Origin of the sequence: Pseudomonas brassicacearum subsp. neoaurantiaca (assembly GCF_013608025.1) — a bacterium.
Classification (GTDB): Bacteria; Pseudomonadota; Gammaproteobacteria; order Pseudomonadales; family Pseudomonadaceae; genus Aquipseudomonas.
This window is the reverse complement of the sequence record NZ_VDLV01000016.1, coordinates 41306-95983: the sequence shown is the minus strand read 5'-3', so window position 1 is coordinate 95983 and position 54678 is coordinate 41306. Positions and strand designations below refer to the sequence as shown.

Below are 54678 nucleotides of genomic sequence, written 5' to 3'. Positions count from 1 at the left end.
TCGTACTGAGAAGTTCATGAAGATCGTCTCGCTCGCCCCAGAAGTGCTGTAAGGAGATCCGACATGCAAAAGATTCGTCGTGACGACGAGATCATCGTGATCGCCGGCAAAGACAAGGGTAAGCGCGGTAAGGTGCTGAAGGTTCTTGCTGACAACCGTCTGGTTGTTGGTGGTCTGAACCTGGTCAAGCGTCATACCAAGCCTAACCCGATGTCGGGCGTACAGGGCGGTATCGTCGAGAAAGAAGCGCCACTGCACGCTTCCAACGTCGCCATTTTCAACGGCGAAACCAACAAGGCTGACCGCGTTGGTTTCAAAGTAGAAGACGGTAAGAAAATTCGTGTCTTCAAGTCGACCCAAAAAGCGGTTGATGCTTGAACACTGCTAGGTAGAAGACCATGGCACGACTAAAAGAGATTTACCGGAAGGAAATCGCACCGAAACTTAAGGAAGAACTTAAGCTTTCGAACGTGATGGAAGTTCCGCGCGTTACCAAAATCACCCTGAACATGGGTCTGGGCGAAGCGATCGGCGACAAAAAAGTCATCGAGCACGCTGTTGCCGACCTGGAAAAGATCACCGGCCAGAAAGTCGTCGTGACCTACGCTCGGAAATCCATCGCTGGCTTTAAAGTCCGTGAAGGTTGGCCGATCGGCGTCAAAGTGACCCTGCGCCGTGAGCGTATGTACGAGTTCCTGGATCGTCTGCTGTCGATCTCCCTGCCTCGGGTTCGCGACTTCCGCGGCCTGAATGCCAAGTCCTTCGATGGTCGTGGCAACTACAGCATGGGCGTAAAAGAGCAGATCATTTTCCCGGAAATCGATTACGACAAGATCGATGCTCTCCGCGGTCTGGACATTACCCTGACCACCACTGCTCGGACGGATGAAGAAGGTCGCGCATTGCTGCGTGCTTTCAAATTCCCGTTCCGCAACTGATTGGAGTAGGACAATGGCCAAGAAGAGCATGAAGAACCGTGAGCTGAAGCGTCAGCTCACCGTTGCCAAGTACGCCACCAAGCGTGCAGCGCTGAAAGCTATCATCGTTGATCTGAACGCAAGTCCAGAAGCGCGTTGGGAAGCTACCGTAGCACTGCAGAAGCAGCCACGTGACGCGAGCGCTTCGCGCATGCGTAACCGCTGCCGCCTGACTGGTCGTCCGCACGGCGTGTACCGCAAGTTCGGCCTCGGCCGTAACATGTTGCGTCAAGCTGCTATGCGTGGTGACGTTCCAGGTCTGGTTAAAGCCAGCTGGTAAGCACCGTCAAAGTCACGATGTTCGGGGTCGCAAGATCCTGACCATCGGTGGCCTTGAACTTGAATCAAGCCCCTTTTGGGGCTTGATTCATTTCTGGGGTGTGTCTAGAATACCCGGCTCGCCTGAGCCCGTGTTTTTATTGCGCGGATGCGCTCGGCGACACGTACTAGCCGAAAGGCTAATTTTTTGTGTATTAGGAGCGTCTAGCCCATGAGTATGCAGGACCCGTTAGCGGACATGCTAACTCGTATCCGTAATGCCCAGATGGCTGAAAAGTCCGTCGTAAGCATGCCATCTTCTACTTTGAAGGTAGCTGTTGCCAAAGTCCTGAAGGACGAAGGTTACATTGCGGGTTATCAGATCAGCAGCGAAATCAAGCCTCTGCTGTCCATCGAGCTGAAGTACTTCGAAGGCCGTCCGGTCATCGAGGAAGTGAAGCGCGTTAGCCGTCCTGGCCTGCGTCAGTACAAGTCCGTTGAGGATCTGCCGAAAGTTCGTGGCGGCCTGGGCGTGTCTATCGTCTCCACCAACAAAGGTGTGATGACGGATCGTGCTGCGCGCGCTGCCGGTGTCGGCGGCGAAGTTCTTTGCACTGTGTTCTAAGGGGGGATAAGCATGTCACGCGTCGCTAAGAACCCCGTTAAGCTGCCAGCCGGTGTCGAAGTCAAATTCGCAGGCCAACAGCTTTCGGTGAAGGGTGCCAAGGGCACTCTGCAACTGAACATCCATTCGTCCGTTGAGATCGTTGAAGAAGCTGGTGAGCTGCGTTTCGCTGCTCGCAATGGCGATCAACAGACTCGCGCAATGGCTGGTACCACTCGTGCGTTGGTAAACAACATGGTCCAAGGCGTAAGCCAAGGCTTCGAGCGCAAGCTCCAGCTGGTCGGTGTTGGTTACAAAGCGCAAGCAAAAGGCACAGTGCTGAACCTGGCTCTTGGCTTCTCGCACCCAGTGGATTATGAACTGCCGGAAGGCATCACCGCTGAGACTCCTAGCCAGACCGATATCCTGATCAAGGGCATCGACAAGCAGCTGGTAGGTCAAGTGGCCGCCGAGATCCGCGACTTCCGTCCACCAGAGCCGTACAAAGGCAAAGGTGTGCGCTACGCGGACGAAGTCGTCCGTCGTAAAGAAGCCAAGAAGAAGTAGGGCATAGCAAATGACCGACAAAAAAGTTACTCGACTGCGTCGCGCTCGCAAAGCACGCCTGAAAATGCACGAACTCGAAGTCGTGCGTCTCTGCGTGTTCCGCTCGTCGCAGCACATCTACGCCCAGGTCATTTCGGCCGACGGCAACAAAGTCCTGGCAAGTGCCTCGACTTTGGATAAAGAACTGCGTGATGGTGCCACTGGCAACATCGACGCGGCCACTAAGGTTGGCCAGCTGGTCGCTACGCGTGCTAAAGCCGCTGGCGTCTCGCAGGTGGCTTTCGACCGCTCTGGCTTCAAGTACCACGGCCGCGTCAAGGCGCTGGCTGATGCTGCTCGTGAAGCTGGGCTGGAGTTCTAAGTTATGTCAAATAACGACCAAAAGCGCGACGAAGGCTACATCGAGAAGCTGGTTCAAGTTAACCGCGTAGCCAAAACCGTAAAAGGCGGCCGTATCTTCACTTTCACCGCGTTGACCGTGGTTGGTGATGGTAAGGGCCGTGTTGGCTTCGGCCGTGGCAAGTCGCGTGAAGTGCCTGCTGCGATCCAGAAGGCAATGGAAGCTGCTCGCCGCAACATGATCCAGGTTGATCTGAACGGCACCACCCTGCAGTACGCAATGAAGTCCGCCCATGGCGCTTCGAAGGTGTACATGCAGCCTGCTTCTGAAGGTACCGGTATCATCGCTGGCGGCGCTATGCGTGCTGTCCTCGAAGTTGCTGGCGTTCAGAACGTTCTGGCCAAGTGCTACGGCTCGACTAACCCGGTAAACGTGGTTCACGCCACTTTCAAGGGTTTGAAAGCAATGCAGTCTCCTGAATCCATTGCCGCCAAGCGTGGCAAAAGCGTCAAGGAGATCTTCTGATCATGGCTACCGTAAAAGTTACGCTGATCAAAAGCATGACCGGCCGCATCCCTAACCACAAACTGTGCGTTAAGGGTCTGGGTCTGCGTCGCATCGGTCACACTGTAGAAGTCCTGGATACTCCCGAGAATCGCGGGATGATCAACAAGGCTTACTACATGCTGCGTGTCGAGGGTTAATCGATGAAACTCAATGATCTGAGTCCAGCGCCGGGTTCCCGTCGCGAAAAGCATCGTCCGGGCCGTGGTATCGGTAGTGGTTTGGGCAAGACCGGTGGCCGTGGCCACAAAGGTCAGACCTCCCGCTCCGGTGGCACCATTGCTCCAGGCTTTGAAGGCGGTCAACAGCCGCTGCATCGTCGCCTGCCGAAGTTCGGTTTCGTTTCCCTGAAAGCCATGGACCGCGCAGAAGTGCGTCTGTCCGAGCTGGCCAAAGTGGACGGCGACGTCGTCACCGTGCAGTCCCTGAAGGATGCCAACGTGATCAACCAGAACGTTCAGCGTGTGAAAATCATGCTGTCGGGCGAAGTTGCTCGTGCTGTCACCATCGGAAAGGGAATCGGCGCCACCAAAGGTGCGCGTGCGGCTATCGAAGCAGCTGGCGGCAAGTTCGAGGAATAAATGGCTAAGCAAGGTGCTCTCTCTGCGCTCGGCAAAGGCGGTATGTCTGAACTCTGGGCTCGTCTGCGTTTTCTGTTCCTGGCGATTATCGTCTACCGAATAGGCGCACACATCCCGGTTCCAGGTATCAACCCGGACCGACTCGCGGACCTGTTTCGACAGAATGAGGGGACCATTCTTAGCTTGTTCAACATGTTTTCCGGCGGCGCGCTGGAACGGATGAGCATCTTTGCACTGGGGATCATGCCGTACATCTCGGCATCGATCATCATGCAGTTGATGACCGCCGTCAGCCCGCAGCTGGAGCAGTTGAAGAAGGAAGGTGAAGCTGGCCGTCGCAAGATCAGCCAGTACACCCGCTACGGCACTGTCGTCCTCGCTCTCGTTCAAGCCATTGGCATGTCCATTGGCCTGGCGGGGCAGGGCGTATCGTTCACTGGTGACTTTAGCTTCCATTTCGTTGCGGTAACCACTTTTGTGGCGGGCGCAATGTTCATGATGTGGCTGGGTGAGCAGATTACTGAGCGTGGTGTTGGCAACGGTATCTCGATGTTGATCTTCGCAGGTATCGTCGCCGGTCTTCCGAGAGCAATCGGGCAGTCTTTCGAGTCTGCGCGTCAGGGTGATATCAACATTTTTGCCCTGGTTGCCATCGGTTTGCTGGCAGTAGCGATTATCGGTTTCGTGGTGTTCATTGAGCGTGGCCAGCGTCGTATTGCTGTTCACTACGCCAAGCGTCAGCAGGGCCGCAAGGTATTTGCTGCGCAGACCAGCCACTTACCGTTGAAGGTGAACATGGCCGGCGTTATCCCGGCCATTTTCGCGAGCAGCATCCTGCTGTTCCCGGCTTCGTTGGGTGCCTGGTTCGGCCAGTCTGAAGGTATGGGCTGGTTGCAGGACATCTCGCAGTCGATCGCTCCTGGTCAGCCGTTGAATATTCTGCTGTTTAGTGCAGGGATTATTTTCTTCTGCTTCTTCTATACGGCGTTGATGTTCAATCCGAAAGACGTAGCGGAAAACCTGAAGAAGTCCGGTGCCTTTATTCCGGGCATTCGTCCTGGTGAGCAGTCTGCGCGCTACATTGATGGCGTTCTGACCCGCTTGACCATGTTCGGTGCTCTTTACATGACGGCCGTCTGTTTGCTTCCCCAGTTCCTGGTGGTTGCGGCAAACGTTCCGTTCTACCTTGGCGGGACCTCGTTGCTGATCGTGGTCGTGGTTGTGATGGACTTCATGTCCCAAGTACAATCGCACCTCGTTTCGCACCAGTACGAATCCCTGATGAAGAAAGCCAACCTGAAGGGCTACGGCAGCGGCATGTTGCGCTGAGTAGCGTCCATAAGGTTCGAGGAGTTGGTGATGAAAGTTCGTGCATCGGTGAAAAAGCTGTGCCGTAACTGCAAGATTATTCGCCGCGAAGGTGTTGTTCGGGTAATTTGCAGCGCGGAACCGCGTCACAAACAGCGCCAAGGCTGAGTGTGATTGTGCTTTAAGCCCGGCAGCTAGTGCGCTGCCGGGTTGATTATTTGTTATTACAGCGATATTATCTCGCGCCCTATTTCTTGGCTTCCGGGGCGTAGGTAGCTGTCAATTGGAGTCCCACTGAATGGCCCGTATTGCAGGCGTTAACATTCCAGATAACAAGCATACTGTTATCTCGCTGACCTACATCTATGGTGTTGGTCGCACTACTGCACAGAAAATTTGTGCAGAGACTGGGGTCAACCCAGCGGCAAAGATCAAGGATCTGAGCGACGAGCAAATTGAACAGCTGCGTGGCGAAGTGGCGAAGTTCACCACTGAAGGTGACCTGCGTCGCGAAATCAACATGAAAATCAAGCGCTTGATGGACCTCGGTTGCTATCGCGGTCTGCGTCATCGTCGTGGTCTGCCAGTACGCGGTCAGCGTACCAAGACCAACGCGCGTACCCGTAAAGGTCCGCGTAAGCCGATCCGCAAGTAATCGCCCCAGCGAATCGACAGGAATTTAATCATGGCAAAACCTGCTGCTCGTCCTCGTAAAAAAGTTAAAAAGACAGTGGTTGATGGCATCGCCCACATCCATGCATCTTTTAACAACACCATCGTGACCATTACCGACCGTCAAGGTAACGCTCTTTCCTGGGCTACCTCCGGTGGTTCGGGTTTCCGCGGTTCCCGCAAGTCCACCCCGTTCGCTGCTCAAGTAGCTGCTGAGCGTGCTGGTCAAGCTGCGCTGGAATACGGCCTGAAAAACCTCGACGTCAACGTCAAAGGTCCAGGTCCAGGTCGTGAATCCGCAGTCCGCGCTTTGAACGGCTGTGGCTACAAGATCGCCAGCATCACCGACGTGACGCCAATCCCGCACAACGGGTGCCGTCCGCCGAAGAAGCGCCGCGTGTAATCCAGGAGATTGTAAAGAATGGCTCGTTACATTGGTCCAAAATGCAAACTCGCTCGTCGCGAAGGCACCGATCTCTTCCTGAAGAGCGGCGTGCGCGCGATCGAATCGAAGTGCAACATTGAAGCAGCACCTGGTATCCACGGCCAACGCCGCGGTCGCCAGTCCGACTACGGCACCCAACTGCGTGAAAAGCAGAAGGTCCGTCGTATCTACGGCGTTCTCGAGCGTCAATTCAGCGGCTACTACAAAGAAGCTGCTGGCAAGAAAGGCGCAACCGGCGAAAACCTGTTGCAACTGCTCGAATGCCGCCTGGACAACGTTGTATACCGTATGGGTTTCGGTTCTACTCGTGCCGAATCCCGTCAGCTGGTATCGCACAAGTCGATCAGCGTTAACGGTCAGACCGTAAACGTTCCGTCCTACCAGGTTCGTGCTGGTGACGTGGTTGCTGTTCGCGAGAAAGCAAAGAACCAACTTCGCATTGTCCAAGCTCTCGATCTGTGTGCCCAACGTGGCCGCGTAGAATGGGTAGAAGTAGACACTGAGAAGAAGTCGGGCGTTTTCAAGAACGTTCCTGCTCGCAGTGATCTGTCCGCCGACATCAACGAAAGCCTGATTGTCGAGCTCTACTCCAAGTAAGGGCTAGAAAATAGGTGCATCCATGCAGATTTCGGTAAATGAGTTCCTGACACCCCGCCATATTGATGTGCAGGTTGTCAGTCCAACCCGCGCCAAGATCACACTCGAGCCTCTCGAGCGTGGTTTCGGCCACACCCTGGGCAACGCGCTGCGCCGCATCCTGTTGTCCTCAATGCCCGGCTGTGCAGTAGTCGAGGCCGAGATTGACGGTGTGCTCCACGAGTACAGCGCCATCGAAGGTGTACAGGAAGACGTAATTGAAATCCTGTTGAACCTTAAAGGTCTGGCTATCAAGCTGCACGGTCGTGACGAAGTTACGCTGACCTTGTCGAAGAAGGGTTCGGGGGTGGTTACCGCTGCCGATATTCAGCTGGATCATGATGTCGAGATCGTTAACCCCGATCACGTAATCGCTAACCTGGCGTCTAACGGCGCCCTGAACATGAAGCTCACCGTAGCTCGTGGTCGTGGTTATGAACCGGCAGACTCGCGTCAGAGCGATGAAGACGAAAGCCGCAGCATCGGTCGCTTGCAGCTTGACTCTTCGTTCAGCCCGGTTCGCCGTATCGCATACGTGGTGGAAAACGCCCGTGTCGAGCAGCGTACCAACCTGGACAAGCTGGTTATTGATCTGGAAACCAACGGTACCCTGGATCCTGAAGAGGCTATCCGTCGTGCAGCAACCATCCTGCAACAGCAGTTGGCTGCGTTCGTCGACCTCAAAGGTGACAGTGAGCCAGTGGTTATCGAGCAGGAAGACGAGATCGATCCGATCCTGCTTCGCCCGGTTGACGATCTGGAACTGACTGTACGTTCGGCTAACTGCCTTAAGGCGGAAAACATCTACTACATCGGCGACCTGATTCAGCGTACCGAAGTAGAGCTGTTGAAGACTCCGAACCTTGGCAAGAAATCCTTGACTGAAATCAAGGACGTTCTGGCCTCCCGCGGTCTGTCCCTCGGCATGCGCCTCGACAACTGGCCGCCTGCAAGTCTTAAGAAGGACGACAAGGCGACTGCCTGATCGTCGTAATCACCGAACGTTGTGTTTGGTAAGGAATGAACCATGCGTCATCGTAAAAGTGGTCGTCACCTGAGCCGCACCAGCTCGCACCGCAAGGCCATGTTTCAAAACATGGCGGTGTCGCTGTTCGAGCACGAGCTGATCAAAACTACACTGCCGAAAGCCAAAGAACTGCGCCGCGTTGCCGAGCCGCTGATCACTCTGGCCAAGACAGACAGCCTGGCTAACCGCCGCCTGGCTTTCGACCGTACTCGTTCGAAAGCTATCGTTGGTAAGCTCTTCAACGACCTGGGCAAGCGTTACGCTACCCGTGAGGGTGGCTACCTGCGCATCCTCAAGTGCGGTTTCCGCGCTGGCGACAACGCGCCTATGGCGTACGTCGAGTTGGTTGATCGTGCTACTGCCGGCGAAGCTGTAAGCGCCGAGTAAGACGACAGTCTGCAACGAAGAACCGGGCCTAGTGCCCGGTTTTTTGTGCCTGTACGAAAAGCTTGGAGGCCGTTTCGCCTGGCCTGGCTATCGGCAAGTCTTCAACATTAGATAATGACTATCGATGTCCATGATTTAATGAATTTGGATACTGTCACTAACATGATCAATACTCCTCTCCAGCCGATTAGCCGGCAGTCCAAAGACCGACCTAGGAAGAATTGAGCATGAGCCAGATCAAAACGCTTACGACCGCCAGTGGCGCTCCTGTCGCCGATAACCAGAACTCTCGCTCCGCCGGCCCACGTGGCCCGCTGCTGCTCGATGATTTCCACCTGATCGAGAAGCTTGCTCATTTCAACCGCGAAAACATTCCTGAGCGCCGCGTGCATGCCAAAGGGTCGGGTGCATACGGCACCTTCACCGTAACCCGTGACATCACCCAATACACCAGCGCGAAGCTGTTCGATTCGGTGGGCAAGCAGACGCCAACTTTCCTTCGCTTCTCCACCGTGGGTGGCGAGCGCGGCTCTGCCGACACCGAGCGTGACCCACGCGGTTTCGCCCTGAAGTTCTACACCGAAGAAGGCAACTGGGACATCGTTGGCAACAACACACCCGTATTCTTCATTCGTGATCCGCTGAAATTTCCGGACTTCATCCACACGCAAAAACGCTTGCCGCAAAGCAATCTCAAAAGCGCGCAGATGATGTGGGATTTCTGGTCGCACTCTCCAGAGGCGCTGCACCAGATCACCATTCTGTTCTCTGATCGCGGCATTCCTGACGGCTACCGCCACATGCATGGCTTCGGCAGTCATACCTACAGCCTGATCAATGCCCAAGGTGAGCGTCACTGGGTTAAATGGCACTACAAGACTAAGCAAGGGATCAAGAACCTGGCACCGGCCGAAGCCGCTCGCCTGGCCGGTACCGACCCGGATTATGCCCAGCGTGACCTGTTCAATGCGATTGAGCGCGGTGACTTCCCGAAATGGAGCGTCTGCATCCAGATCATGACCGAGGCTCAGGCTGCGGCTCATTACGAAAACCCGTTCGATGTGACCAAGACTTGGTCGCAGAAGGAATTCCCGCTGATCGAAGTAGGTGAGCTCGAACTCAATCGCAATCCGCTGAACTACTTTGCCGAGGTGGAGCAAGCGGCATTCGGGCCTAGCAACATGGTGCCGGGCGTGGGGCTTTCGCCTGATCGCATGCTGCAGGGGCGCGTTTTTGCCTACGCCGATGCACACCGCTACCGCGTGGGTACCAATCACCAGCAGTTGCCGGTGAATGCCTCGCGTAGCCCGGTCAATACCTATCAGCGCGACGGCGCGATGGCGTTCGGCAGCAATGGTGGCGCGGCTCCCAACTACGAGCCTAATAGCTATGTCGAATCGCCGAAGCAGGTGCCGCATTATGCGGAGCCGGCATTGGCCCTTAGCGGTGCGGCGGATCGTTATGATCATCGCGAAGACACTGACTACTACAGCCACGCCGGTGCGCTGTTCCGCTTGATGAGCGATGAACAGAAAGCTCTGCTGATCAGCAACATCGCTGGCGCGATGGGCGGCGTTTCGGCGGATGTGGTTGACCGTCAACTGCAACATTTCTTCAAAGCAGATGCCGCTTACGGTGAAGGTATTGCAAAGGCGTTGGGCGTACAGCTTAACTAAGTCTAAACGAGAAGCAGAACCGCCCTCATTAGGGCGGTTTTTGCGTTATTTCGGCTTGTTTTCTTAGATTTTCTTCACTTTTGTTGCGCTTGACGAGTGACCTCGCAGTCCGCTTGGTTCAAACTAGTGCCTTTCAAAGCTTGTGGAGATGTAGGGCGATGCAAGGTCACCCAGACGTAATCGATTACCTCAACACGTTGCTGACCGGCGAGCTGGCAGCCCGTGATCAATATTTCATCCATTCGCGGATGTACGAGGATTGGGGTTTTACCGAGCTCTACGAACGTATCAATCATGAAATGGAAGAAGAGGCGCAGCACGCTGATGCGTTGATGCGTCGGATCCTGATGCTTGAAGGCACGCCTCGCATGCGTCCGGACGATTTGGATATCGGTACCACCGTACCCGACATGCTCGCCGCCGACCTTCGCCTGGAATACAAAGTCCGCGCTGCATTGTGCAAAGGCATCGAGTTGTGCGAGCAGCACAACGACTACGTGACGCGGGAGATCCTGCGTATCCAGCTCAACGATACCGAAGAAGATCATACCTACTGGCTGGAGAAGCAGTTGGGCCTGATCAAGCTGATCGGGTTGGAAAACTACCTGCAATCGCAGTTCTGATTCAGTGATTGTGAGAGCAAGCAAGCCCGCTCTCATAGGGAAACAAACAAAAGCCCCTGGCATCGATGAGATGACAGGGGCTTTTTCATGCCAGGGAAGGAATCAGTCCCGATCACGTTCCAGCAATGGCTTGAGGTAGTAACCGGTGTGGGACTGCTTCATCTCGGCCACCTGTTCCGGCGTGCCGACGGCAATGATCTGGCCGCCCTTGGAACCGCCTTCCGGGCCAAGATCCACCAGCCAGTCAGCAGTCTTGATCACGTCCAGGTTGTGCTCGATCACCACGACGGTATTGCCGTGGTCGCGAAGACGGTGCAGTACGTCGAGCAACTGCTGGATATCGGCGAAGTGCAAACCGGTGGTCGGCTCATCGAGGATATACAGCGTCTTGCCGGTGTCGCGCTTGGACAGTTCGCGCGACAGCTTGACCCGCTGCGCCTCGCCACCGGACAAGGTCGTCGCCGACTGTCCGAGCTTGATGTATGACAGCCCCACATCCATCAACGTCTGGAGCTTGCGCGCCAAAGCCGGCACCGCGTCGAAGAACACCCGGGCCTCTTCAATGGTCATCTCCAGGGTTTCGTGGATGTTCTTGCCCTTGTACTTGATCTCCAAGGTCTCGCGGTTGTAACGCTTGCTCTTGCATACATCGCACGGCACGTAGATGTCGGGCAGGAAGTGCATTTCCACCTTGATCAGGCCATCGCCCTGGCAGGCTTCGCAGCGTCCACCCTTGACGTTGAACGAGAAGCGCCCCGGGCCGTAACCCCGTGAGCGGGATTCCGGTACGCCGGCAAACAATTCGCGGATCGGGGTGAACAACCCGGTGTAGGTCGCTGGGTTGGAGCGCGGCGTCCGACCAATCGGGCTTTGGTCGATGTCGACGACCTTGTCCAGGTGCTCCAGGCCCTTGATGCTGTCGTGAGCGGCGGCTTCCAGGGTCGTCGCGCCATTCAGGGCGGTGGCGCTGAGGGGAAACAGGGTGTTGTTGATCAGCGTCGACTTGCCGGAACCCGAAACACCGGTGACGCAGGTGAGCAGGCCAATCGGGATCTCCAAATCGACGTTGCGCAGGTTATTGCCGCGAGCGCCTTTGAGGGTCAGCGACAATTTCTTGTTGCGTGGCGTGCGCTTGGCCGGAACCTTGATCTTTACCCGGCCCGACAGGTATTTGCCTGTCAGTGAGTCGGGGTGCGCCATGACCTCGGCGGCCGTGCCCTGGGCGACGATGTGCCCACCGTGGACGCCCGCGCCCGGGCCGATGTCCACCACGTAGTCGGCCAGGCGAATGGCGTCTTCGTCGTGCTCCACCACGATCACCGTGTTGCCGATGTCTCGCAGATGTTTCAGGGTCCCGAGCAGGCGGTCGTTATCCCGCTGGTGCAGGCCGATGGACGGTTCGTCGAGGATGTACATCACGCCCACCAGGCCGGCGCCGATCTGGCTGGCAAGACGGATCCGCTGGGCTTCGCCGCCGGACAAGGTATCCGCGCTGCGATCGAGGGTCAGGTAATCCAAGCCGACGTTCACCAGGAACTGCAGGCGTTCACGGATTTCCTTGAGGATCTTGTCGGCGATTTCGCCGCGGCGACCGGTGAGCTTCAAGCCGCCGAAATAATCGGTGGCGTCGCCGATTGGCAGGCTGGTCACCGCCGGCAGCGTCTTCTCGCCGACCCAGACGTGCCGAGCTTCACGACGCAAGCGCGTGCCACGGCAATCGGGGCAGGGTTGGGTGCTGAGGAACTTGGCCAGTTCTTCGCGCACGCTGGCCGACTCAGTCTCGCGGTAACGCCGCTCCAGGTTGGGCACGATGCCTTCGAACGGGTGCGAGCGCTTGACGATATCGCCACGATCGTTCAGGTATTTAAAGTCGACATTCTGCGAGCCGCTGCCGTGCAGGATGAATTTCTGCTGGTCGGCGGGCAGCTCACTGAACGGCTTGTCCAGGCTGAACTTGTAGTGGGCGGCCAGCGAGCCAAGCATCTGGAAGTAATAGACGTTGCGCCTGTCCCAGCCACGAATCGCGCCTTCGGCCAGGGTCAGTTCGCCATTGACCAGGCGTTTGGTGTCGAAGAACTGCTTGACCCCCAGGCCGTCGCAGGTCGGGCAGGCGCCGGCCGGGTTGTTGAAGGAGAACAGCTTGGGCTCCAGCTCGCTGATCGCGTGGCCGCAGATCGGGCAGGCGAAGCGTGCGGAAAAGATCATCTCCTCGCCAGGCTCGTCGTCCATCGGCGCCACCAGGGCGATGCCGTCGGCCAGCTTCAGCGCTGTCTCGAAGGATTCGGCCAGGCGTTGCTGCAAGTCAGCGCGGACCTTGAAACGATCCACCACCACATCGATCGAGTGCTTTTTCTGTTTATCCAGCTTCGGCAGTTCGTCGAGCTCGCACAGTTTGCCGTTGACCCGCGCACGAACGAACCCTTGGGCGCGCAGCTCTTCGAAGACCATCAGGTGCTCGCCCTTGCGCTCGCGGATGACCGGCGCCAGGAGCATCAGCTTGCTGCCTTCGGGCTGGGCCAGCACGAGGTCGACCATCTGGCTGACGGTCTGGGCTTCCAGCGGGATGTCATGGTCGGGGCAGCGGGGAACACCGACCCGTGCATAGAGCAGGCGAAGGTAGTCGTAGATCTCGGTGATCGTGCCGACTGTCGACCGTGGGTTGTGGGAAGTGGACTTCTGTTCGATGGAGATCGCCGGCGACAGGCCTTCGATGGTATCGACGTCGGGTTTTTCCATCATCGACAGGAACTGCCGCGCGTAGGCCGACAGCGATTCGACATAGCGTCGCTGGCCTTCGGCGTACAAGGTGTCGAAAGCCAGCGATGATTTACCGGATCCGGACAGGCCGGTGATGACGATCAGCTTGTCCCGTGGCAGGGTCAGGTCGATGTTCTTCAGGTTGTGGGTACGGGCCCCACGAATCAGGATCTTGTCCAAAAGTGGCCTCGCTCGGCGGGCGTCGAAAACGTAGGAGTATACGGGTAAATACTGGATGGATACACACTATCAAGTGCCATACATGAAGACTGCGCGGCAAACGGTCGCCATATACCCCCTCAATCGATGGGACTGGTAGAATCCCCGCCGGTTCACACGAGGTTTTTCCATGCACGATCCCCACAGCGAACGCATGAGTAGCGGCGAGACCCGCGCGGCAAGCGGCCTGGCCCTGGTGTTCGCCTTTCGCATGCTGGGCATGTTCATGGTGTTGCCGGTACTGGCGACCTATGGCATGGACCTGGCGGGCGCGACCCCGGCCCTCATCGGGTTGGCGATCGGCGCCTACGGCCTGACCCAGGCCATTTTCCAGATCCCTTTCGGGATCATTTCCGACCGTATCGGTCGACGCCCCGTCATTTACCTGGGGCTGATCGTGTTCGCCCTCGGCAGTGTGCTGGCGGCCAACGCAGACTCGATCTGGGGTGTGATCGCCGGACGGATCCTACAAGGTGCGGGTGCTATTTCGGCCGCCGTCATGGCATTGCTGTCAGACCTGACCCGCGAACAGCATCGGACAAAAGCCATGGCGATGATCGGCATGACGATTGGTCTGTCGTTCGCTGTCGCGATGGTTGTAGGACCGTTGTTGACGCGGGCTTTCGGTTTGTCGGGCCTGTTCCTCGCGACCGGGGCCATGGCGTTGGTGGGTGTGCTGATCGTCGCGTTCATCGTGCCGCGTTCTACCGGGCCGTTGCAGCATCGCGAATCCGGGGTGGCCCGCCAAGCGCTGGTGCCGACGCTCAAGCATCCTGACCTGCTGCGCCTGGACCTGGGCATCTTCGTGCTCCATGCCATGCTGATGTCCAGCTTCGTGGCCCTGCCGCTGGCGCTGGTTGAAAAGGCCGGCCTGCCTAAAGAGCAGCACTGGTGGGTCTACCTGACGGCATTGCTGATCTCGTTCTTCGCCATGATCCCGTTCATCATCTATGGCGAGAAGCGACGCAAAATGAAACGAGTTTTACTCGGTGCCGTCGTGACGCTCATGCTCACTGAGCTATTCTTCTGGCAGTTCGGCGACAGCCTGCGGGCCTTGGTGATCGGCACGGTAGTGTTCTTCACTGCGTTCAATCTGCTGGAGGCGTCGCTGCCGTCGTTGATCAGCAAGGTTTCTCCGGCGGGCGGCAAGGGCACGGCGATGGGGGTTTATTCCACCAGCCAGTTCCTCGGTTCGGCACTGGGCGGCATCCTCGGCGGCTGGTTGTTCCAGCATGGCGGTTTGTCGGTTGTGTTCCTGGGATGTGCCGCGCTGGCTGCACTTTGGTTGGCCTTTGCTGTTACCATGCGCGAACCTCCGTATGTGACGAGCCTGCGCTTGCCGTTGTCGCCCGAAGCCATCCGCGAAGCAGGCCTGGCCGAGCGCCTCAGGGCCGTCGTGGGAGTAACCGATGCAGTGGTGGTCGCCGACGAGGCGGCCGTGTATATCAAACTGGACACCGAATTATTGGATCGTGCGACGCTCGAGCGCCTGGTGAACAACCCGGCCCCGGCAGCGTGCGAAGCCTAGGAGAACGTTATGGCCCGTGGGGTTAACAAAGTCATATTGGTCGGTACTTGCGGCCAGGATCCAGAAGTTCGCTACCTGCCTAACGGCAACGCCGTGACCAACCTGAGCCTGGCGACCAGCGAACAATGGACCGACAAGCAAACCGGCCAGAAGGTCGAGAAGACCGAATGGCACCGCGTGTCGATGTTCGGCAAAGTGGCTGAGATTGCCGGCGAATACCTGCGCAAGGGTTCGCAGGTCTACATCGAAGGCAAGCTGCAGACCCGCGAGTGGGAAAAAGACGGCATCAAGCGCTACACCACTGAAATCATCGTCGACATGCAAGGCACCATGCAGTTGCTCGGTGGCCGTCCGCAAGGCGACCAGCAGCAGGGTGGCAACAACTACCAGCAGTCGGCTCCACGCCCGCAAGCCCCTCGTCCGCAGTCGGCGCCACAGGCACAACGCGAGCGCCCGGCTCCGCAGCAAGCCGCGCCGCAGCCGGCTCCGGATTTCGACAGCTTTGATGACGATATTCCGTTCTAGGATTCAGTGGTATCAGTCGATGAGGCTCCTCACTCACTGACACTTCAAGTTCGATAAAAAACCCTCTTCGCTGCAAAGCCAGGAGGGTTTTTTCGCTCTGTGCAAAACCGCGAATCAATCAGTCATAAATAATCTTCTGATAGACCGGCGTCTGCCTGGCGCTGTGCTTGATGCGCCGTACTGAGCTGCCGGTGATGAGTTGGCCACCGAGAAGAAGATTGCCACAAGGCGATCGAGGTTCGAAAAGCTGCTGCCTCAAGACCCTGATCGCTTCTGCGCCCAGTTCGTCGCGGGGCACGTGAAGGGCGGTAAGCGGTATATCGTTGATGTCGGCCAGGTTGAAGCCGTCCATGCTCATCACTGAAACATCCTGGGGAACCCTCAAACCAGCCTTCTGTAGCGCTTTAACGGCTCCGGCTGCCATGAAGTCACCCCCGGCCAGGATCGCAGTCGGACGGTCATCAGGTGCGCAGTTTTCCAGGAAGGCCGTGACCCGCGCTTCAGATTCAGCACTGCCGAAACCTTCGGCAACCATCAGGTGTTTTGCTTCGACGAACTCGAGGTTTTGCTCCTTCCACGCATCACGAATTCCACGTATCCGCAGATCCATCGTGTACCGCCTGAGGCACTGGAGCGTCAGGACATTTCGGTGGCCCATTTGAAACAGATAATTGATCGAATAATGACCGATTAAAAAGTGATCGGGCGATATCGAAGGTAGGCGCATGCTGCGATCAATGCAGTTGATCAGTACCGTCGGCTTGCTGAGGTCGGCCGCCAGTTGGTGTATGTGCGGATCATCAATACCAATCAGGATCGCCGCACCGGTGTCCTTCTGGTTCATCTTTTCCAAGAACAGCAAGGCGTCGCTGTCGACCTCTTCAAGCTCGCAGTAGCGGACTCGAACATCATGTTGCGCGACCGCCTGCGTGATGCCCTGGATAACTTTGTAGTAGAAGATATCGGCGCGTACGTTGAAGGCCCGCGAGGGCGCGAAGATGGTCAGCCCGTTGAGCAGGAAACGACCCTTGGCGAGGTCTTCCATCACGCCCTGCTGACGAGCCGCCGCCAACACTTTTTCTCTCGTGGCCGGGCGGGTATTCGATTTGCCTGCAAGCACCCGCGACACCGTCGCGGTGGACAGGCCCGTCTGTGCCGCGATTTCAGCAATGCGTAATTTCCCCATCGCGGCTTATCCATTGAGACAATTTATGTAAAGGCTTTCATAGCAGAAAAGGGCCACCAATCCTAGCGTCCTTGGGTTTCTGCCGAGCTGCGCTGGAGAGGAATGTAAATCCATACATGCTTGCTTCTGTACGAGCCATGAGCAGTGCCATAGCGTTCAAGCCTCAAATAAAAACAACACGCCGGAGAATCCGGCGACAGGCGAAGAATTGATGACTATCGATATCGAACGCAATGCTCGACTTTCGGCCAAGCTAAAATTCATCCCGCATCTGCGTTGGTGGATGCTGTCCCTGTTTTTGCTCGGCGTCACCGTCAACTATATAACCCGCAATTCCTTGGGCATCTTGGCGCCGGAACTAAAGACCACGTTCAGCATGTCGACTGAACAGTACTCGTGGGTGGTCGCCTCGTTTCAACTTGCCTACACCGTTTTCCAGCCCATCTGCGGCTGGCTGATCGATGCGATCGGGCTCAAGCTCGGTTTCGTGATATGCGCCGTCGTATGGTCAGTGATGTGCCTGCTTCATGCCGGGGCAGCGAGTTGGGTCCATCTGGCAATCCTGCGTTTTTTCATGGGCGCTTCGGAGGCAGCGGCGACACCTGCCAATGCCAAGGCGATAGGGGACTGGTTTCCAAAAAAGGAACGACCTGTTGCGGCGGGCTGGGCGGGGGTTGGCTTTTCTCTGGGGGCGATGCTCGCCCCTCCGATCATCTATGTGGCTCATGTGTCCCTGGGCTGGCAGGGCGCATTTCTGATTTCCGGGGGGATCGGCCTGATATGGGCCGCTGTCTGGGGATGGCTCTATTACGCCCCCAGTATCCATCCACGCTTATCACCCGATGAGTTGCAGCACATCCAACAAGACGGCGAAAAAATCGGCCAGCAAATGCCGTTTTTCAAAGCGTTGAAAAAGATTGGTCGAGACAAGCGATTTTACGGCATCGCGCTTCCCGCCTTCATGGCGGAACCGGCATGGGCCGTCATGAGTTTTTGGGTGCCGCTGTATCTGGCCAACGAAAGAGGAATGGACCTCAAGCAAATCGTACTGTTTGCCTGGGTTCCGTTTCTGGCGGCGGATCTGGGCAGTGTTGCCAGCGGGTATCTGTCACGCGCTTACCATCGTTTTTTCAAATGCACCCGGGTGAACTCGATAGTCGCCAGTTCAATCACCGGCGCATTCCTGATGTTTTCATTAGCCGTGATGACTCAAGTGAAAGACCCCTACGTTGCGATTGCGCTTATTTCACTTGGCGGTTTTGGCCACCAGGTTATTTCTTGCATGTTGAGTGCACTGGTCGTCGAAACGTTTGACCGGGATGAGTTGGCGACTGTGAACGGAATGCGAGGCTCATGTGCCTGGATTGCCAGCTTCATTTTCTCGCTGATCATCGGTGTCAGCGTGGACAAGATAGGGTTCAACCCGTTGTTCATTGCGATGGGGCTCTTTGATTTTATAGGTGCGTTTTTCATGATTTTGTTTATCGCCGACAGAGCGTCCAAACCTAAAGCGGTGCGTGCACAATGAAGTCACTCAAAGTCTGGAAATTACAGGCCCAGGAAAAAGGCTACATCGAGCTTCTGGTCGAAGGCCGGCATCTCTTCAGAATCCATATCCTCGAAGATGGTTTGGCGCGTGTCCTGCTCATGCGTGCTGGCGCGTTGGCACTGGATCGGACCTGGAGCATTGCGCCGCGGGAGGACGTTGCCTGGGAGGGTCGGGCCCGCGAGTCGTTGGCGGATTTCTCTTTGCCCACCTACCGGGTCGAAGAATTTCAGGACCGATTGGTACTCACGACCAAAAAACTACGCATCACGGTGCATCAACCGCTGTGGTTGCAGTGGGAATACCATGATGGCCAGGACTGGAGGCCGTTGGTCTCGGATCGGCCCACCGGTGCCTATTCGCTCGACGCTCATGGTGAAGGCCTGGAGCACTACCAACTGCGCGCGCCTGAACATCGCTATTACGGGCTCGGCGAAAAAACCGGCGATTTGAATCGCGCCGGCAAACGTTTTGAAATGCGTAACCTGGATGCAATGGGTTATGACGCTGCGAGCACCGACCCGCTGTACAAGCATATTCCCTTTGTCATCACGCATCAGGCGCACGCCAGCTTCGGGATCTTTTATGACAACCTGAACACCAGCCTGTTTGATCTGGGTAACGAGCTGGATAACTATCACCGGCCCTATCGTCGGTACAAAGCGGATGCCGGTGACCTTGACTACTGGGTATTTGCAGGCCCGCGCGTACTGGATGTAACGAAGGCTTTCGTGCGCCTGACCGGACGCACCTTGTTTTTGCCTAAATGGAGCCTGGGCTACAGCGGCTCGACCATGCGCTACACCGATGCCGAAAATGCCCAGGAGCAGTTGCTGGAGTTTCTCGACCTGTGCCGTCAGCACGATATTCCCTGTGACTCATTTCAATTGTCATCCGGCTACACCTCCATTGGCGAAAAACGCTATGTGTTCAATTGGAACCGTGAAAAGGTCCCGGACCCCAAGGCGCTTGCCCAGGCCTACCGTGATGCCGGCGTCAGACTGATCGCCAACATAAAGCCATGTCTGCTGCAGGACCACCCGCGCTATGCCGAGGTCGCCAAGCAAAAGATGTTTATTGGGGATTCTGAGCACGACGTGCCGGAACGGTCGGTCTTCTGGGACGATGAGGGCTCTCATCTGGACTTCACCAACCCGGAAACGGTCAGTTGGTGGCAATCAAATGTCACATCACAGCTGTTGAAGTTGGGCATTGAATGCACGTGGAACGATAACAACGAGTTCGAGGTGTGGGACGGTGAGGCGCGCTGCCACGGCTTCGGGCGCGAGATAGCGATCAAACATATCCGGCCCGTCATGGCATTGCTGATGATGAGAGCCTCTTTAGAGGCACAACAGCGATTTTCACCATCAGAGCGGCCCTACCTCATTTCACGCTCGGGTTGTGCCGGCATGCAGCGCTATGTCCAGACCTGGAGCGGTGATAACCGGACCAACTGGAAGACGCTTCGCTACAACACCCGCATGGGCCTGGGCATGAGCCTGTCGGGGTTGTACAACGTGGGCCACGATGTTGGTGGGTTCTCCGGTAATAAACCGGACCCTGAGCTGTTTGCCCGTTGGGTCCAGAATGGCGTGATGCATCCGCGCTTCACCATTCACTCCTGGAACGACGATGGCACGGTCAATGAGCCATGGATGCATCCTTCGGTCACCGATGCGGTCCGTGATGCGATCAGGCTCAGATACAGGTTGATGCCTTATTTCTACACCTTGCTGTGGCAAGCCAGTCACGAAGATGAACCCATTCTGCGACCTACGTTTCTTGACCACGAGCATGACCCTCAGACGTTCAAGGAGAACGACGAGTTTCTTCTCGGTCAAGATGTTCTTGTCGCCAGCGTGGTAGAGGAGGGCGCACGCGAGCGCGAGGTGTGGCTGCCCCTGAATGCGACGGGATGGTGCGACTGGCATACCGGCGGCTGGTACGAAGGCGGCCAATACGTTTCCCTGGATGCGCCGTTGGAACGTTTGCCCTTGTTGGTGCGAGGGGGCGCGGCGATACCGACCGGTGAATGCCACAAGCTTAACGATCCCTCCCTTGATCGGCGTCGCGAGCTGGTGATTTTTTCTGCACCTTCAGGCACCTCCAGCGGCGTGTTGTTTGAAGATGACGGCATCAGTCATGACTGGAAAAACGGAAACTGCCTGGTGATCCGATGGACCGTTGAATATGGCGTGGACTTCATCGATTTGATGATCGCTAGAACGGGAGATTTTCGTCCGGCGTGGGAGCTGCTTGAGGTGTCCTTGAAGGTTGCGGATGGGAGAGCCTTGAGAATCAATGGCCGTAGCGGCACCGCTTTGAAGTTGGCCGACATTCCGGAGCATCAATAACTTCATTGATTCCTTGGGAAGTCTTGCCCTCCCGGTCCAGGAGGGCATACCCACGGGCTCACAAATCCAGATCCAACAGCTCTTGCATCCTCTCGCCAATCGACTCCGTCAACCACGTGGCATGGGACTCCATTTCCTTCACCGTGATATCCACCCGAAACCGAAGTGAGATCGGCTTGCCATCGGCGCCGGTGTAGCCCACATCAAAGTGATTCACGTTGGCGAAAGTGGTCAAGGTATAGGGCTTGATGTAATGGATGTCGCTGTAGGGGACGCATTCCTCGGTGACCTCCCGGGCAGGACGGCGCTGGGTGAAGGTGAGGCGTTGCTGGCGTTCGTCAAAGCAGAAACCCAGGACGTCAGGTTCGGATGCCAGCCAGTTGATGACGCAGATGGCGGCGAATGCGCTGATGAACATGAGCGCCATGACCAGCGGGTCCATGATAATCATCTTGTGAGTGGTCGACAGGCCTTCGACCTTGAACAGCACCATCGTAAACACTGCCAGCCAGTAGACGGGCAGGGCCATCAACAAGCCCGTAGCGTAGATCATTGTCCCCAGGAATCCCGGCCTGGATACATCGCTTGGGCAATCCCAGGTTGGCGGATGTTTTGGCGCCCATCCGGGCATGTCACTTGGGGCTGGAGAACTGACCAGGCGCGGCGGGCGTTTACGTTTCATACGACGGGCTCTGGCAGAGAAACCTGGCCATTCTCGTAGTAACCGCCCATGCACGCCTAGTCATTTCGCTTGCTGTTTATCGCTATGCCTGTGCTTGGCTGTCGCTCAGGAACTGCTCGGTACTCACCACATTCGCATAGGCAAACCCCAGCGCCGACATGAATGCGGCATGGACTTGTGCGGCCGGGACGACCACGCCGTTGAATTCCAGATCGCGAGTCGCGCACGCATCGTGAATCACCGTGACGCCGTAGCCCAGGTCTGCTGCCGCCCGCACGACGCCATCGATACACATATGGCTCATGCTACCGACGACCACCAACTGCTCGATGCCCTGTTGATCGAGGATCGGTTGCAGTTCGGTTTCGCGAAACGAGTTGACGAAATGCTTGAGCACCACCGGCTCGTCGGCATGGTTGAGCACTTTGGAATGCAACTGCGCGCCTTCGGAGCCTGGCGTGAAAAAGGGCGCTTCGTCGGAGGTGAATTCATGGCGAATGTGCACCACTGGATTGCCAGCCTGGCGAAACGCTTCGATCATTCTAGCGGCGTTGTCGGCTGCAGCTTCGACGCCGACCAATGGCCATTTTCCTTGGGGGAAGTAGTCGTTCTGGATATCGACTACGATGAGCGCTTGCTTGGACATGGGGGCTTCCTCGGTTGATTGCGGTGAAGCCAGTATTGGCCAAGCCCGGCGATGGGAGGATTGGCCGCAACGACAATAGGCGAGGGAAAACTGACAATGGCGCAGGAAAGGGCATTCGCTGAACTTGGCGTGCTGATGTATCCCGGTGCGCAATTGGCGGCGGTGCACGGCTTGACCGATCTGTTTACAGTCGCGGCGAGGATCGCAACCGAGCAGGCCAGTGCGCAGTTACCGAGGCTGCGGGTGAGTCATTGGCGCACCGAGAACGGTGAGGTGCCGCTACGGGTCTTCGACAGCGAGGATGGACCGTCGGGCAAACTGATTGCCTTGCTGATCCCGCCCTCCATTGCCGGCTTCAATGAAAGGCTTGCCACGCCGGCGCTGATGGATTGGCTTCGGGCTCAGCATGCCGACGGCACGGTATTGGGCGGGGTTTGCGTCGGCTCGATCCTGTTGGCCGAAAGCGGCTTGCTCGATGGGCGCAGCGCCACGACCCACTGGACGTCGGCGAAGTCCTTCGCGGCGCGTTATCCGAAGATCAAGCTCAACGCCGACAAACCCATCGTCGATGACGGTGACCTGATCACCACGGCGGGGCTGATGGCCTGGTCGGAGCTTGGGCTGCGATTGGTGGATCGTCTGCTCGGCCCTAGCATCGCCACGCGCACGGCGAAATTCCTGGTGGTCGAGCACAGTGACAGCGCGAGCCAGTGCGGCAGCAATTTTGCGCCGATCCTGGGGCACGGTGACGGTGCGATCCTCAAGGTGCAACACTGGTTGCAGCGCAGCGGCGCGGTGGACGTCTCCCTCGGCGCGATGGCCGAGCAGGCCGGTCTGGAAGAACGCACCTTCTTGCGCCGGTTCCGTGCCGCCACCGGACTCAAGCCCACCGAATACTGCCAGCATCTGCGAGTTGGCAAGGCCCGCGAAATGCTGGAATTCACCAACGGCACCATCGATCACATTGCCTGGACCGTGGGTTATCAGGACCCCGGCGCCTTTCGATCGACCTTCAAGAAAATCACCGGGCTGGCGCCGAGTGACTATCGGGCGAAGTTTGGGGTGAGCCCACAAAACGCTTCCAAAGGCTGAAGCCGACCCGTGGCGAGGGAGCTTGCTCCCGCTGGGTGCGCAGCGCCCCACAGAAAACTTACACCGCGGTGTGTCATTTTAATTGTTAGGGGCTGCTGCGCAGCCCAGCGGGGATAAATCCCCTCGCCACAGAATACGCGGTAGGCGTCGTGCAATTTGCCGGACGGCCGCTTCCCGTCGTGCAGAATGAAACAGGCCCGGTGCCATATTTCTCCGCCCATCCCCCCGTTTCCGTGACCGTTCGTCCCCTGCCGCGCCGTTGGCCTGATCTCTGCAATCCTTATAGCTACAGCTACTGGCGAAGTTAAAAGGACAACGCATGACGGCGACCCATCGCAACAAACTGGTGTTGGCCCATTCGGTCAATCCTCACGCCCCGAAGCATGAAGTCGAAACCAATCGGGCGCTGGCCCGCTGGTTGGCGAATATTCTTGGCCTGGAATACGGCGGCAGCTACGACAGCCAGCAGCACGCCGGGCGGGATCTGTACCTGTTGCCCACGCAAACCCTGATCGGCCCCGAGGCTGCATTGCGCCTGGGCGTCAAGGGTCCGGATGATCTCTGGGGCGGTTACGTCGATCACGACTTTATCTGCACCAAGGCGATCGCCCATGGTCTGTTGAATAAGGACGCGGTTGCGCCGAAAGGCTGGTCACCGCTGTTCGCCAAGCTGGCCCGGGGCGTTGTACTCGACGGCATCAGCGTGTTCTCCCTCAAGGATGCGCGCCAGGCCGCCGAGCATTTGCTTTACGCCGGACTGATTCGCTTCAAGCCAATCCATGCTTGCGCCGGACGTGGCCAGCGGGTCATCCGAAGCATCGCGCAATTCGATGAAATCGTCGCGGCGCCAGACGCCCAGGCGGTGTTCAGCGAGGGCATCGTGCTGGAGCAGAACCTCAATGAGGTCAAGACCCAGAGCGTCGGCCAGAGCTTCATCAACGGTAGGGTCTTGAGCTATTGCGGCGTGCAACACCTGACCCATGACAACGAAGGGCAGGAGGTCTATGGCGGTTCTGACCTGCTGGTGGCCCAAGGTGGCTATATCGAGTTGCTCGGCCTGGAACTGCAAGACGATGTTCGCGAAGCGGTGCGGCTGGCCCAGGTCTTCGATGACGCCGCCAACCAGGCATTTCCGACGTTCTTTGCGTCGCGGCGCAATTACGACATCGCCCAAGGGACGGATACCGGTGGCCAGCCTCGCGGCGGCGTGCTGGAGCAATCCTGGCGAATGGGCGGTGCCAGCAGCGCAGAGCTCGCGGCATTGCAGGTGTTTGTCGAGGATCCCTCGGTCCGCGCGGTCCGGGTGTCCTCGGTCGAAACCTACACCGACCAACCGCTGCCCTCCGGCGCCACGGAGATTTATCGCGGCCCGGCAGAGAACGGTGATTTCCTACTCAAATACGTAACGGTTCAATCCTATGACGGCTAGAAGCGAAACCATCCAGATTGCCATCGATGATGAGCATATGAACGGGACCTTCCTGAGCCCCAAGTCGAAGGTCCCCGGCGTCTTGTTCGTACACGGTTGGGGCGGCAGCCAAGAGCGTGATCTTGAACGGGCGAAGGGCATCGCCGGCCTAGGCTGCGTGTGCCTGACCTTCGACTTGCGCGGGCACACGGGGGGCGCGGGAATTCCGTTGTCACGGGTCACGCGAGAGGACAACTTGCGGGACCTGCTGGCGGCCTACGACCGGTTGCTTGCCCACCCCGGCCTGGACACTTCAGCGATCGCCGTGGTCGGCACCAGCTACGGCGGTTACCTGGCCTCGATCCTGACTTCGTTGCGTCCGGTGCGCTGGTTGGCCTTGCGAGTGCCAGCGCTCTACCGCGACGAGCAGTGGCACACGCCCAAGCGCGACCTGGACAAAACCGACCTGCTGGATTATCGCAGCACCCTGGTCCACGCCGACACCAACCGCGCCTTGCATGCGTGCTCGCAGTTCACGGGTGATGTGCTGCTGGTGGAGTCCGAGACCGACGACCATGTACCCCATGCCACGATCATGAGCTACCGCGCGGCCTGCCAGCAGACTCATTCGCTGACCCATCGGATCATCGACGGCGCCGACCATTCCCTGAGCGACCCCGTGTCACAACAGGCCTACACCTCGATCCTGGTGAGCTGGATCACGGAAATGGTGGTGGGCGAGCGGTTGAGCATTATTCAGGAGCGGTAGACATGTGGCGTTCAGGCGGGCCCCTTCGCGAGCAAGCTCGCTCCCACAATGGATTTGTTGTGAGCACACCTATCTCGATCGCTACACATCCCCTGTGGGAGCGAGCTTGCTCGCGATGAGGCCAGACTGGGCACCGCATCACTTGACCCCAGGCTTGACCCGCAACGCCTTGGCCTTCGCCTCGATCACCAGGTACATCACCACCGTGATCAACAGCGGCAGGATGAAATAGATCGCCCGGTAGGCAATCAGTCCGGCGATCAAGCTGCCCCGTGACACCTCATGCTGCAACAGCGCGACAAACACCGCCTCCAGCACCCCGAGTCCGGCCGGAATGTGGGTAATCACGCCAGCAATGCTGCTGATCAACAGCACCCCGAGCACCACCGGGTATTCGAGTTTGCTCGGCAACAGCGTAAAGATCACCGCCGCCATCAGCGACCAGTTCAGCGCCCCCAATGCCAATTGCAACACGGCCATGCGCAGCGAAGGCAGGTTGATTTCCATGCCGCGAATCGTCCAGGCCCGGCGCTTGGAGAAACGGCAGGCCAGCAGATAGCCGGCGCTGATTAGCAATAGCAGCACTCCGACGCCTTGCAGCGCATCGCTGCTCAGTTTCCAGCCCGGAGGCATCGTCACCAGGCCACTGCTGAACACCACGCCGGCCAAGGTCATGTAGCCGAACCAGTTGGTGGCCAGGCTCAGGCCGAGAATCTTGGCGATATTGCCCGTGCTCACCCCGAGCCGCGAATACAGCCGATAGCGCATGGCGATGCCGCCGACCCAGGCACTGAGGTTGAGATTGAAGGCGTAACTGATCACCCCCACCGGAAGTATTTGCCGCCAGCCCAGTTTTTGCCGGATGTAAGTGCGCCCGATCAGGTCGAAGCCGGCGTAGGTGATGAAGCTGGCGATGGTCAGCGCGGCGGCGATCAGCAACGTGCGCTGCTTGAAATCCGCCAGGGTCGTGAACACCTCGGACCAATCGATGCGCCGTGCCAGGGCGGTGAACAGCACGATCAGCAGCAGGAAAAAAGCCAGGGTCAGCGGGCGTTTCCAGCGGCTCCAGCGCGACTTGGGCTTGGCCTGTTCCGGCGCATGGGCATCTCTCGGCGCGGTGTGCGCTTCAGAGTGGTTCATGGGGTTCGCTCCGGACCGCCGTCGGCGGTGAAAAAGGTTTCAGACGCGGTTTATGGGCCGGCAGCCATCCGGCCCAGGCCGGAAAATGACGCAGGAAGTGGAACACCATGAAACCGATGGTCATGCGCCACAGCAGCCCTCGACGGGCATGATTTTCGGGCATGACGGTGCAGTGATTGCGGCTCAGGTGGTCGAGGCGTTCGAACAGTTCGCGGTTGAATGCCCGGTCGCGGATCAGCACGTTGGCTTCCAGGTTCAGTGACAGGCTCAGCGGATCGAGGTTGCTCGAACCGACCGTGCTCCAGTCCTCGTCCACCAAGGCGACTTTGCCGTGCAGCGGCCGCTCGCAATATTCGTAGATCGTTACGCCGGCCTTGATCAGATAGTCATAGAGCATCCGCGCCGCGAGCTTGGCGATCATCATGTCCGGCTGCCCTTGCAGGATCAGCCGCACCTCGACGCCACGTCGCGCGGCGTTGCGGATCTCGCGCAACAACCGATACCCGGGGAAGAAATACGCGTTGGCGATCACCACCCGGCGCTGGGCGCTGCGCAGCACTTGCAGGTAGACCTCCTCGATGTCGGTCTGATGCTCGTGGTTATCGCGATAGACCAGGCGCACCTGGCCGTCATGGTCGTTGAACGCCAGTTCGGTGCGGCGGCTGCGGCGACGTTGCCACCAATACTTGGCCCGGGCCGGCCGACCGCTTTGCAGCAGCGCGAAGTGATGGATATCCACCACCGCCGGGCCTTTGATTTCCACTGAGTAATCCTGCTTGGCCTCGGGACCGAAATCGCCCAAGTGATCAGCGGAAAAGTTGATCCCGCCGATGAACGCAATCACCCCGTCCACCACCACAATCTTGCGGTGCAGCCGGCGGAACCAGTTGGTGCGGATGCCCAAGTGCCGTGGGGCCGGGTCGAACATCTGCAGGCGTACGCCGGCATCGCTCAATGAGGCCAGGAAATCGGTGGTCAGTTCGCCGCAACCGAACCCATCGAGGTTGACGGTGATGCGCACGCCACGCTTGGCCGCGTCCACCAGCAGGTCGCGCAATTCAAAGCCGACCTTGTCCTCGAACAGAATGAACGTCTCCAGGAGAATTTCTTCCTGGGCCCGGCGAATCGCCTCGAAAACCCGTGGGAAATATTCCTCGCCGTTTTCCAGCAGCGTGACGCGGTTGTTGCCGTGCCAGCCGTATTCGACATCCGCCAGCGCCGGGTTGCGTTCGGTCGGTGGAACCTCGACCTTTTCTACCGTCGCCTTGTCCATCGTCGCGTTCATAATTCGATCTCCACCGACAGCGGTGCGTGGTCGGAAAGGTGCGACCAGGGACGTACATTCAGTACCTTGGCGTGATGGGCCTTGAGGTTGCGCACGTAGATGCGGTCCAGGCGCAAGATCGGCAGGCGCGCCGGAAAACTGCGGGCCGGTTTGCCCCACTGCTCGGCGAACACCTCCCGCAGGCCGCAGGGCGCGAGCAGGTCATTGGCCTTGCCGCGCCAGTCGTTGAAGTCGCCGGCAACGATGACCGGTGCTTCGGGCGGCAATTCGCTCAAGCGTTGGCAAAGCAGTTTCAGTTGCGCGACGCGATGGCCTTCGCGCAACCCCAGGTGGACGCAAATGGCATGTACATCCCTCCCACCATCGCTGTTCGGCAGCCGCAGTACGCTGTGCAGCATGCCGCGGCTTTCGTGGCCGCTGATGGAAACGTCGAGGTTGTCGTGGCGGATGATCTGGAATTTCGACAGCAACGCATTGCCGTGATCGCCCGCCGGGTACACCGCGTTGCGCCCGTAGGCGAACTGCGGCCAGAGGGTGTCGGCGAGAAATTCATATTGGGGAATGCTCGGCCAGTTGCTGTAGCGCTGGGGATGGTGCTCGTGGGTGCCGTGGACTTCCTGCAGGAACACCACGTCGGCTGAAACGCTGCGCACCGCTTCGCGCAGCTCCGGCAGGATGAAGCGCCGGTTCAGGGCGGTGAAGCCTTTGTGCGTGTTGACCGTCAGCACCGTGAAGCGATTGACTCCGTCCAACAGTCGCTGCGCCGAATCGTGGAGCGGCTCGCGGGTGGCTTCGCTGGATTCTGGCGTGCTCATGGCAATACTCCTTCGGCCGGGCGCACACCGGGAGCGGTGGCGAGGTGCTTGTCCAGGTCGAAGCGCTCCAGCAGGTGGCGTGCATCGTAGGGCGCGCGAACTTTGATGTCGTTGTCGAAATAGCAGAACACTTCCCGGCTCTTGCGTGCCCGGGGTTTCTTTTTCGGATCGATCAGTTGCGCGTCGCTCGGCTGCGTGCCGTGGCTCCAGGCCTCGATCCGGTCGCCCCAACGCTTGAGCGCCTCGTCGGTGTAGCCGCTGGCGTACAACTCTTCGGCGCCGTGCAGGCGCAGGTACACGAAGTCGCTGGTCACGTCCTCGCGATAGGGCCATTTCCCGGCGGTATCGGCGACCACCAAAGCAACGTCGTAGCGTTTGAGCAGGGCGACGAAGTGTGGGTCGATGAAGCTTTCGTGACGGATTTCCACGGCATGGCGCAGCGGGCGCTTTTTATCGGTCTCGGTGCTGGCGTGGCCGTCCAGGCGCGGCTCGTGCTCCAGGGCCAGCGCGGCGGCAGCCTCGGTGTCATGGGGCAGTTGCTTGAGGAAGTCTTCGAACAGTTGCGGGTCGAATTTGAAGCTGGGCGGAAACTGCCAGAGGATGGCGCCGAGTTTTTCCTTGAGTTCCAACACGCCGGAGGCGAAGAAATTCGCCAGGGGTTTGTGGACGTCCCGCAGACGCTTGATGTGGGTGATGAAGCGCGGCGCCTTGACGCTGAACACGAAGTCCGGCGGCGTCTCGGCGTACCACTGGGCATACCGTTCGGGACGTTGCAGGGCGTAAAACGATCCATTGATTTCGATGCTGTTGACCGCTCGAGAGGCGAATTGCAGTTCCCGTTTCTGAGCCAGCCCCTTGGGGTAGAAGTCTCCGCGCCAAGGCGTGTAGCGCCAACCGGAAATGCCAATGTGGATCGCCGTCATGTGTCCCTCCCGTGCCAATGACCTCGTACTGCCTGTGTCTTTTGATGACCGCCGGGCGGGCTGGAAAGTTTCGACGGCCTTACCGACGGAAGGGGCCGAGCGGGTTCTGTGGCGAGGGAGCTTGCTCCCGCTGGCCTGCGCAGCAGGCCCATGCATTCATCCTGACGTGACGAGGTATCCAGGTTTCAGGGCCGCTACGCGCCCCAGCGGGAGCAAGCTCCCTCGCCACGGGTTTTGTATTGGCCTTCCGAGCGAACTTGCCGGCCCGATGTTGATCAGTTCCTTACCGACCCCGTGCGAAGGAGCCCTGCGTTTTGTCTCGATTGAGCACTGTACTGCTGCTGTTCCTGCTGGCGCTGACCGGCACCAGCGCCTACGGGACCGCAGCGGTCCCCGGCACCTCCAAACCCGCCGAAGCCCCGGCCGAACCCGAGCCGCTGGTGCAAGGTGGCCTGTTGGGCGCGATCAGTTCGAGCATCGATGACGTCCAGGACAAGCTCGACCTCGACCAGAACCTGGTGGATGCCTGGCGCCTGCGGGCGGATCGGGCGGCGGATGAGGTGGATCGGCTGGTGGACCAGACGTCCCGTTCGTCGTGGCGTGTGGCCGGGGATTTCCTGCTGCTCTCCGGCGTGTGGCTGGGGACGTTCGCGCTGCTCTGGACCGGCGCGCGATTGCTGGTGCGACGTCTCGGTCGGCGCCGCTGGCTACGAACGCGCCAGCGGGTGCGAGACCTGCTCGGTTATCTCTTGCCGTACACCTTGCCAGCCGTGGCCTGCCTGCCTTTGACCCTTTATGTCAGCCATTTCCTGCAAGTCTCGGTTGGTCGCGCCCTGGCGCTGTGTTTTGCCTACGCCACCAGCAGCGGCATTTTCTCCACGTCGGTGTTGCTCTGCGTGATCGTGATGTTCAACGCCGGCCATAAACGCCGTGCCGTGGCGATCATCCGGCATTTCAGCCCGCGGCCGTTGTTCCTGATCGGCTTCCTGGCGGCCCTCAGCGATGCCTTGACCAGCCCGCAGATCGCCCGCCAACTGGGCGGCAATATCACCAGCAGCGTCGCGGTGTTCACCGGACTGCTGGCTTCGCTCATCTTCGGTTGGCTGGTGATCCACATGCGCCGGCCCGTGGCCCACCTGATCCGCAACCGGCCTTTGGCCCAGCGCCTCAAGCAACCTGCCTTGCAAGAGTCCCTGCGAATCTTTTCCGGCCTCTGGTATTGGCCGATCCTGCTGATGATATTGGTCTCAGCGGTGAGCCTGATCGGTGTCGGCGAGGACAACCAGAAAGCCCTGCGTTGCGCCTTGTTCACCACCATCCTGCTGATCGCGACGGTGTTTCTCAGCACGGTGTTCCAGCACATCTTCAAATCACCCAAGGCCGAGGCTATCCAGCGCAACAGCGCATACAAGGGGCGGCTGTTGAGCTTGCTGCACGCCTTGCTGCGGATCGTCATGGCCGTGGCGTTCATTGAAATCCTCGGGCGAATCTGGGGCATCTCCCTGTTCGAATTCGCCTCGCGCAACGCCGTGGGACGAGCGATCAGCGATTCTTTGAGCCGCATCGGCCTGATCTTCCTGATGACCTGGCTGACCTGGGTGGTGCTCGACACGGCGATCCAGGAGGCGTTGAAGCCACCACTCAACAAGCGCGGCGCCCGCCAGCCCAGCACGCGGGTGAAGACCATCCTGCCGCTGTTGCGCAACGCGGCCAAGATTATCCTGGTGGTGATTTGCGCAATCACCACCATGGCCAACCTCGGCATCAACGTCGCGCCATTGCTCGCCGGTGCGGGCGTGGTGGGGCTGGCGATCGGTTTTGGTTCGCAGCAATTGGTGCAGGACGTGATCACCGGGCTGTTCATCATCATCGAGGACACGCTGTCGATCGGCGACTGGGTGGTGCTCAGCTCCGGCCACGCCGGCACCGTCGAAGGCCTGACCATCCGCACCCTGCGCCTGCGCGACGGCAAGGGTTTCGTGCACTCGGTGCCGTTCGGGCAGATCAAGGCCGTGACCAACCAATCCCGGCAATTTGCCTTTGCGTTTTTCTCGGTGCAGTTCACCTACGACACCGACGTGGACCGCGCCATTGAACTGATCCGCGAAGCTGGCGATTCGATTTCCGAGGACCCGTTCCTCAAGTTCAACCTGCAAGGGCCGCTGGATGTATTCGGCGTGGACAAGATGGACCTCAACGGCGTGGTGCTCACTGCCCAGTTCCGCACCGTGTCGGGCGGGCAATATGCCGTGGGCCGGGCGTTCAACCAGCGATTGAAGAAACTTGTGGATAACGAGCCGTCGGTGCACTTCGCGCAGACTTATCCACAGCAGGTGGTGATGCCGAAGCGGTTGGATACGCAGGTCGAAAATTCAGCGCCTTCGACGGAGGTATCATCGAAGCCGTCCGACCAGCTTGCCCGATAACCCGTGGCGAGGGAGCTTGCTCCCGCTCGGCTGCGCAGCAGTCGTCGCTTTGAGCAAGATTGGATGCAGAGCCGAAAACTTTGGGGCCGCTGCGCAGCCCAGCGGGAGCAAGCTCCCTCGCCACAGTTTTGCGGGTGTCTGGCTAAAGGTGTTGGATCAGCTTCGTGCGAATTTCAGCCATTGCTTGAGCATCCAACTCCACCCAAAGCTGTTGCTTGCCCGCAACCTGCGCCGCCACCGGCAGCCCATCCCGATACACCAGCCGATTACTCGCCAGCGCCGGCACTTTCGCCCCGGGCAACAAAGTGCCGGCCAGGTTCAACGGATCAACCCCGCACACCGCCACCAGGCTGCCATCGGTGGGCCGACGCCGTGCTTCGCGCAGCAGCGGGATGGCTTCGGGCAAGGCGAATTGTTCGCCGGCCAGCCCGCTGACAAAGCGCCCGCCTCGAATCTCTCCCCGTGCCTCCAGACGATGAAACGTGCGCAGCAATTCACGCCAGCTCGGCAGCCAATCGGCCTCGCGCTCCAGCAGGCGCCAGAACACCACGCCATAACGGCGCAACAGGGTCATGGCGATGTGTTCCAGGGTATCGGGCGGTGTGGGCGCGGGCCGGTTGCCGGGTTCTGGCGCGGGCGAACTGCGGCGTAATAAGGACCAGCGCCCGGCATCGTCCATGCCGCCGACAAACGCCCCGCGTCCGCGCCGGCTGCTACGGGCCTGGCGTTTGCTGGCAGGGGTGATCAAGGCCCGCAGCCCGGCGAAGCTGTCAGCATTCACGAGCCCGGCACCGACCAGTTCCTGCAAGGCGATTTCCAGTTCGCTGCGCAGCAGGTGAGCCTCGTGCAGCAATTCATCGAAAAACAACGCGCCATGTTCACTGAGGGCCTGATGGACTTTTTGCGTCTTGAGCGACAGTTCGCCGACCGGCGTCTGCTCGCCCAGGCTGCTCCACAGCGCAACCTGGGTACGCGGCAACAACACGATCGGCGTGCTGCGCAGGGCGCTGGCAGACAACTTCTGGCGGGCGCTCAGGCGCGTCCAGACGAACTTGCCGCTGCGGCACAGTTCATCCAGCCAGCTCGGCGAATAATCCTTGATTCGCGCCGGCAGCAGGTCGCTGTCCCAGGCCGAGGCGGCGGCAGGGTAGCCTTCGAACTGGCCGATGATCGACGGCAGCACCGCGTTGCCGCGGCCCTGGCTGGACGGCGACAGATGCTGCCAGTCGAACAGGAAACGCATGAAATCCTGCAACGTCACCGGCTCGATTTCCCGGCGCAAGCGCTTGACCGTGTAGCGGTGGATCCGCGCCAGCAGATGCCGTTCGCACCACTCCTCTTGAGCGGTGCCCGGGGTGAAGCGACCGCGCAGCACATACCCTTGTTGTTCGAGCAGGGCCAGGGCCTGGGTCGCTTGTGCCGGCGACAGCCCCAGCGGGTAGGCGATCGCGGTCAACGGTTGCGGGCCAAAGGCACTGAGCCGCGCGCGCAGCACCTCCACCACGGCCTCGTCGCTGTCCCACGGCTCATCGAACCCCGGCAGCGGTGCCAGCGGCGGCTGCCATTTGGCTTGTGGATAAATCGCTTGCAGGCACGTCAGCCGTTCCAGCGGCACCCACAGGCCGCGCTCATCACTGATTTGGATGTGGCTGGCGCGACCGCGCTCGGCCAGGGTGCGCAACCCGTCCAGCCACGACCGCTCGGCACTGGCTTCGCTGTCGGCGATGCAGGCCAGGCTCATCAACGCTTCATGGATTTCATCGACATTGGTCGGCGTCGGCCAGGCCTCTTCCCGCACGGCCTGGATGGCCTCGGCGTCCAGTGCGCCGAGGTCGTCGGTGGATTGCGGATCACTCCAGCGTCGGTTGATCACCGCTTGGGTGCGGCGTTCCTCCAGCGGCGCGTCGTCGAGAAAGGTATAAGGCCGGGCGCTGAGGATTTCTGCCGCCAAGGGCGAGGGCGCCGGCAGGTCGCGGCTGACCAGGCGAACCTCGCCCGCTTCCATGCGCCGCAACAGCGCCAGCCAGCCTTCGCTGTCCATGGCTTCGTGCAGGCAGTCGTCGAGGGTCTGTTCCACCAGTGGGTGGTCGGGAATCTCACGCTCGCCGGCGAGGTTTTCCAGGCAAGCGATCTGGTCCGGGAACACGCTGGCGATCAAGTCTTCGCTTTTCATGCGCTGGATCTGCGGCGCGACTTTGCGCCCGCCGGTGTAGCGCGGCAAGGCCAGGGCCACGCCGGCATTCCAGCGCCAGCGCACGCCGAACAGCGGCGCATCCAATACCGCTTGAATCAGGATCTGCTCGGCGCTCTGGCTGTTGAGGTAGCGCCAGACCTCGTCCAGTTCGAAGCTGTGGCTGGTGGACAGCGACAGCACGATGGCGTCCTCGCTGGCGGCGGCCTGCAATTCGAAGTTGAAGGTGCGGCAGAAACGCTTGCGCAGGGCCAGGCCCCAGGCGCGGTTGATGCGGCTGCCGAAGGGCGTGTGGATGATCAGTTGCGTGCCGCCGGACTCGTCGAAAAACCGTTCCATCACCAAGGTGTCCTGGGACGGCAGGGCGCCGAAGGCCAGGCGCGCCGGGGCCAGGTAATCGAGGATCTGCTCGGCGCTGGCAAGGTTCAGGTGCAAGGTGCCGGTCAGCCAGTCGAGTGCCGGTTGCAGATTGCCCGGCGTGGCGCCGAGCAGTTGATCGAGCTGGGCTTGCAGGCGGGCCACGGCCTGGGACAGCTCGGCGCTGCGCCCCGGAGCTTCGCCGAGCCAGAACGGGATGGTCGGCGGCTGGCCCTGCGCGTCCTCGACCCGCACGCGGCCGGTCTCGACGCGGATGATCCGGTACGAGGTATTGCCCAGTTGGAACACGTCTCCGGCAATGCTCTCCACCGCGAAGTCTTCGTTGACGCTGCCGATGTTCAAGCCCTGGGGTTCGAGCAGCACGCTGTAGTCGGCGTTGTCCGGGATGGTGCCGCCGCTGGTCACGGCGGTCAGCTTGCTTCCCCGCCGCCCGCGCAAGGTCCGTGTCACGGCATCACGGTGCAGGTAGGCACTGCGCACGCCCTGTCGGCCGTTGAGACCTTCGGCGAGCATTTGCAGCAGGGCCTGGTAGTGTTTTTCGTCCAGCCCGGCATAGGGCGAGGCGCGGCGGAACATTTCCAGCAAGGCCTGTTCATGCCATTCCTGGCAACTGACCTCGGCGACGATCTGCTGGGCCAGGACATCCAGGGGCGCCTTGGGGATGTGCAGGATGTCCAGCTCGCCACGGCGCACGCAATCGAGCAGGGCGGCGCATTCGATCAAGTCGTCCCGGGTGGTGGCGAACAGGCGCCCCTTGGGCGTGCCGCCGACCTGGTGGCCGGAGCGGCCAACCCGTTGCAGGAACGCCGAGATCGAACGGGGCGAGGCGATCTGGCAGACGAGGTCGACGTCGCCGATGTCGATGCCCAACTCCAGCGACGCCGTGGCGATCAGCACCTGCAGTTCGCCGCGCTTGAGGCGTTGCTCGGCGTCGAGGCGAAACTCCTTCGCCAGGCTGCCGTGGTGGGCCGCCACGGCGTCCTTGCCCAGGCGCTCGCTCAGATGCCGACTCAGGCGTTCGGCCAGGCGCCGGGTGTTGACGAACACCAGCGTGGTCCGGTGCGCCCGGGCCAGCTCGGCGAGGCGGTTGTAGACCAATTCCCACACGTCGTTGGCCATCACCGCCGACAGCGGCACGGGTGGCACCTCGATGTCCAGGTCCCGTGGGCGGGCGTGGCCGATGTCGACAATCTCGCAGGTGCGCCCTTCGCCGACCAGAAACCGTGACACCGCTTCGATAGGCTTTTGCGTGGCGGACAAGCCGATGCGCATCAGCGGTTCGGCGCACAGCGCTTGCAGACGCTCCAGGCTCAAGGCCAAGTGACTGCCGCGCTTGCTGGCGGCGATGGCGTGGATTTCATCGACGATCACCGTGCGGGTGCTGGCGAGCATCTGCCGGCCGGAGTCGGAACCGAGCAGCACGTAAAGCGATTCGGGTGTCGTCACCAAGATGTGCGGCGCGGTCTTGCGCATCGCCGAGCGTTCTTTCTGCGGCGTGTCACCGGTGCGCACGGCGGTGGTGATGGGCAAGGGCGGCAAGCCCATTCGCTGCAACTGCTCGGTGATGCCGGCCAGGGGATTCTGCAGGTTGATCTGGATGTCGTTGCTCAAGGCCTTGAGCGGCGAGACGTAGACCACCAGCGTCGCGTCCGGCAGGCCGCCTTGTTCCAGGCCGCGGTGCACCAGGTCGTCGAGCACTGCCAAAAACGCCGTCAACGTCTTGCCCGAACCCGTTGGCGCGGCGACCAGCACCGAACGACGCTGGCCAATCAACGGCCACGCCCGGGCCTGGGCGGCCGTGACCGCCGGGAAAGTCTGGCTGAACCAGGCGCGAACGGCGGGGTGAAAGCCTGCCATGGCGTGGTCGGCTGCAAGGGGCAGATTCATGTGGGCAGTTTAGGCGGGTGGGGTGGGGATGATGCAAGTACCGTCCGAGATCTCTATCGTCTGTTCCGGCCCCATCGCGAGCAAGCTCGCTCCCACAGGGATCGCATGCACATTGGAGATCCCCTGTGGGAGCGAGCTTGCTCGCGATGAGGGCCTCAAGACCAGCACAAACCCGGCGATCTGCACTTTACGGATGACGGTTGCGCACTAAACCCGCAAAATGCAACGATTCGGACGACGCCCTCGGGCGTTGTCGACCAAATTCTTGTGCCAACAGACTGGGCCTGCTGACTTTATGCGAATGCGCCTTATGTTACTGGGCGGCGGAAATGCCCTTGGGCAGGCGCTGATTCGCCTCGGTGCAGAAGAAGACATCGGTTTTCTTGCCCCCCGCCCCCCCGAAGACGGCTGGGATGCCGCGAGCCTGACGCAACTGCTCGACGACACCCGGCCGGACGCCTTGATCAACCTGGCGTACTACTTCGACTGGTTCCAGGCGGAGACTGTCAGTGAGCAGCGCCTGGCCAGCCAGGAGCGGGCGGTCGAGCGCCTGGCGGAACTGTGCCAGCATCACAATATCGTCTTGCTGCAACCGTCGAGCTACCGCGTGTTCGACGGCTCCCGCGCCACCGCGTACAGCGAAAAGGACGAGCCCGTCCCCCTGGGCCTGCGTGGCCAGGCCTTGTGGAGAATCGAGCAAAGCGTGCGCGCCACCTGCCCGCAACATGTATTGCTGCGTTTCGGCTGGCTGCTGGATGACAGCGCCGACGGCATCCTCGGCCGTTTCCTGGCCCGGGCCGAACAGCCCGACGAGTTGTTGCTGGCCGACGACCGACGGGGCAGTCCGACGCCGGTTGACGATGCGGCGCGCGTGATCATCTCGGTGCTCAAGCAACTCGATTGTGCGGCGCCGCTGTGGGGCACCTATCATTACGCCGGCCATGAGGCGACCACGCCGCTGGCGCTCGGCCAGGCGATCCTCACCGAAGCCCGCGCCTTGCATCCGCTGGCGATCGAGTCGCCCACCCCCCAGGCCCATGCTGCAAGGCCGGACGCCGCGGAAGAACCGCAGCATGCGGTCCTGGCCTGCAAGAAAATTCTGCACACCTTCGGGATCAAGCCCCGCGCCTGGCGCGCCGCGCTCCCAAGCTTACTGGATAGGTTTTATCGCCATGGCTGACGGCCCTGTACTCATCACCGGCGGCGCGGGTTTCATTGGTTCGCACCTGACCGACGCCTTGCTCGCCAAAGGGCACTCGGTGCGCATCCTCGATGACCTGTCCACCGGCAAGCGCAGCAACTTGCCGCTGGACAACCCTGCGGTGGAACTGATCGAAGGTGACGTCGCCGATGCCGCGCTGGTGGCTCGGTCCATGGTCGGTTGCAGCGCCGTGGCGCACCTGGCCGCCGTGGCTTCTGTGCAAGCTTCGGTGGATGATCCGGTGCGTACGCACCAGAGCAATTTCATCGGCACCCTGAATGTCTGCGAGGCCATGCGCCAGAGCGGCGTGAAGCGGGTGCTGTTCGCCTCCAGCGCAGCGGTCTACGGCAACAACGGCGAAGGCGAGTCCATCGACGAAGACACCCCCAAGGCGCCGCTCACGCCCTACGCGGCGGACAAGCTGGCCAGCGAATTCTATTTTGATTTCTATCGTCGCCAGCACGGCCTGGAGCCGGTGGTGTTCCGCTTTTTCAACATCTATGGCCCGCGCCAGGATCCGTCCTCGCCGTACTCAGGGGTCATCAGCATTTTCAGCGAACGGGCGCAGAAAGGCCTGCCGATCACCGTATTCGGCGACGGCGAGCAGACCCGGGATTTCGTCTATGTCGAAGACTTGGTGGACGTGCTGGTCCAGGCCATCGAAAAGCCAGAGGTGGAAGTGGGCGCGGTGAATGTCGGCTGGAACCAGGCGACGACGCTCAAGCAGATGCTCCAGGCCCTGGCCGTCGTGGTAGGCGACTTGCCTGCGATCAGCCATGGCCCGGCGCGTTCCGGTGACATCCGCCATTCGCGGGCCAACAACCGTCGCCTGTTGGAGCGTTTCAGCGTTCCAGACCAGACGCCGATGAGCGTGGGGTTGGCGCGGTTGTTGGGGCGCTGAGTTTCACCGTCGCAAAAAAAGGCGCCTTTCGGGGCGCCTTTTTTGTGAGTCATGCATCGCTTTTGTGGCAAGTGAAACCTGTGGCGAGGGAGCTTGCTCCCGCTCGAGCGCGAAGCGGTCGCAAATTCGTCGGGCCTGCTTCGCAGTCCAGCGGGAGCAAGCTCCCTCGCCACAGGGTGTGTAGGCATCTCAATGTCGTGTGGGGCTCAGAACTTGTAACCCAACCCCACCATGTAGACGAACGGGTCCACATCGACGTCTACCTTGGCCCGGGTGCCACCGGCCACGGCGTTGTTGTCGACATACGCGGTAGTGTCGATGTCGATGTAGCGGATCTGGCCGTTGATCATGATGTTGTCGGTCAGCATGTAGTCCGCACCGACTTGCCAGGCCATGCCCCAGCTGTTTTTCGCGCGGAAGTTGCTGAAGCCATTGGCGCTGGCTTCGCTGCCGACGTGCTCGTCATAGATCCAGGTGTAGTTGATGCCCGCGCCGACATAAGGCTGGAAGGCCGATTTGGCGTCGAGCGGGTAGTAGACCAGGCTCAGGGTCGGCGGCAGATGCTTGAGGGTGCCGAGCTTGTTGTTCGCGGCGCCGAGGGCGGTGCCTTTGATTTTTACGTCATGCTCGAACGGCGAGGCCGCCAGCAGTTCGATACCCCAGTTGTTGGTGAGCATGTAGGCGAAGTTCAAGCCCAGTTGCGTGTCGCTGCTCATGGTCGCCTTGCCGCCCAGGTCGGCGCCGGCCAGCGGGCCACGGTCGACCTTGACGCTGGAACTGTCGCCGTCCGGGTTGACGGTGATCGCACCGGCGCGAACGATGATGTCGCCCGCGGTGTGGGCCTGGGCGAGTGGGGCGGCGAGGGCGAGCGCGATAAGGGAAGCGCTGAGCAAGGACTTGTTCATGAGGGCTCCAAAGGGCATCGAAAATTGATGTCCCATGGTACGAAGCCGTCTGGTCCGGTCTTTTGACACAGCTCAATGAGTCAGGGGGTGTTTAATTGACTCAGCTCAATGAAATGATGATGAGCAAATTTTCCAGGGCCCTTCGCGAGCAGGCTCGCTCCCACAGTTTGACCGCATTCCCTCTGAAGAAACACGATCACCTGTGGGAGCGAGCTTGCTCGCGATAGCTATCTCATCAACAACCCATCACCACCGGATTCACTCCGGCAGCTCATACACATAAATCTTCTCAGCCTCCATCTGATACCCGGCATCGGCCAGTTCACTGGTGGACGGCTTGACCTGCATCGGCCCTTCGACCCAATACGGTTGATACAACTCGTCGAGCTTGACCCCGACTTCGCTTTTCACATGGACGATCTGGTTCGACGGCGGAGGCGGCACATGGATGCAGGCGCCGAAATACGGCACGAGCAAGAAATCCGTGGTGCGACCTTCTTCGCTGACTTCCAGCGGCACGATATAACCTGGCAGGCGAATCTGCTGGCCGTCGAGGGCCTTGACCACCGGGGCGTTGGGCAGATCCTGCTTGGCCGCTGGCGCGGTTTCGGCGGCCAGGGCATCGCTCATTTTCGACAGGTCGTGCAACGGGGTCATGTTCGGCACTTCCGGCGGCGCGTCCGGCGGGATCATTTCCGACCAGGCCAGGTCCCTCGGCTCGGCCGCCCAGAGAGGCAGGGCGACCAGCATTAACAGCGCAAGCAGGGCGCGGGGCATTTTCGGGTTCCTCATAAACGGATCGACAGGCCATCGGCCAACGATTGGCGGTAGGCGCGCCAGGCCGGCACGCTGCCCATCAACAGGGCTGCGACCAGGATGCCAGCCAGCAGCGTCCATTCATACTCGCTCGGCCAGCCCAGCGGCAGGTACAAACCGTAGGCCGACTGCACGTAACCCTGGGCGGCGGCGATGCCGATGTACAGCAACGCCAGCCCGGCGGTGACTCCGGCCAACGCCAAGGCAAAGGCTTCGAGCACCAGAAGACTCGCGATGTGCCACGGCCGCGCGCCCACCGAGCGCAGGATCGCCATTTCCCGACGGCGCTCGTTGAGGCTGGTGAGAATCGCCGTGAGCATGCCGATCAACCCGGTCAGCACCACGAACAGCGAAATCACGAACAGGGCTTTTTCCGCCGTGCCCATCAAGCTCCACAATTCCTGCAATGCCACGCCCGGCAGGATCGCCAGCAGCGGTTCGCCGCGGAATTCGTTGATCTCGCGCTGCAAGGCGAAGGTCGAGATCTTACTATTGAGGCCGAGCATGAACGCGGTGATCGCTTGGGGCGTGAGATCCATGTTGCGGGCCTGGTCGGCGCTGATGCGGCCATTGCCCTGGGCCGGCACGCCGTTTTTCCAGTCGATGTGGATGGCCTCCATGCCGCCGAGGCTGATGTGCAGCGTGCGGTCCACCGGCGTACCGGTGCGCTTGAGAATCCCGACCACGGTGAAGGGTTTGTCGTCATGCTTGACCAGGCTGATCGCCGCCACGCCGTGGGCCAGCACCAGCTTGTCCCCCAGTTTGTAATGCAGCGCCTCGGCTACTTCGGCGCCAAGCACGACTTCGAATGGATCGGTGGCGAACGCCCGGCCATCGGCCAGTTCCAGGTGTTGCTGGCGGCCGTACTGGTAATGCTCGAAGTAGGCTTCGGTGGTGCCCATCACCCGATAACCGCGATGGGAATCGCCGAGGGACATGGGAATCGCCCATTTCACTTTCGGGTTCTTGGCGAACTGCTCGAAGCTGTCCCAGCGGATATTGTTGGTGGCGTTGCCGATGCGAAACACTGAATACAACAGCAGGTTCACCGAGCCGGAACGGGCACCGACGATCAGGTCGGTGCCGCTGATGGTGCTGGCGAAACTGGCCCGCGCCTCGGTGCGCACGCGTTCCACCGCCAGCAGCAGGCACACCGACAGGGCAATGGCAAATGCGGTGAGGATCGCGGTGAAGCGGCGGTTCGCCAGGCTGGCCATGGCTAGACGGAACAAATACATCTCAGACCTCGAGTGGCGTGGTGGCGCGATTGAGATCGGCCAGCGAGAGGTTACGGTCGAACAGCGGCGCCAGGCTCTGGTCATGACTGACAAATAACAGGCTCGATCCGGCTTCGCGGCATTCGGCAAACAACAGGCGCAGGAAGTTTTCCCGGGCGTCGTAGTCCAGGGCCGAAGTCGGTTCGTCGGCGATCACCAGTTCCGGCTGGCCGATCAAGGCGCGGGCGGCGGCGACTCGTTGTTGCTGGCCGATGGACAATGAATCGGCACGCCGCTCCAGCAAGCTTGGATCGGCCAGGCCGAGGTGAGCCAACAAGGTGGCGGCGGCCTGGTCGATGCTGCCGTGACGCTGGATGGCCCGTTGTGCACGCAGTTTGGAAAAGTGGCAGGGCAGTTCGACGTTCTCGCGCACCGACAGAAATGGCAGCAGGTTGAACTGCTGGAAGATGTAGCCGGTGTGGTCCACACGGAAGCGGTCGCGGCGGCCGGCGCCCAGTTCGCTGAGTTCCTGGCCGAGCAGGCGGATGCTGCCGCGATCCGGTGTCTGCACACCGCCCAGCAGTCCTAGCAGGGTGGTCTTGCCGCTGCCGCTCGGTCCCTTCAGGAACAGGGTTTCGCCGGCCTCCAGGCGAAACGCCGGAATATCCAGCAAGGGCGGATGCCCGGGCCAACTGAAGCCCAGGTTGGACAGTTCGATGAGTGCTTGGGTCATATGAAACCGGTCAGATTGAGAATCAACCCTGTGGGAGCGAGCTTGCTCGCGATAGCGGTGTGTCAGACAACATCGATGTTGAAAGTACTGGCCTCATCGCGAGCAAGCTCGCTCCCACAATGGGTTTCTGGAGTACTTAGAATTTCAACGCTGGCGCCTTGGCCGTCACTTCCACGCCTTGCTGGCCGCTCGGGCTGATCAGTTGTACCTGAATTTTCTGGGTGGCCGGGAAGGTTTTGAACAGCGTCGCCAGGTCCAGGCTCTTCAAGGCGCCAGGGGCGGCGCAGGTGAATTGGTAGTGGGCGTGGATCTCGCTGTGTTCGCCATGGTGTTCGTCGCCATCGGCGTCTTCATCATGGTCTTCATGGTCCGGTTCATCACCGAACAACGGGCTTTCCAGTTCCTGCTGGGCCACGGTGCATTTGGCGGCGGCTGGCAGGTTGAACAGCGCCAGTGGTTTTTCCAATTGCGCGCGCACGGCGGCAACCTTGGCTTTGTCGGCATCGCTGGTGGCGGCGTGTTCAAAACCCACCAGGTTCATCGCCGGGCTTTCCAGTTCCAGTTCCAGGGTCTGGCCGTCCAGGGCAGCGTTCAATCGAGCCACGCCGTGTTCATGGGCGCCGAGGCTGCCGTGTTCGTGATCATGATCGTGGTCATGCTCCACCGCTGCGTGAGCGACGGCCAATGGCAGCAGGGCGAACGGCAAAGCGAGAAGCAGACGACGCATGACGAATCTCCGAAAAGGTTATGTAATCTTATAACGAAAGTGCGCAGAGTTTGACCGTCTGCTTGGCGTCGCGCAAGGCCCATGGGAGCATGCAAACATGAAATCTTCAGGAGTGCGGTGATGTTGCGGATACGCGGAACCGTCGGCGAGTGGCCGGTGGACTTGACGATCGAAATGGATGAAGGCGACTGGGCGCAGCTTGGCGCGCAGTTGCAAGTCGCCAAATCAGAAGGGGTGACGACGGCCCCCGCCAAGTCGACGAATCAGGACGATGCCCAGTGGCAGATCGCCCGGGAGCTGCTGCGCAAGGCCGGCCAACTGAGCGGCCCGGACCTGCTGGAACAACTCGAAGGCCTGACCGGCAGCGCCTCGTCAGGCAAGCGCTTGTTGGTGCGCTTGCGCCACAGCCCGGATGTAAAAGTCATCAGCGGCGGCGACACACCGCTCTACAGCTGGCACGAAACTGCGTAGAAGCTGTGTAGGAGCTCCTACGGTGCAATCAATACAACGCGGCGAACAGCTTGCGCCGATAGGTCGTCACCAGCGGATGGTCGTTGCCCAGCAGTTCGAACACTTGCAGCAAGGTCTTGTGCGGCAGGCCTTCGCTGTAGCTGCGGTTGCGAATGAACAGCTTGAGCAGCGCATCGAGGGCCGCTTCGTACTGCTGGCGGGCGAGTTGCTGGATCGCCAGTTGATACACCGCCTCATCGTCCTGCGGATTTTGCGCCAGGCGCGCCTTGAGGTCGGCGGCGTCCGGTAGATCCTTGGCCAGGCCGAGGAATTGGATCTGCGCCTTGGCACCGGCCAGTGCGGCCTTGTGCTCATCGCTTTTCACCGCGTCGAGCACCGTCTGCGCCTCGCCCAGTTCGCCGCGCTCGGTCAGGCAGCGGGCGTAGAGGATCAGCGCCTTGGCGTTGGTGTTGTCTTCACCCAGCAACACCGTGAGCACGGCTTCGGCGTCGGCGAAGCGGCCCTCATCGAAAAGCGCCTGGGCCTGTTCGAACGGATCGGCGGCGGCTGGCGGCGGCATCTGCACGTGGGGTTCGAGCATCGCCCGCACCGCCGATTCCGGCTGGGCCCCGGCAAAGCCGTCGACCGGCTGGCCGTCCTTGAACAGCACCACGGTCGGCAGGCTGCGAATGCCGAAGCGGGCGACGATATCCTGTTCGATGTCGCAGTTGACCTTGGCCAGCAGCAGTTCACCTCGGTAGCTCTCGGCGATGCCTTGCAACATGGGCATGAGTGCCTTGCACGGCGCGCACCACTCGGCCCAGAAATCCACCAGCACCGGTTTGTGGAAGGAATTGGCGATCACCGACTGGTCGAAGTCGGCCGTGGTGGCTTCAAAGATGTAAGGCGTGTCCTGGGTCATGGGAAATCTCGTAGAACGCTTGAATGGGGCAACTATACGGCTTGGTGGGGGGTGGCTGAAAGCGGGGAGGTCTTTCGTCTTGTGGTGTCTGGCAGGACGCCTTCGCGAGCAAGCTCGCTCCCACAAGGGATCTCGAGTGTTCATGCGATCCTTGTGGGAGCGAGCTTGCTCGCGATGCTTCTAGGGTCAACGCCGAGCGTGGTACAGGCTCACATGCCGAAATTCCTCCGGCTCGGCCAGGTCCGGCAACGTCATGGCCTCGAGCATTTCGATGCGCCGGTACAGCGGATGCTGGAAATCCCGCACCCGGGAATCCGCCACCAACGCCTCGCGGCCACGACTGAGGAACTGGTCGAGCAGTGGCAGATTGGCGCGATCGTAGAGCACGTCGGCGACCAGGATCAGATCGAAGCGATCAGCTTCGGCGAAAAAATCCGTCGAGTAACCCAGCTCCACGCGGTTGAGTTCGGCATTCGCCTGGCACGCGGCAATCGCCAGCGGATCCAGGTCGCAGGCCACCACTTCCAGCGCCCCGGCCTTGATCGCCGCAATGCCCGCCACGCCGGAGCCGGCGCCGAAATCCAGCACCCGCTTGCCCTCGACCCACTGTGGCTGTTCGACCAGGTAGCGCGCCATTGCCAGGCCGCTGGCCCAGCAGAAGCTCCAGTAGGGCGGTTCGTGGAGGATGCGCCGGGTTTCCTCCGGGCTGAAGGCGCGGTCCATGTTGTCGCCGTCAATCAGCCACAACTTCAAGTCTGTGCCCGGTAGTGGACAGGCCACCAGGCGCGCATCACCCAGCAATTCGCCCAGCGCTTGTTGCAGGTCCTGCGGTGCCTTCATGGCGCTTTGACGAATTGCAGGACGCCCAACGCCTGGGTGGTCGGTAGGCTGATGCGTTGCTCCGGCAGGTGCAGGATCAACTGGCCCGACTGGCTGGCCCGGCCGCGCAATTCCACGCGGGCGCCAACGGGGAACGCCTCGGGGTTGAAGCGCAGGTGGAACGGCAGGGCCTGGTTGGTGCCGATCAGGCTGGAACTGGCGAGCAGTTGCTGCGGGCGATCCTTGTCATCGATCACCAGCAGCGCCAGTTCCACTTCGGCCCCAGCCGGCACGCCTTGCAAGGTGCCGCTCAATTCGCGCTGATATGCAGGCAGCGGTCCCAGCTCCGCAGCCTGGCGGGCCTTCTCCTGGGCCTGTTTTGGCGCGGGCGTTGGCGCCGGTGCGGCGGGTTTGGGGGCGTCGCTGCTGCACGCCACCAGCAGGCTGAAAAAACTGAGCAAAACAATGGATCGTAGCGGCATGGGTGGCTCCAGCAAGGTGATTTCCATGGATCTGGCGATAAGCCCGTCTGTATACCGTAAACCCTATGGCTTGTCTTGCCAGTGGGATGCGCTACCATGGCCCTCCCTTTTTTTGTTGCCTGCCACCATGCACTGTCCCTTCTGCGGTGCCAACGACACCAAGGTCATCGACTCGCGACTGGTCGCCGAAGGCGAACAAGTCCGCCGCCGCCGCGAATGCCTGGCCTGCGGCGAGCGTTTCACGACGTTCGAGACGGCTGAACTGGTGTTGCCGCGCCTGATCAAGACCGACGGCAGTCGCCAGCCGTTCGACGAAGAAAAACTGCGCGCCGGCATGCAGCGCGCCTTGGAAAAACGCCCGGTGAGCGTCGAGCGCCTGGAAGCGGCGCTGGTGCACATCAAGCACAAGCTGCGGGCGACTGGCGAGCGCGAGGTCAAGTCCCTCGTCGTCGGCGAACTGGTGATGGCCGAGTTGCAAAAGCTCGATGAAGTGGCCTACATCCGCTTTGCCTCGGTCTATCGGCGTTTCCAGGATTTGAACGAGTTCCGCGAGGAAATCGACCGCCTGGCCCGTGAACCGGTGAAAGAATGACCGACTCGGCGCAGCAGGCCATCCTCGACGCTCATTACATGGCCCGCGCCCTGGAGTTGGCGCGGCGGGGTCACTACACCACCCACCCCAATCCCCGGGTCGGTTGCGTAATCGTGCGGGACGGGCAGGTGGTCGGCGAAGGCTGGCACATCCGCGCTGGCGAACCCCACGCCGAAGTCCATGCCCTGCGAGCCGCCGGTGACAACGCCCGGGGCGCCACGGCCTACGTGACCCTCGAACCGTGCAGCCACCATGGCCGCACGCCGCCGTGTGCCGATGCGCTGGTCAATGCTGGCGTAGCGCGGGTGGTGGCGGCGATGCAGGATCCCAATCCCGAAGTCGCCGGCCGCGGCCTGCAGCGGTTGGCCCAGGCCGGTATCGCCACCGAAAGCGGCGTGCTCGAAGGCGAAGCGCGCAAGCTCAACGAAGGTTTCCTCAAGCGCATGGAGCACGGCCTGCCGTTCGTGCGGGTCAAGCTCGCGATGAGCCTCGACGGTCGCACCGCCATGGAGAGCGGCGAGAGCCAGTGGATCACCGGCCCCGCCGCACGCTCGGCGGTCCAGCGTCTGCGGGCCCAGGCCAGCGTGGTGCTAACTGGCGCCGATACGGTGCTGGCGGACAACGCCCGGCTGACAGTGCGCGCCGACGAACTGGGGCTGGACGCCGAGCAAACCGCGTTGGCCATGAGCCGCCCGCCATTGCGGGTGCTGGTGGATGGACGCCTGCGGGTGCCGCTGAATGCGCCGTTTTTCAAGTCCGGCCCGGCGCTCGTCGCTACCTGCATGGCGGTGGAAGAACAGTACGCCACCGGCCCCGAATGCATGATCGTGGCGGGTGAAGACGGTCAGGTCGATCTGCGGCGCCTGTTGGTTGAATTGGCGGCCCGAGGCGTGAATGAAGTGCTGGTGGAGGCCGGCCCGCGACTGGCGGGAGCATTTGCCCGGCAAGGCCTGGTGGACGAATTCCAGATTTTCATGGCCGGCAAATTCCTCGGTTCGACCGCGAGGCCGCTGCTCGACTGGCCGCTGGCGCAGATGAAAGACGCGCCGCAGTTGAAAATCACTGACATTCGCGCCGTGGGCGATGACTGGCGAGTCATTGCCATCCCCGTTCCGCTGGCGAGCGTATAATTTCCGGCTTTCGCGCAAGCGGCGGCCCGTTCTCGAGGAGGACTCCATGTTTACCGGCATCATCGAATCCATCGGCAGCATCCGTGCACTCACCCCCAAGGGCGGCGATGTGCGGGTCCATGTCGAAACCGGCAAGCTCGACCTGAGCGACGTCAAGTTGGGCGACAGCATCGCCGTGAATGGCGTCTGCCTGACCGCCGTCGAGCTGCCAGGCAACGGTTTTCTCGCCGACGTCAGCCGCGAAACCCTCGACTGCACCGCCATGAATGACCTCAAAAGTGGCAGCCCGGTCAACCTGGAAAAAGCCCTCACGCCAACTACCCGCCTGGGCGGGCACCTGGTCAGCGGCCATGTGGACGGTGTCGGTGAAGTGGTCTCGCGTACCGATAACGCCCGTGCCGTGGAGTTTCGTATCCGCGCTCCGAAAGAACTGGCCAAGTACATCGCCCATAAAGGCTCGATTACCGTCGATGGCACCAGCCTGACGGTCAACGCGGTGGATGGCGCCGAGTTCCTGCTGACGATCATTCCCCATACCTTGAGCGAAACCATCATGGCTTCGTACCGGCCTGGTCGCCGGGTCAACCTGGAAGTCGACCTGCTGGCCCGTTACCTGGAGCGCCTGCTTATGGGAGACAAGGCCGCAGAGTCTGACCCTTCACAACGGCGGGCCGGTAACATCACTGAAAGTTTTCTGGCCGCCAACGGCTACCTCAAATCCTGACCCAAGGGGGTGCCGCGTGGCGCTCAATAGCATCGAAGAACTGGTTGAAGACATCCGCCAAGGCAAGATGGTCATCCTCATGGATGACGAAGACCGCGAGAACGAAGGCGACCTGATCATGGCCGCCGAATGCTGCAAGGCCGAACACATCAACTTCATGGCCAAGCACGCCCGCGGCCTGATCTGCATGCCGATGACCCGCGAGCGCTGCGAGCTGCTGAAGCTGCCGCTGATGGCGCCGCGCAATGGCTCGGGCTTCGGCACCAAGTTCACCGTGTCCATCGAGGCCGCCGAGGGCGTGACCACCGGTATCTCCGCCGCTGACCGCGCGCGCACCGTGCAAGCCGCTGCGGCCGCCGACGCCAAGGCCGAAGACATTGTCAGCCCGGGCCACATCTTCCCGTTGATGGCCCAGGCCGGCGGCACCCTGGCCCGCGCCGGCCACACCGAAGCGGCGTGCGACCTGGCGCGCATGGCCGGTTTCGAGCCTGCCGGCGTCATCTGCGAAGTGATGAACGACGACGGCACCATGTCCCGCCGCGCGGAACTGGAAGCCTTTGCCATCGAGCACAACATCAAGATCGGCACCATCGCCGACCTGATCCACTATCGGATGATCCACGAACGTACCGTTCAGCGGATTGCCGAGCAGCCGCTGGACAGCGAACTGGGCCAGTTCAACCTGGTGACCTACCGCGATTCGGTGGAAGGCGACGTGCACATGGCGCTGACCCTGGGGACTGTTTGCGCTGAGGAACCGACCCTGGTTCGCGTGCATAACATGGACCCGCTGCGCGACTTGCTGATGGTCAAGCAACCAGGCCGCTGGAGCCTGCGCGCCGCCATGGCCGCCGTGGCCGAGGCGGGCAGCGGCGTGGTGCTGCTGCTCGGACACCCGCTCGATGGCGATGTGCTGCTGGCGCATATCCGCGAAACCACCGAGCAGCAACCGGTGAAAAAACCGACCACTTACAGCATCGTCGGTGCCGGTTCGCAGATCCTTCGCGACCTGGGTGTACGCAAAATGCGCCTGATGAGCGCACCAATGAAATTTAATGCGATATCCGGTTTCGATCTGGAAGTTGTAGAATACGTGCCCTCCGAATAATGGCCTGTGGATTCCGGCCTTATTGTTCAGGCTTGTCAGATTCATTGTGGCGAGGGAGCTTGCTCCCGCTTGGGTGCGCAGCACCCATAACAGGGCCGCTGCGCAGCGCCCACAATCGGGGCTGCGTAGCAGCCCATCGGGAGCAAGCTCCCTCGCCACAGCGGATGTGCAAATGAACGAGAAGGCGGGATCCACAGCCCTGTTTCGTGGCTAATATCACTGAGGAGCGCGTATCGAACGCGCTCCGGCTCTTTAAGAGAACTGACGAATGACCCTGAAGACCATCGAAGGTACCTTCATCGCCCCCAAGGGCCGCTACGCACTGGTAGTCGGCCGTTTCAACAGCTTTGTGGTTGAGAGCCTGGTCGACGGCGCGGTCGATGCCCTGGTTCGCCATGGCGTGAGCGAAGGCGACATCACCATTATCCGTGCGCCTGGCGCCTTCGAAATCCCGTTGGTTGCGCAGAAAGTCGCTCAAAAGGGCGAATACGCGGCGATCATCGCCCTGGGCGCGGTCATTCGTGGCGGTACTCCGCATTTCGAATACGTGGCTGGCGAATGCACCAAGGGCCTGGCCCAGGTGTCCATGGAGTTCGGCGTCCCGGTCGCGTTCGGCGTGCTGACCGTTGACTCCATCGAGCAAGCCATCGAACGTTCCGGCACCAAGGCCGGTAACAAAGGTGCCGAAGCTGCCCTGTCCGCCCTGGAAATGGTCAGCCTGCTGGCCCAGTTGGAGGCCAAGTGATTAGCGACGAAAGCGATCGTTTCAACCCGCGCGATCCAAAGCCTGCGGACGCCGGCAAGCCATCGAAAAGCGCCAAGCGTCGCGAAGCCCGTCAGCTCGCGACCCAGGCCTTGTATCAATGGCACATGGCCAAGCAATCGCTGAACGAGATCGAAGCTCAATTCCGGGTCGATAACGATTTCAGCGATGTCGATGGCGCGTACTTCCGTGAAATCCTCCACGGGGTTCCGCAGTTCAAGACCGAAATCGACACGGCATTGACGCCTTGCCTGGACCTGGCCATCGAAGAGCTGGATCCGGTTGAACTGGCGGTCCTGCGCCTGTCCACCTGGGAACTGCTCAAGCGCGTCGACGTACCGTACCGCGTGGTGATCAACGAAGGAATCGAACTGGCGAAAGTCTTCGGTTCCACCGACGGTCACAAGTTCGTCAACGGTGTGCTCGACAAGCTCGCCCCGCGCCTGCGTGAAGCTGAAGTGAAGGCGTTCAAGCGCTGATAGCGCTTGGAATCCCATGGGTGAGTTTGAGCTGATCCGCCATTACTTCGCCGCTGCGCCATGCGCGCAAGGCGGCGAGGGCGTTGCGCTGGGGATTGGCGACGACTGCGCCTTGCTGGCCGTTCCTTCCGGGGAACAGCTGGCGATTTCCACCGACACGCTCGTGGCCGGTGTGCATTTTTCAGATCCTTGCGACCCGTTCCTGCTCGGCCAGCGCTCGCTGGCCGTGGCGGTCAGTGACCTGGCTGCCATGGGCGCCAAGCCATTCGCCTTTACCCTTGCCCTGACCTTGCCGACGGTGACCGCCGATTGGCTGCAAGCGTATGCCCGCGGTTTGAACCAGATGGCCCAGGCGTGCGGCGTGGCGCTAGTGGGTGGCGACACCACCCGAGGGCCGTTGAGCCTGACCATGACCGTGTTCGGTCGCGTGCCGGCCGGTCAGGCTATGACCCGAAGCGGCGCGCAGCCGGGCGATCTGTTGTGTGTCGGCGGTAAGTTGGGCAATGCCGCTGGCGCGTTGCCGCTGGTCCTCGGCCAGCGCCGCGCCGAACCTGAGGTCGCCGAGCCGCTGCTGGCGCATTATTGGTCGCCGCAGCCGCAAATCGACCTGGGCCTAGCGTTGCGAGGCAAGGCCAGCGCGGCGATGGATATTTCCGATGGCTTGCTGGCCGATTGTGGGCATATCGCGCAGGCCTCGGATGTGGCACTGACTGTTGAACGGGACCGACTGCCGCTGTCCAACGCTCTGGTGGCATTGCTCGGCCAGCCGGGCGCCCAACAGGCGGCACTGAGCGGTGGCGACGACTACGTGTTGTTGTTTACTCTGCCGCCGGTCCGATTGTCGGCGCTTCAGGCCGAAGGCTGGCCGATCCATGTGGTCGGCAGTGTCATGGCGGGGCAGGGCGTCATGCTGGTGGACAGCCTTGGGCGCGACATCACCCCGCAAATACGGGGCTATCAACATTTTCGGGAGACACCGTGACAGATCATCCCAATCAGGTTCCGGCAGAGTTCGTCCCGCCTTCGGTGTGGCGCAATCCCTGGCATTTCCTGGCTTTTGGCTTCGGTTCAGGTACTTTGCCTAAAGCGCCGGGCACCTGGGGCTCGCTGGTTGCGCTACCCTTCATACCGTTGTGGCAGATGTTGCCGGATTGGGGCTACTGGCTGATGCTCGGCATCACCATGCTGTTCGGCTTCTGGCTGTGTGGCAAAGTGGCGGATGACCTGCGGGTGCATGACCATGAAGGCATCGTCTGGGACGAGATGGTCGGGATGTGGATTACCCTGTGGCTGGTGCCGGAAGGCTGGTACTGGTTGCTGACGGGTTTCCTGGTGTTCCGATTCTTCGATATCCTCAAGCCATGGCCCATCCGCTGGATCGACAGGCATGTACACGGGGGTGTCGGCATCATGCTCGACGATGTGTTGGCCGGGGTTTTCGCCTGGCTCGCTATGCAAGGGTTGGTGTGGTGTTTTACCTGAGGGAACCAGGCATGGGCGTAAGCCGCGCACTACTGCTGTTGCTGTGTTTAGGAGCCTTGCTCGGTGTTCGGGTGGTCGAGTCGGCGCCGCTGCCCGGCAAGATCCGTGCGGCCAGCGAAGAGTGGGCCGATTACACCCAGGCCGATGGCCAGGGCATGGGCTGGGACATCTTGCGTGCAGTGTTCGAGCCTGAAGGTGTCAAGCTGGAGACCCGCAGCGTGCCCTACACCCGCTCGATCGGGTTGGTGCAACGAGGGGAGATGGACGCACAGGTCGGCGCCTACCGCGATGAAACCGAAGGGCTGCTGTACCCGCATTGGCACTACGACGTCGATCATATCTATGCCCTGGGGCTGGCCTCCAAGCCGTCACCGACGCTGGCGACGATTGGCAACTATCGACTGGTGTGGATGCGCGGGTACGAATACAACAACTACCTGCCCAACATCCGGCGTTTCAATGAAATTCACCGCGCCGTAGGTATCTTGCCGATGCTGGCCCATGATCGTGCCGATTTTTATATCGATGCGTTGATGGAAATCCAGGATGTGCTCGCCAAGGCCGATGATCCCAAGCAATTCAAACTTTCGCCGTTGATCAATTTGCCGCTGTACCTGGGTTTCGCCAACAACGAAAACGGCCGTGCATTGCGGGCGCTGTTCGATCGACGCATGGAAATGCTGGTGAAGAGCGGCGAGTTGAAACCGATTTTCGAACGCTGGAAGCAACCCTATCCTTTCGACGAGAATGGCAACCCACCGAAGCCGTGATCAAACTTTTCGATCGTAATGGGCGATAATTCAGCCTAAGCGTCCGTCGGATCGTGCTGTTACAATGCCCGCCTCTGCGAATCTCCAGTACTAGATCAGGAGCACACCGGTGCCTGTCGTTTTTGTTGCCGCTTCCAAGCTGCCAACGCCCTTTGCGCAATTCACCATGCATGGTTTTCTCGATGAAGCCACCGGTCGCGAGCACGTTGTGCTGAGCCTGGGTGATTTCGCCGATGGCGCTCCGGTACTCGGCCGCCTGCACTCCGAATGCCTGACGGGCGATGCCCTGTTCAGCCAGCGCTGCGATTGCGGCTCGCAACTCGAAGCTGCCTTGCAGGCCATCGCCCGTGAAGGCCGTGGCGTGTTGCTGTATCTGCGTCAGGAAGGGCGTGGCATTGGCCTGCTGAACAAGATCCGCGCCTATGAGTTGCAAGATGGCGGCGCGGACACCGTGGAAGCCAACGAGCGCCTCGGCTTTGCCGCTGATTTGCGCGACTACAGCATCTGCCTGCCGATGCTGGAGCACCTGGGTATCAAGTCCTTGCGGTTGATGACCAACAACCCGCGCAAGGTCAAGGCGTTGACCGACATGGGCATCGTTGTGGCCGAGCGCGTGCCGCTGCACACCGGTCATAACCCGCACAACAAACTCTATCTGGCAACCAAGGCCAGCAAGCTCGACCACATGATGGGCAACGAGCACCAGGGCGAGGTCGACCGGGCGTGACGCGCGGTCAGGTTCGGCGGCGGCTGGCCGTCAGTTGGTGGCAGTACCTGGCGCTGGCCTTGCTGCCGCTGTTCGTGATCAACGCGGTATTTGGCCAGGGCGAGGCTATCCTGCCGGTGCTGGCGATGCCGCTGTTCATTGCGGGTGTGGCGTCGATGTTCGTCAGCCTGCGGTTTTTCGGTGGCTATAAAAACGCCCTGATCGCCACGCAAAAGTCCCTCGATACACCTGAAGAGCCCCAAGCCTGGATCACCCTGGCGGCGCGGCGTCGCGCAGCCTTCCTGATGGCAGGCCTGCCAGCCTGGATTGGCGCGCTGGCGGTGTTTGTCGGCCTCGAAGCGGTGCCGCTGATGCTCCTGGCGTTATCCACCGCCGTGTTGTTCTACCTGTATCGCATCCCACGTCAGCTCGGTTGATGCGTTTTTGGCTGGCGGTCCTGCTGCTGGCCGCAAGCGCCTCGACGGTGGCGGCGACCCGTGTGGTCAGCCTGGCGCCCTCGCTCTCGGAAATCGTTGTCGAGCTCGATTCCGCCGACCTGCTGGTGGGCGTGTTGGATGGCGGCGATCGTCCGTCGATCCTGAAAGACCTGCCTTCGGTCGGGCGTTACGGCCAGTTGGATATGGAGCGTCTGCTCAGCCTCAAGCCTGATCTTCTCCTGCTCTGGCCGGGTAGTGTGGGCCCGGTGCAGCGTGAGCAGCTCAAGCGGCTGGGCATTGCGACCTACATCGCCGAGCCCCATCGCCTCGATCAACTCATCACGCAAATCGAAGACATCGCCACGCAGCTCGGCCGCCCGGAACGGGGCGTGCAGCGCGCGGCACAGTTGCGTGAACGTCTTGAGACGCTGCGACAACGCTACCGACGGGACACGCCCGTGTCGGTGTTCTATCAGGTCTGGGACCGGCCGCTGTATACCGTCGGAGGCGGGCAGATCATCAGTGACGCGCTGGCCGTGTGCGGTGCCCACAACGTTTTTGCCGACCTTGATCTGCCGGCGCCGCAAGTGAGCGTGGAGTCGGTATTGCAGCGTCAACCGCAGGTGATCCTGGCCACGGATCAGGCACAGCTCGATGCCTGGAAAGCCTGGCCGGTGGCGCAGGGTAGGTTATTGCTGGTCCCGGACAAGGGGCTGGAGCGGCCCAGCGGGCAAATGATCGAGGCGACGGCGCGGTTGTGCGGGTTGATTGCGCCAGACAGGTAGACCGCGGTGCTTGCTTCGCGAGCAAGCTCGCTCCCACAGGGAGCTGTAGCGCTGCTGATTCTGTATTCACATCGGATCAAATTGTGGGAGCGAGCCTGCTCGCG

59 protein-coding genes (1 of these 59 running past the window's edge) are annotated in these 54678 nt (G+C 60.6%); 42 read left to right on the top strand and 17 right to left on the bottom strand.

What is annotated here, in order from left to right:
- From rplN to bfr, 19 genes are all read left to right on the top strand, one after another.
- A protein-coding gene (gene rplN, locus FHK92_RS13235; protein WP_002555479.1) for a 50S ribosomal protein L14 crosses the window boundary here: on the top strand, positions 1–52 show its 3' end. It extends 317 nt beyond the left edge of the window; 52 of the gene's 369 nt are visible here — the last part of the coding sequence; its start codon lies beyond the left edge, outside the window; the stop codon is at positions 50–52.
- An 11-nt stretch (positions 53–63) separates the two neighbouring features.
- Positions 64–378: a 50S ribosomal protein L24 gene (gene rplX, locus FHK92_RS13230; protein WP_003186046.1), complete on the top strand. Its 315-nt coding sequence runs from the start codon at positions 64–66 to the stop codon at positions 376–378.
- A gap of 20 nt (positions 379–398) precedes the next feature.
- Positions 399–938 carry a 50S ribosomal protein L5 gene (rplE, locus tag FHK92_RS13225; RefSeq protein WP_030140492.1) on the top strand — a complete coding sequence of 180 codons (540 nt, stop codon included), beginning with the start codon at positions 399–401 and terminating at the stop codon, positions 936–938.
- A gap of 13 nt (positions 939–951) precedes the next feature.
- Positions 952–1257 (top strand): 30S ribosomal protein S14, encoded by a 306-nt coding sequence (gene rpsN, locus FHK92_RS13220; RefSeq protein WP_003186042.1) that lies wholly within the window; start codon positions 952–954, stop codon positions 1255–1257.
- Between the two features lie 210 nt (positions 1258–1467).
- The gene (gene rpsH / locus FHK92_RS13215) at positions 1468–1860 is read left to right on the top strand and encodes a 30S ribosomal protein S8 (protein ID WP_017848802.1); all 393 of its coding nucleotides are present in this window, start codon (positions 1468–1470) and stop codon (positions 1858–1860) included.
- Between the two features lie 12 nt (positions 1861–1872).
- A complete protein-coding gene (gene rplF, locus FHK92_RS13210) occupies positions 1873–2406 on the top strand; it encodes a 50S ribosomal protein L6 (RefSeq protein WP_003186039.1) in 534 nt (177 codons plus the stop codon).
- A 10-nt stretch (positions 2407–2416) separates the two neighbouring features.
- The gene (gene rplR / locus FHK92_RS13205; protein WP_003186037.1) at positions 2417–2767 is read left to right on the top strand and encodes a 50S ribosomal protein L18; all 351 of its coding nucleotides are present in this window, start codon (positions 2417–2419) and stop codon (positions 2765–2767) included.
- Between the two features lie 3 nt (positions 2768–2770).
- On the top strand, positions 2771–3271 hold the full coding sequence (rpsE, locus tag FHK92_RS13200; protein WP_003186035.1) for a 30S ribosomal protein S5: 501 nt from the start codon (positions 2771–2773) through the stop codon (positions 3269–3271).
- A 2-nt stretch (positions 3272–3273) separates the two neighbouring features.
- Positions 3274–3450 carry a 50S ribosomal protein L30 gene (rpmD, locus tag FHK92_RS13195; protein WP_003186033.1) on the top strand — a complete coding sequence of 59 codons (177 nt, stop codon included), beginning with the start codon at positions 3274–3276 and terminating at the stop codon, positions 3448–3450.
- Between the two features lie 3 nt (positions 3451–3453).
- The gene (gene rplO / locus FHK92_RS13190) at positions 3454–3891 is read left to right on the top strand and encodes a 50S ribosomal protein L15 (protein WP_042729623.1); all 438 of its coding nucleotides are present in this window, start codon (positions 3454–3456) and stop codon (positions 3889–3891) included.
- On the top strand, positions 3892–5220 hold the full coding sequence (gene secY, locus FHK92_RS13185; RefSeq protein ID WP_030140491.1) for a preprotein translocase subunit SecY: 1329 nt from the start codon (positions 3892–3894) through the stop codon (positions 5218–5220).
- A gap of 30 nt (positions 5221–5250) precedes the next feature.
- A complete protein-coding gene (rpmJ, locus tag FHK92_RS13180) occupies positions 5251–5367 on the top strand; it encodes a 50S ribosomal protein L36 (protein ID WP_002555468.1) in 117 nt (38 codons plus the stop codon).
- 130 nt (positions 5368–5497) lie between these two features.
- Positions 5498–5854 (top strand): 30S ribosomal protein S13, encoded by a 357-nt coding sequence (rpsM, locus tag FHK92_RS13175; protein ID WP_009045849.1) that lies wholly within the window; start codon positions 5498–5500, stop codon positions 5852–5854.
- Between the two features lie 30 nt (positions 5855–5884).
- Positions 5885–6274, top strand: a complete 390-nt coding sequence (gene rpsK / locus FHK92_RS13170; protein WP_002555466.1) for a 30S ribosomal protein S11 — start codon at positions 5885–5887, stop codon at positions 6272–6274.
- 18 nt (positions 6275–6292) lie between these two features.
- Positions 6293–6913, top strand: a complete 621-nt coding sequence (gene rpsD, locus FHK92_RS13165) for a 30S ribosomal protein S4 (RefSeq protein WP_003176404.1) — start codon at positions 6293–6295, stop codon at positions 6911–6913.
- 22 nt (positions 6914–6935) lie between these two features.
- A complete protein-coding gene (locus tag FHK92_RS13160) occupies positions 6936–7937 on the top strand; it encodes a DNA-directed RNA polymerase subunit alpha (protein WP_003176403.1) in 1002 nt (333 codons plus the stop codon).
- 42 nt (positions 7938–7979) lie between these two features.
- Complete coding sequence (gene rplQ, locus FHK92_RS13155) at positions 7980–8366, top strand: 50S ribosomal protein L17 (protein WP_003176402.1); 387 nt, start codon at positions 7980–7982, stop codon at positions 8364–8366.
- Positions 8367–8593: 227 nt separating this feature from the next.
- Positions 8594–10042 carry a catalase gene (locus FHK92_RS13150; RefSeq protein ID WP_181288445.1) on the top strand — a complete coding sequence of 483 codons (1449 nt, stop codon included), beginning with the start codon at positions 8594–8596 and terminating at the stop codon, positions 10040–10042.
- A 158-nt stretch (positions 10043–10200) separates the two neighbouring features.
- Positions 10201–10665 (top strand): bacterioferritin, encoded by a 465-nt coding sequence (gene bfr, locus FHK92_RS13145; protein WP_025215751.1) that lies wholly within the window; start codon positions 10201–10203, stop codon positions 10663–10665.
- 102 nt (positions 10666–10767) lie between these two features.
- Here the strand turns inward: bfr and uvrA are convergent, their stop codons facing one another.
- The gene (gene uvrA, locus FHK92_RS13140; protein WP_181288444.1) at positions 10768–13602 is read right to left on the bottom strand and encodes an excinuclease ABC subunit UvrA; all 2835 of its coding nucleotides are present in this window, start codon (positions 13600–13602) and stop codon (positions 10768–10770) included.
- A 169-nt stretch (positions 13603–13771) separates the two neighbouring features.
- Here uvrA and FHK92_RS13135 point away from each other — a divergent pair, with 169 nt between their 5' ends.
- Complete coding sequence (locus FHK92_RS13135) at positions 13772–15169, top strand: MFS transporter (protein ID WP_181288443.1); 1398 nt, start codon at positions 13772–13774, stop codon at positions 15167–15169.
- Between the two features lie 9 nt (positions 15170–15178).
- A complete protein-coding gene (locus tag FHK92_RS13130; protein WP_181288442.1) occupies positions 15179–15694 on the top strand; it encodes a single-stranded DNA-binding protein in 516 nt (171 codons plus the stop codon).
- 118 nt (positions 15695–15812) lie between these two features.
- On the opposite strand, the gene FHK92_RS13125 is transcribed toward FHK92_RS13130, so the two are convergent.
- Positions 15813–16880: a LacI family DNA-binding transcriptional regulator gene (locus FHK92_RS13125; RefSeq protein ID WP_181288441.1), complete on the bottom strand. Its 1068-nt coding sequence runs from the start codon at positions 16878–16880 to the stop codon at positions 15813–15815.
- A gap of 211 nt (positions 16881–17091) precedes the next feature.
- Here FHK92_RS13125 and FHK92_RS13120 point away from each other — a divergent pair, with 211 nt between their 5' ends.
- Positions 17092–18408, top strand: a complete 1317-nt coding sequence (locus FHK92_RS13120) for an MFS transporter (protein ID WP_181288440.1) — start codon at positions 17092–17094, stop codon at positions 18406–18408.
- Positions 18405–20783, top strand: coding sequence for a glycoside hydrolase family 31 protein (locus FHK92_RS13115; RefSeq protein ID WP_181288439.1), 2379 nt, complete (start codon positions 18405–18407; stop codon positions 20781–20783). Before FHK92_RS13120 ends, FHK92_RS13115 begins: the two co-directional genes overlap by 4 nt.
- 58 nt (positions 20784–20841) lie before the next feature.
- Here the strand turns inward: FHK92_RS13115 and FHK92_RS13110 are convergent, their stop codons facing one another.
- Both FHK92_RS13110 and FHK92_RS13105 read right to left on the bottom strand, forming a co-directional pair.
- Positions 20842–21336, bottom strand: a complete 495-nt coding sequence (locus FHK92_RS13110; RefSeq protein ID WP_181288438.1) for a hypothetical protein — start codon at positions 21334–21336, stop codon at positions 20842–20844.
- 211 nt (positions 21337–21547) lie between these two features.
- Positions 21548–22111, bottom strand: a complete 564-nt coding sequence (locus FHK92_RS13105; protein WP_181288437.1) for a cysteine hydrolase family protein — start codon at positions 22109–22111, stop codon at positions 21548–21550.
- Between the two features lie 96 nt (positions 22112–22207).
- On the opposite strand from FHK92_RS13105, the gene FHK92_RS13100 reads away from it, so the two are divergent.
- From FHK92_RS13100 to FHK92_RS13090, 3 genes are all read left to right on the top strand, one after another.
- Positions 22208–23203, top strand: a complete 996-nt coding sequence (locus tag FHK92_RS13100) for a GlxA family transcriptional regulator (RefSeq protein ID WP_181288436.1) — start codon at positions 22208–22210, stop codon at positions 23201–23203.
- 319 nt (positions 23204–23522) lie between these two features.
- Positions 23523–24632: a DUF3182 family protein gene (locus tag FHK92_RS13095; protein WP_181288435.1), complete on the top strand. Its 1110-nt coding sequence runs from the start codon at positions 23523–23525 to the stop codon at positions 24630–24632.
- Complete coding sequence (locus tag FHK92_RS13090; protein ID WP_181288434.1) at positions 24622–25380, top strand: alpha/beta hydrolase family protein; 759 nt, start codon at positions 24622–24624, stop codon at positions 25378–25380. The genes FHK92_RS13095 and FHK92_RS13090 overlap by 11 nt, the downstream gene beginning before the upstream one ends.
- A 138-nt stretch (positions 25381–25518) precedes the next feature.
- Here the strand turns inward: FHK92_RS13090 and FHK92_RS13085 are convergent, their stop codons facing one another.
- Genes FHK92_RS13085 through FHK92_RS13070 form a run of 4 tightly spaced genes read right to left on the bottom strand, consistent with a single transcriptional unit; the run spans position 25519 to position 29543 of the window.
- On the bottom strand, positions 25519–26520 hold the full coding sequence (locus tag FHK92_RS13085) for a lysylphosphatidylglycerol synthase domain-containing protein (RefSeq protein ID WP_181288433.1): 1002 nt from the start codon (positions 26518–26520) through the stop codon (positions 25519–25521).
- Complete coding sequence (clsB, locus tag FHK92_RS13080) at positions 26507–27805, bottom strand: cardiolipin synthase ClsB (protein WP_181288432.1); 1299 nt, start codon at positions 27803–27805, stop codon at positions 26507–26509. The genes FHK92_RS13085 and clsB overlap by 14 nt, the downstream gene beginning before the upstream one ends.
- Positions 27802–28620, bottom strand: a complete 819-nt coding sequence (locus tag FHK92_RS13075) for an endonuclease/exonuclease/phosphatase family protein (protein WP_181288431.1) — start codon at positions 28618–28620, stop codon at positions 27802–27804. The genes clsB and FHK92_RS13075 overlap by 4 nt, the downstream gene beginning before the upstream one ends.
- Positions 28617–29543 (bottom strand): DUF72 domain-containing protein, encoded by a 927-nt coding sequence (locus FHK92_RS13070; RefSeq protein WP_181288430.1) that lies wholly within the window; start codon positions 29541–29543, stop codon positions 28617–28619. The genes FHK92_RS13075 and FHK92_RS13070 overlap by 4 nt, the downstream gene beginning before the upstream one ends.
- A gap of 314 nt (positions 29544–29857) precedes the next feature.
- Between FHK92_RS13070 and FHK92_RS13065 the strand changes: the two genes are divergently transcribed.
- A complete protein-coding gene (locus tag FHK92_RS13065) occupies positions 29858–31969 on the top strand; it encodes a mechanosensitive ion channel family protein (protein WP_258232661.1) in 2112 nt (703 codons plus the stop codon).
- Positions 31970–32111: 142 nt separating this feature from the next.
- Here the strand turns inward: FHK92_RS13065 and FHK92_RS13060 are convergent, their stop codons facing one another.
- Positions 32112–36425 (bottom strand): DEAD/DEAH box helicase, encoded by a 4314-nt coding sequence (locus FHK92_RS13060; RefSeq protein WP_181288429.1) that lies wholly within the window; start codon positions 36423–36425, stop codon positions 32112–32114.
- A gap of 295 nt (positions 36426–36720) precedes the next feature.
- Here FHK92_RS13060 and FHK92_RS13055 point away from each other — a divergent pair, with 295 nt between their 5' ends.
- Positions 36721–37605 (top strand): sugar nucleotide-binding protein, encoded by an 885-nt coding sequence (locus FHK92_RS13055; RefSeq protein ID WP_181288428.1) that lies wholly within the window; start codon positions 36721–36723, stop codon positions 37603–37605.
- Entirely contained in the window at positions 37598–38527 is a 930-nt protein-coding gene (locus FHK92_RS13050) for an NAD-dependent epimerase/dehydratase family protein (RefSeq protein WP_181288427.1), read from the top strand. Before FHK92_RS13055 ends, FHK92_RS13050 begins: the two co-directional genes overlap by 8 nt.
- A gap of 206 nt (positions 38528–38733) precedes the next feature.
- On the opposite strand, the gene FHK92_RS13045 is transcribed toward FHK92_RS13050, so the two are convergent.
- The 5 genes from FHK92_RS13045 to FHK92_RS13025 form a co-directional block, all read right to left on the bottom strand.
- A complete protein-coding gene (locus tag FHK92_RS13045) occupies positions 38734–39432 on the bottom strand; it encodes an OmpW/AlkL family protein (protein ID WP_181288426.1) in 699 nt (232 codons plus the stop codon).
- A 258-nt stretch (positions 39433–39690) separates the two neighbouring features.
- The gene (locus tag FHK92_RS13040; protein WP_181288425.1) at positions 39691–40209 is read right to left on the bottom strand and encodes a DUF3299 domain-containing protein; all 519 of its coding nucleotides are present in this window, start codon (positions 40207–40209) and stop codon (positions 39691–39693) included.
- Positions 40210–40220: 11 nt separating this feature from the next.
- The gene (locus tag FHK92_RS13035) at positions 40221–41486 is read right to left on the bottom strand and encodes an ABC transporter permease (RefSeq protein ID WP_181288424.1); all 1266 of its coding nucleotides are present in this window, start codon (positions 41484–41486) and stop codon (positions 40221–40223) included.
- Position 41487: 1 nt separating this feature from the next.
- Complete coding sequence (locus tag FHK92_RS13030; RefSeq protein WP_181288423.1) at positions 41488–42198, bottom strand: ABC transporter ATP-binding protein; 711 nt, start codon at positions 42196–42198, stop codon at positions 41488–41490.
- A gap of 136 nt (positions 42199–42334) precedes the next feature.
- Positions 42335–42925, bottom strand: coding sequence for a DUF2796 domain-containing protein (locus tag FHK92_RS13025; protein ID WP_181288422.1), 591 nt, complete (start codon positions 42923–42925; stop codon positions 42335–42337).
- 120 nt (positions 42926–43045) lie between these two features.
- Between FHK92_RS13025 and FHK92_RS13020 the strand changes: the two genes are divergently transcribed.
- On the top strand, positions 43046–43396 hold the full coding sequence (locus tag FHK92_RS13020) for a hypothetical protein (RefSeq protein ID WP_181288421.1): 351 nt from the start codon (positions 43046–43048) through the stop codon (positions 43394–43396).
- A gap of 28 nt (positions 43397–43424) precedes the next feature.
- Here FHK92_RS13020 and trxA read toward each other — a convergent pair whose 3' ends face one another.
- The 3 genes from trxA to FHK92_RS13005 all read right to left on the bottom strand — a co-directional run bounded on the left by trxA (position 43425) and on the right by FHK92_RS13005 (position 45598).
- Complete coding sequence (gene trxA, locus FHK92_RS13015) at positions 43425–44297, bottom strand: thioredoxin (RefSeq protein WP_181288420.1); 873 nt, start codon at positions 44295–44297, stop codon at positions 43425–43427.
- Between the two features lie 186 nt (positions 44298–44483).
- Positions 44484–45137, bottom strand: a complete 654-nt coding sequence (locus tag FHK92_RS13010; RefSeq protein WP_181288419.1) for a class I SAM-dependent methyltransferase — start codon at positions 45135–45137, stop codon at positions 44484–44486.
- A complete protein-coding gene (locus FHK92_RS13005) occupies positions 45134–45598 on the bottom strand; it encodes a YbaY family lipoprotein (RefSeq protein WP_181288418.1) in 465 nt (154 codons plus the stop codon). Before FHK92_RS13005 ends, FHK92_RS13010 begins: the two co-directional genes overlap by 4 nt.
- A gap of 127 nt (positions 45599–45725) precedes the next feature.
- On the opposite strand from FHK92_RS13005, the gene nrdR reads away from it, so the two are divergent.
- The 12 genes from nrdR (at position 45726) to FHK92_RS12945 (ending at position 54574) form a co-directional block, all read left to right on the top strand.
- A complete protein-coding gene (nrdR, locus tag FHK92_RS13000) occupies positions 45726–46190 on the top strand; it encodes a transcriptional regulator NrdR (protein ID WP_013694316.1) in 465 nt (154 codons plus the stop codon).
- Entirely contained in the window at positions 46187–47320 is a 1134-nt protein-coding gene (ribD, locus tag FHK92_RS12995) for a bifunctional diaminohydroxyphosphoribosylaminopyrimidine deaminase/5-amino-6-(5-phosphoribosylamino)uracil reductase RibD (protein ID WP_181288417.1), read from the top strand. Before nrdR ends, ribD begins: the two co-directional genes overlap by 4 nt.
- A gap of 46 nt (positions 47321–47366) precedes the next feature.
- Positions 47367–48044 carry a riboflavin synthase gene (locus FHK92_RS12990; protein ID WP_181288416.1) on the top strand — a complete coding sequence of 226 codons (678 nt, stop codon included), beginning with the start codon at positions 47367–47369 and terminating at the stop codon, positions 48042–48044.
- 16 nt (positions 48045–48060) lie between these two features.
- Positions 48061–49152, top strand: a complete 1092-nt coding sequence (gene ribBA, locus FHK92_RS12985; protein ID WP_181288415.1) for a bifunctional 3,4-dihydroxy-2-butanone-4-phosphate synthase/GTP cyclohydrolase II — start codon at positions 48061–48063, stop codon at positions 49150–49152.
- A gap of 268 nt (positions 49153–49420) precedes the next feature.
- Positions 49421–49897: a 6,7-dimethyl-8-ribityllumazine synthase gene (gene ribH, locus FHK92_RS12980; protein ID WP_181288414.1), complete on the top strand. Its 477-nt coding sequence runs from the start codon at positions 49421–49423 to the stop codon at positions 49895–49897.
- On the top strand, positions 49894–50394 hold the full coding sequence (nusB, locus tag FHK92_RS12975) for a transcription antitermination factor NusB (protein ID WP_181288413.1): 501 nt from the start codon (positions 49894–49896) through the stop codon (positions 50392–50394). Before ribH ends, nusB begins: the two co-directional genes overlap by 4 nt.
- A 16-nt stretch (positions 50395–50410) precedes the next feature.
- Complete coding sequence (thiL, locus tag FHK92_RS12970; protein ID WP_181288412.1) at positions 50411–51376, top strand: thiamine-phosphate kinase; 966 nt, start codon at positions 50411–50413, stop codon at positions 51374–51376.
- Positions 51373–51876, top strand: coding sequence for a phosphatidylglycerophosphatase A family protein (locus FHK92_RS12965; protein ID WP_053125805.1), 504 nt, complete (start codon positions 51373–51375; stop codon positions 51874–51876). The genes thiL and FHK92_RS12965 overlap by 4 nt, the downstream gene beginning before the upstream one ends.
- Before the next feature lie 11 nt (positions 51877–51887).
- Positions 51888–52646, top strand: coding sequence for a substrate-binding periplasmic protein (locus FHK92_RS12960; protein WP_181288411.1), 759 nt, complete (start codon positions 51888–51890; stop codon positions 52644–52646).
- Positions 52647–52755: 109 nt separating this feature from the next.
- Entirely contained in the window at positions 52756–53373 is a 618-nt protein-coding gene (ribA, locus tag FHK92_RS12955) for a GTP cyclohydrolase II (protein ID WP_030140454.1), read from the top strand.
- Positions 53370–53789, top strand: a complete 420-nt coding sequence (locus FHK92_RS12950; protein ID WP_181288410.1) for an MFS transporter — start codon at positions 53370–53372, stop codon at positions 53787–53789. Before ribA ends, FHK92_RS12950 begins: the two co-directional genes overlap by 4 nt.
- On the top strand, positions 53789–54574 hold the full coding sequence (locus FHK92_RS12945; RefSeq protein WP_181288409.1) for a cobalamin-binding protein: 786 nt from the start codon (positions 53789–53791) through the stop codon (positions 54572–54574). Before FHK92_RS12950 ends, FHK92_RS12945 begins: the two co-directional genes overlap by 1 nt.
- Positions 54575–54678: the final 104 nt, after the last annotated feature.

Coding starts and splice junctions, on each gene's coding strand:
- rplX (WP_003186046.1), top strand. CDS start 64: ATGCAAAAGATTCGTCGTGACGACGAGATCATCGTGATCGCCGGCAAA.
- rplE (WP_030140492.1), top strand. CDS start 399: ATGGCACGACTAAAAGAGATTTACCGGAAGGAAATCGCACCGAAACTT.
- rpsN (WP_003186042.1), top strand. CDS start 952: ATGGCCAAGAAGAGCATGAAGAACCGTGAGCTGAAGCGTCAGCTCACC.
- rpsH (WP_017848802.1), top strand. CDS start 1,468: ATGAGTATGCAGGACCCGTTAGCGGACATGCTAACTCGTATCCGTAAT.
- rplF (WP_003186039.1), top strand. CDS start 1,873: ATGTCACGCGTCGCTAAGAACCCCGTTAAGCTGCCAGCCGGTGTCGAA.
- rplR (WP_003186037.1), top strand. CDS start 2,417: ATGACCGACAAAAAAGTTACTCGACTGCGTCGCGCTCGCAAAGCACGC.
- rpsE (WP_003186035.1), top strand. CDS start 2,771: ATGTCAAATAACGACCAAAAGCGCGACGAAGGCTACATCGAGAAGCTG.
- rpmD (WP_003186033.1), top strand. CDS start 3,274: ATGGCTACCGTAAAAGTTACGCTGATCAAAAGCATGACCGGCCGCATC.
- rplO (WP_042729623.1), top strand. CDS start 3,454: ATGAAACTCAATGATCTGAGTCCAGCGCCGGGTTCCCGTCGCGAAAAG.
- secY (WP_030140491.1), top strand. CDS start 3,892: ATGGCTAAGCAAGGTGCTCTCTCTGCGCTCGGCAAAGGCGGTATGTCT.
- rpmJ (WP_002555468.1), top strand. CDS start 5,251: ATGAAAGTTCGTGCATCGGTGAAAAAGCTGTGCCGTAACTGCAAGATT.
- rpsM (WP_009045849.1), top strand. CDS start 5,498: ATGGCCCGTATTGCAGGCGTTAACATTCCAGATAACAAGCATACTGTT.
- rpsK (WP_002555466.1), top strand. CDS start 5,885: ATGGCAAAACCTGCTGCTCGTCCTCGTAAAAAAGTTAAAAAGACAGTG.
- rpsD (WP_003176404.1), top strand. CDS start 6,293: ATGGCTCGTTACATTGGTCCAAAATGCAAACTCGCTCGTCGCGAAGGC.
- FHK92_RS13160 (WP_003176403.1), top strand. CDS start 6,936: ATGCAGATTTCGGTAAATGAGTTCCTGACACCCCGCCATATTGATGTG.
- rplQ (WP_003176402.1), top strand. CDS start 7,980: ATGCGTCATCGTAAAAGTGGTCGTCACCTGAGCCGCACCAGCTCGCAC.
- FHK92_RS13150 (WP_181288445.1), top strand. CDS start 8,594: ATGAGCCAGATCAAAACGCTTACGACCGCCAGTGGCGCTCCTGTCGCC.
- bfr (WP_025215751.1), top strand. CDS start 10,201: ATGCAAGGTCACCCAGACGTAATCGATTACCTCAACACGTTGCTGACC.
- FHK92_RS13135 (WP_181288443.1), top strand. CDS start 13,772: ATGCACGATCCCCACAGCGAACGCATGAGTAGCGGCGAGACCCGCGCG.
- FHK92_RS13130 (WP_181288442.1), top strand. CDS start 15,179: ATGGCCCGTGGGGTTAACAAAGTCATATTGGTCGGTACTTGCGGCCAG.
- FHK92_RS13125 (WP_181288441.1), bottom strand. CDS start 16,880: ATGGGGAAATTACGCATTGCTGAAATCGCGGCACAGACGGGCCTGTCC.
- FHK92_RS13120 (WP_181288440.1), top strand. CDS start 17,092: ATGACTATCGATATCGAACGCAATGCTCGACTTTCGGCCAAGCTAAAA.
- FHK92_RS13115 (WP_181288439.1), top strand. CDS start 18,405: ATGAAGTCACTCAAAGTCTGGAAATTACAGGCCCAGGAAAAAGGCTAC.
- FHK92_RS13110 (WP_181288438.1), bottom strand. CDS start 21,336: ATGATCTACGCTACGGGCTTGTTGATGGCCCTGCCCGTCTACTGGCTG.
- FHK92_RS13105 (WP_181288437.1), bottom strand. CDS start 22,111: ATGTCCAAGCAAGCGCTCATCGTAGTCGATATCCAGAACGACTACTTC.
- FHK92_RS13100 (WP_181288436.1), top strand. CDS start 22,208: ATGGCGCAGGAAAGGGCATTCGCTGAACTTGGCGTGCTGATGTATCCC.
- FHK92_RS13095 (WP_181288435.1), top strand. CDS start 23,523: ATGACGGCGACCCATCGCAACAAACTGGTGTTGGCCCATTCGGTCAAT.
- FHK92_RS13090 (WP_181288434.1), top strand. CDS start 24,622: ATGACGGCTAGAAGCGAAACCATCCAGATTGCCATCGATGATGAGCAT.
- FHK92_RS13085 (WP_181288433.1), bottom strand. CDS start 26,520: ATGAACCACTCTGAAGCGCACACCGCGCCGAGAGATGCCCATGCGCCG.
- clsB (WP_181288432.1), bottom strand. CDS start 27,805: ATGAACGCGACGATGGACAAGGCGACGGTAGAAAAGGTCGAGGTTCCA.
- FHK92_RS13075 (WP_181288431.1), bottom strand. CDS start 28,620: ATGAGCACGCCAGAATCCAGCGAAGCCACCCGCGAGCCGCTCCACGAT.
- FHK92_RS13070 (WP_181288430.1), bottom strand. CDS start 29,543: ATGACGGCGATCCACATTGGCATTTCCGGTTGGCGCTACACGCCTTGG.
- FHK92_RS13060 (WP_181288429.1), bottom strand. CDS start 36,425: ATGAATCTGCCCCTTGCAGCCGACCACGCCATGGCAGGCTTTCACCCC.
- FHK92_RS13055 (WP_181288428.1), top strand. CDS start 36,721: ATGCGAATGCGCCTTATGTTACTGGGCGGCGGAAATGCCCTTGGGCAG.
- FHK92_RS13050 (WP_181288427.1), top strand. CDS start 37,598: ATGGCTGACGGCCCTGTACTCATCACCGGCGGCGCGGGTTTCATTGGT.
- FHK92_RS13045 (WP_181288426.1), bottom strand. CDS start 39,432: ATGAACAAGTCCTTGCTCAGCGCTTCCCTTATCGCGCTCGCCCTCGCC.
- FHK92_RS13040 (WP_181288425.1), bottom strand. CDS start 40,209: ATGCCCCGCGCCCTGCTTGCGCTGTTAATGCTGGTCGCCCTGCCTCTC.
- FHK92_RS13035 (WP_181288424.1), bottom strand. CDS start 41,486: ATGTATTTGTTCCGTCTAGCCATGGCCAGCCTGGCGAACCGCCGCTTC.
- FHK92_RS13030 (WP_181288423.1), bottom strand. CDS start 42,198: ATGACCCAAGCACTCATCGAACTGTCCAACCTGGGCTTCAGTTGGCCC.
- FHK92_RS13025 (WP_181288422.1), bottom strand. CDS start 42,925: ATGCGTCGTCTGCTTCTCGCTTTGCCGTTCGCCCTGCTGCCATTGGCC.
- FHK92_RS13020 (WP_181288421.1), top strand. CDS start 43,046: ATGTTGCGGATACGCGGAACCGTCGGCGAGTGGCCGGTGGACTTGACG.
- trxA (WP_181288420.1), bottom strand. CDS start 44,297: ATGACCCAGGACACGCCTTACATCTTTGAAGCCACCACGGCCGACTTC.
- FHK92_RS13010 (WP_181288419.1), bottom strand. CDS start 45,137: ATGAAGGCACCGCAGGACCTGCAACAAGCGCTGGGCGAATTGCTGGGT.
- FHK92_RS13005 (WP_181288418.1), bottom strand. CDS start 45,598: ATGCCGCTACGATCCATTGTTTTGCTCAGTTTTTTCAGCCTGCTGGTG.
- nrdR (WP_013694316.1), top strand. CDS start 45,726: ATGCACTGTCCCTTCTGCGGTGCCAACGACACCAAGGTCATCGACTCG.
- ribD (WP_181288417.1), top strand. CDS start 46,187: ATGACCGACTCGGCGCAGCAGGCCATCCTCGACGCTCATTACATGGCC.
- FHK92_RS12990 (WP_181288416.1), top strand. CDS start 47,367: ATGTTTACCGGCATCATCGAATCCATCGGCAGCATCCGTGCACTCACC.
- ribH (WP_181288414.1), top strand. CDS start 49,421: ATGACCCTGAAGACCATCGAAGGTACCTTCATCGCCCCCAAGGGCCGC.
- thiL (WP_181288412.1), top strand. CDS start 50,411: ATGGGTGAGTTTGAGCTGATCCGCCATTACTTCGCCGCTGCGCCATGC.
- FHK92_RS12960 (WP_181288411.1), top strand. CDS start 51,888: ATGGGCGTAAGCCGCGCACTACTGCTGTTGCTGTGTTTAGGAGCCTTG.
- FHK92_RS12945 (WP_181288409.1), top strand. CDS start 53,789: ATGCGTTTTTGGCTGGCGGTCCTGCTGCTGGCCGCAAGCGCCTCGACG.